The organism is Paenibacillus tianmuensis (genome assembly GCF_900100345.1).
GTDB classification, from domain to species: domain Bacteria; phylum Bacillota; class Bacilli; order Paenibacillales; family NBRC-103111; genus Paenibacillus_G; species Paenibacillus_G tianmuensis.
This window is the reverse complement of sequence record NZ_FMTT01000042.1, coordinates 1-53,534: the sequence shown is the minus strand read 5'-3', so window position 1 is coordinate 53,534 and position 53,534 is coordinate 1. Positions and strand designations below refer to the sequence as shown.

Sequence of the window (53,534 nt, the reverse complement as noted above, 5' to 3'; positions counted from 1 at the left end):
ATTACAAGCCGACAGGTCAAGTCTTGCTTGTCATGCTGCAGCAAATCAAAGTGATGCTGATTCGATATGCCGACCGAACTGAGCGCGTGCTGACGGACAATGCAGATGATCTTGCCTGCCGGGTGGTGGAAATGGCGGGGTACGACATGACCATCTACACCGCGAATCCTGTCGAAATCACAAGCCGCTAAGTCCATACAGACACCGTATGATAATTCGTTGTCGAAATAGGGGGAATGATGTCGAATTTAGGCGACCATTCTCCCTCCAAGCCCAAGACAGTTTCTCTTGAACCGCATCAGCGGTTGTTATTATTCATTTTCATTTACTGACATGCGAAATGCGGGGAATAAGACTTCTACTCCACAAGCCTGCCTTCCTGGCGTTAGCACGATCCGCTTCCTAGCTTTCCGCAAGGCTTACTCCCTACCGGATGCTTTTCGTACGGCTGCGTAGAACCGCTGCCATCCTGGCGTCATGTATTGAAGATGCGGGCTTGCGCCAAAGTCGAGCTCCAAAGGAAGTGTCGCCTTGTTTTTGGCGGCCGAACGCGGACGGGGACGTCGGTCTCCTTCTTCCTCGGAGGCCGGTCCACGAACCGTCTTGGCAGGACGGCCTTTTCGTTTGACTGATGGAGCGCTCCCGCTCGGCTGCAGACCCTCTGCTTCGGCTATTGACGCGGCTTTAGGCGGCCGTCCGCGGCGCTTGACGGACGGTGTTGTTTCGATAGCTGACGTAGAAGCTGGAGTCGAAGTCTCCGGTTGGCTGCCCTTAGCACCGCTGGCTGCCGGAACCTCCGGACTGGCAGCGTCCTTGTTGTTGTCCTTATCCTGTATATCTCGCTGATGGCGGCGTTCCTTCGCCTTCATTCGTTCTCTTTTTCGTTTGGACATGGCCTTTATACCTCCTGTCTGCCGATCCACTCCCGGCGAAGAGCGAACAAGTCGCGCAGTTCTCCTGTAGACATCTCGGTCACCCAGTTTTCGCCGGCGCCTACGATTTGCCGGTTAAGTCCCTGCTTTCGTTCGATCATCTCGTCGATCCGTTCCTCAAGTGTTCCCAGCGTAACGAATTTATGCACTTGCACATCGCGGGTTTGCCCGATACGGAATGCTCTGTCCGTCGCTTGATTTTCCACAGCCGGATTCCACCAGCGGTCGAAATGGAACACGCGGTTGGCCGCCGTCAAATTCAGACCGGTCCCTCCCGCCTTCAGAGACAAGATGAACACCCCGATTCGGTCTTTCGCCGTAACGTCGGGGGCCTGAAACGAAGCGATCATCGCATCGCGCTGTTTTTTCGGGACGCCTCCATGGAGGAAAAATACCCGTTCGCCTGTTTCCTGTTCCGCGGTAGCCTTAAGCATGTGCCCCATTTCAACAAATTGCGTAAAAATCAAACATTGATCCCCTTCCTCCCGCGCTTCTTGAAGCATTTCCAGAAGGCGCGTAACCTTGGCTGAGGCCGAGTGGTTCTCTTGCGAAGAAGAGTCCCTCTCTTTAAGAAACAACGCCGGATGATCGCAAATTTGCTTCAGCTTGGTCAACGTAGCCAGAATAAGCCCTTTCTTCTCCATGCCGGTAAGGGTGTCGAGACGCTGCATCAGATCTTCAACGACATTCTCATACAGCGCGGCCTGCTCCGCCGTAAGCGATACGTACGCTTTACTCTCATACTTGTCCGGTAAATCCAACTGAATCGCAGGGTCTTTCTTGACGCGCCGGAGCAAAAAGGGACGTATCAGCTTCTGCACGCGGCCGATGAGCGTCTCATCGCCATTTTTTTCGATAGGTTGCACATAACGATGCTGAAACTCTGAAAGACTGCCCAGATAGCCGGGATTCATAAAATCAAAAATGGACCACAGCTCCGTCAGCCGGTTCTCAATCGGCGTTCCGGTCAACGCAATGCGATGACGTGCATCCAGACGGCGAATCGCCGCGGATTGCTTGGTATACACGTTCTTGATGTTTTGCGCTTCGTCAAGGCAGATAGCGTTCCAAGTAATAGAGGACAACTCCGCTTCATCCATCTGCGCCAGATTGTAGGAGGTGACGACCAGGTCGAAATCCCGGACTGCTTCGGAGAACACCTCTCCCTTAGGTCGCTGCGGCCCATAGTGCAAATAGACGCGAAGCGTTGGAGCGAAACGCTCCAATTCCTTTTGCCAGTTGCCGAGCACCGAGGTCGGACAAATCAGAAGGGCCGGAGCGGGCCGGGTAGCGGCGGCTTCGTTTTCTTCCGTTACACGAAGCAGGTAGGCAATAAACTGGATCGTTTTACCAAGCCCCATGTCATCCGCCAAGCACGCTCCTAAGCCGAATTTGCGCATAAACAATAACCAGGATACGCCGTCCTGCTGGTACTTTCTTAATTCCGCCTGGAGAAGAGGAGACGGAGCAATGATCGGAATCCGATCGGTATGCTGCATTCGTTCGATCAGCTTGGCCATATGGTTGTTGAGTTCGACCTCGATCCGAAGCTTCGGTTCCGTCTCTTCGTCAGGATCCAGCGTCACGTCACTTGGCGCCTCCGCTTGATCGGCCTGTCCAAGCAAATGCATTTCCAATATTTCTTGAAACGATAACCCGCTTTTATTGAATCGCTTCATGGCTTTCTGCACTTGAACGACAAACTCCGGGTCCAATCGTATCCAACGGCCGTGAATGTGCATCAGCCGTTTTTTCTCTGCAGCGAGACGGACGAATTCGTCCTCCGGGAGATCAAGACCGCCAACGGCTACCTTCCAGTCAAAACGAACAAGCTGGCTTGCCCCAAAAAACGATTCCGCAGTTGAACCCACGGACGATTTGAGCTTCACCTTCAGCTTCGGCTTATGCTGCATTAATGCTTCCCACCATACCGGGAGAAGCACGGAGTATCCTGCGTTCAGCAGAAGCAGGCTGTCTCTCTCCAGAAAGTCCCATGCCTCCGTTTCGGTGAGTACCGGCTTCAGATCAATCGAATTCGAATCCTGCGAAGCTTTTAACGAAGGCAATAGCTGCAAACATCTGCGGAGGTCTGACGGCACGCGCCGGGAAGCATGCTCTACCCAAGCCTCGGGAAGCCGATCCGTACAAATGCTCCCCTCAGACCATTCCACAGGCAGGATTGCAGCCGAATTATTCTTATCTTGCAGCAGCACCTCCAATTTCCAGACTGCACTGTCCTCGTCTCCGTCCATGAACGGTTCGTTGAGCCGAAAGCACGTACGAAACGGAATATCGTCCTTTTGCCAGCCGACCGAAACAAGCCAATCCTCTTCTTCAAGCGATATCACCGATTCCATCGGTATCGAGCCGTACGCATGCGCGAGCAATACCGGTTGCTCCGCACAAAGGTCGTCCCATGCGGCATCTACCGCTTCATCGCTATGGCTCAGCTCCTCCATGATCCGATCGAACCATAATCGAATATCAATCTGGGCCGCTTTCAATTCCTGCTCCAAGCGCTCCCCATTCTGTGCCAGTCCCTCCGGAAGCATCAGCTTCCAGCCTCGTTTCCCTTCCTGCCAAGCCTCCGCATCCGGCCGATACCATCCTTTATCCAGCACATCCCGAAAAAGCTCGGCTGTCTGCCGAAGAAGATTCAGCGATTCGGACCATTCGACGGGAAGATGCAGCGAAGTGCCGGGCGAAGCGAAGTAATCCAATGCGTCGACGGGCGAAAGCACCAGCGAGCATCCTTCCTGAGAGTCGTCGTCCTGCTTCAGTAAAATACCGTGCATGCTGCGCAGATGCCATGCAAAAAGCCGCATTCGAAGCTCATGAAGCGTCAGCACCCGGTCGCTCGCGGACAAGGCCCAAACGGTTATGCTGCCGTCTGCATTTTGCCTGCCGTCTCCCCTAACTGTATGAAAATCAATCATGCGCCGTCCCCTCCGCTCCGCAGTTTTGCAAGCTCTTCCTGAAACGCCCTGAGCCTGGAATATTTCACGGTCGTATGCTCCAAATACCGTTCCCACCGATCCGTTTGCTTCAAATTCTTGTACATTTGCTTAAGCTTTTTCATCATGCGAACGGCGGCTTTATATGCATTTCGGTTCTTCTCGGCAATACACCGCTCCACGCTGTAGTGATACCACGGCAGCAGAAAATCCTTGCGCTTGCTCTCGACGGGCTTCAACTCGGCTGCGCGGAAATCGGTAGGCATGAACCCGGCGGCCATATGCAGATCTACCCACTCCTGCAGCAAGTTCCGGTTTAGCAGCGTCTGAGCATAGTAAGAGAAGCTGCCCGGCATCAGCTCGAAAACCGCTTTTTTCCATCGCTCTTCCAACTGGACATGCTGATTCACTTGATCCCACAGCTGGAAATACGTCCCGATGCCGTAATAGCGGGAAGCTTTCACGGCAGGAATTAAAAATTCCAACCAGGAAATGATGCGCTCCCATTGCTCGTTTGCAATAAAAGAGTTTAGGAAAGGCAGCATGACTTCCAAGACATGAAGGTGAATCCGCCCCGTTTTCTTCATGGCCGCCTGATCGTTCCCGACCCGAAGATCAAACATAATCAATGCGGCGACGATTTGATCGGCCTGCACAGGCGTAAACACCTCGTTGCGCGCGGCACGGTTTAACCTGGCTTTTTCCCGGTCCATCCGCTCCTCGTCCCATAGCAAGTTCCACCAAATCGTGGAATAGACAAGACCCCAAGGCATAGAACTTCTGACCTGCTGAAACGCATGGGCCGCCAAGTACGCCGCAGTTTCGTCAAGAAGCGTACGGTGCTGCACAAGATCACCCTGATCGGCGCCTCGAACAAGCTCTCCCACATGGCGGTAGATCTCATCACCGTAGGCATGAAGCTCATCGATAGATCCCGAATTGAAAAAGTTATACCTGAACTGATATAAAGAAGAAAGGACCCGGTCCCCCGCTGTCATAGCAAATAACTGAATGTGCAGCGCGTATAAGCTGCGCAAAGTCGGCTTCCAGCCATTGGCATGAGGCAGCAGCTTTCTTGAAATTTCCGCATGCAGCCCTTGGATCGATTGGATGCGGTCCAAGGGGATCTGGCTTTCAAAATATCGGTGCCAAGACTCTACGCCCGAATTCGGTTGAGGGACGGAGGCAAGCGGCGGTTTTTTAGGACCGGCGGCGTTCGTCCCGCTGCTGCGAATCTGTGTGGCGCTCAATGAGCCGGTTTCCCCGGAAGACGCAGCCTTCTGTCCCGCGTCCTTCCAAGCGCTCCCCCCCGGTTTTAGCAGCTTATAGGGCTCCAGCCCCAATCGCTCGCACAATTCAAATAACCCCGCCGATAGATGCGCGCAGTAGTTTTTTCCGCAATCACATTGACTTTCTTTGAGAGACGTTGGAACAATATCTGCAAAATAAACCTCACCGTCGGGATCGGCAACCGATGCATAGTACATTCCGTTAGCTTCGTCTTCGTCCAGATCAATAACACTATCATTGCTATAGTAGTGCCAGCCACGTTCCAGAATCGGATACGAAAAGTAACGGTAAACTTCCTTCACAAGCGAATTCATTGATAATTGGAGCATTTTCAGGCCTCCGAAGTTGTGGAATACTTTTAGTATTAGCTCTATTAATATATCACATACGTAACCGGAAAAAGTAGCTGGCAGCAAGCCGATGAGGGCGGAATTGGCAACTCTTATCCTCACGTCGGGCGCAAGAAAAAAACGGCAGCCATCCCAAAAGGAATGCTGCCGTTTTTTCCGGGCTAGGTCAGTTATAATCTGCTCATGCCGCTTAGTCTTTTTCGCAATCGAACGTTTTTGGATGCTGAATTTTACAAGATTTCAGATATAATGCTGGTAAAATTTTTGTTTCCATATCCCTTCGCAATTGTGCCTTCCATCATTTTCAGAATGGTTTCACTCAATTCGGTTTTGACGCCGCTGTCCCTTAGCGCCTGAACAATGGAAGCCAGCGCATTGGTCTCGATTTCTAAGGTTGCTTCGTTCGCATCAACGAACTCACCGGTGTAATGAAGCAAATCTGTGGATATTTGACGCAACGGAGAATCAAACGCCAAAGGTGCAATTGCTTTTGCCTGATTGATGTAAGTCTCAACTGGAATATCATTTTTTATACATAGAGCAACCCCTTCCAGCATAGAGGCCACCATTCCATAATGGGTGTTTATAATCGCCAGGTCCATTACAGTCGCTCCGACAACATTCTCGCCTAAATATTCGCTTTTTGCCGCCAATGCGCTGAGCGCATCTTTTGTTTTCGCAAAAGCTTCGGCGCTGCCGGAATAAAAAAGATATCCTTTTTCCTTTCCAATTTCCGCTGGGTAACATTCAATTGCAGCGTCTAAATATAAAGCCCCTTCATCAGTTAGCATTTTGTCAACAGCGCGTACGTCTTTCGGTGTAGCCGTAGTGGTATTGACAATTATTTTGCCTGACAGGCTTCCGGATGGCAAAGAATGCAAAATAGATTCAACAATTTTATGATTTGGCAGATTCAACAGGATAAAATCGGAATCCAATGCATCAGATAGTTGTGAAGCATACGTTGCCCTGCGCTCTACAAAAGGCTTGGTTGCTGCTTCGTTCGTATCAACGATCGTAACCGTATGTTTCTCAACAAGGAATGCATTTACAATTGCGCTTCCCATGATTCCACAACCCACAACAGTAATTTTAGCCAAGAAAACCACTCTCCCTTTACAAATAATAATTTTCAGTGATATTACGCACATTCATAGACACAAGCAGAATATTTGATCATTTTGAATGAATCGAAGCTTATTGCATGTCGTTCTGGTTATTAGAAATAAGGAAGAATTAATTATAAACGAACTAGTATCTTTACGAGGATTGTTGGTTGTGCTACAACAAAATGAGACTAAAGTATAAGGAAGTGAGCATAATGACAAGTCAAGAAAATATGCCTTTAATTTCGCAAATGGTAACTGACTTTTGGCGGGCGCAATTTTTGAACGGAGACGTCCTCTATAGCGATGAAGTCTTTACTCTCGCCATCAACCCAGACCTGGACGAAGACAGTCGGGTCATGGTGCTGGAAACCACCGACGGCCGGGTTATGGCGGTTCTGACGCCTGCGCTGGCCGATAAGGCAGGCCTTGATCAACAACAGGACCTATCTGAGGAGATCTTTCGCCGGAAATTGAATGAAGCCGGAGTCACTCTGAATGGTGCAGATTATGTTTTTTATTTTTCAGAAACCGATAAGAACGTATTGCTGCAAGAAAACCCGGAAGGTAGCTTGCGCCAGTTAACAGAGCAAGATGAAGCGGTTTTCTCCGAGTTCGAGTCCTCCGCCTCGGAACAAGACTTGGATGATGCTTATGTGGAGTTGGATCACTGGGCGGTGTTCGGTTCTTTTGAGCAAAATCGCCTGGTCAGCGCCGCCAGCATGTATCCCTGGGAGGATGATGCGCAAATTGCGGATCTCGGCGTGCTGACTCTGACGTCCTTTAGAGGAAAAGGTCACGCCCGCAAAGTGGTGCGTTCCATCTGCAAGTACGCCTTTGATCAAGGATACGAACCCCAGTACCGATGCCAGCTCGATAACCAGGCGTCCGTGTCGCTGGCTAAAGCGGCGGGTTTGACGCTGTTTGGAAAGTGGGATGTGATTTCTCCCGACTCCGCTGAATGAGAGTGTGTAGATTTACGTCCTCGCCCTATTAACTCATTGCCGTGAGTTAAGGGGCTTTTTTTATGTTCTATCAGCGATCTATATCTTTTGGGCATCTTCCACGAGGAATAGAAAAAAAGGCCTCTCAACAATTCAATGAATTGATGAGAGACCTTCCTATTTAGGGTGATTTCCTTACATCATTCCACCCATGCCGCCCATTCCACCCATGCCGCCCATATCAGGCATGCCAGGTTTGTCTTTTTCCGGTTTGTCTGCGATAACGGCTTCGGTTGTCAGGAACATAGCGGCAACGGAAGCTGCGTTTTGCAGAGCGGAGCGAGTTACTTTCGCAGGGTCAACGATACCGGCTTCGATCATGTTCACCCATTCGCCGGTAGCGGCGTTGTAGCCGATGCCAACGGATTCTTTTTTCAGGCGCTCTACGATGACAGAACCTTCTTGACCTGCATTTGCTGCGATGGTGCGAATAGGCTCTTCCAGAGCGCGCAGAATGATGTTTACGCCCGTTTTCTCGTCGCCTTCAGCCTGCACAGCTGCTACAGCTCCGTAGACGTTCACGAGGGCCGTACCGCCGCCTGCTACGATACCTTCTTCTACTGCTGCGCGAGTAGCATTCAGAGCGTCCTCGATGCGCAGTTTGCGCTCTTTCAGCTCGGTCTCGGTAGCTGCGCCGACTTTTACGACAGCTACGCCGCCTGCCAATTTCGCAAGGCGCTCTTGCAGTTTTTCTTTATCGAAATCGGAAGTGGTTTCTTCCAGTTGAGCACGGATTTGCGATACGCGCGTACCGATGTCTTTTTTGTCACCTGCCCCGTCAATGATGATCGTGTTTTCTTTCGAAACACGCACTTGACGAGCGGAACCGAGTTGATCCGGAGTCGTGGATTTCAACTCAAGACCGAGCTCTTCGGTGATCACTTGGCCGCCAGTCAGAGCAGCGATGTCGCCGAGCATAGCTTTGCGGCGGTCGCCGAAGCCAGGAGCTTTAACCGCTACGCAAGTGAACGTGCCGCGCAGTCTGTTCACGACGAGCGTCGCCAGAGCTTCGCCTTCTACGTCTTCTGCGATGATCAGAAGCTGCTTGCCGGATTGAACGACTTTCTCCAGGACAGGCAGGATTTCTTGAATGTTGGTGATCTTTTTGTCCGTGATCAGGATGTACGGGTTATCCAGAACAGCTTCCATTTTGTCCGTATCCGTGATCATGTACGGGGAGATATAACCGCGGTCGAACTGCATGCCTTCAACCACTTCCAGCTCCGTTGCGAAGCCTTTGGACTCTTCTACGGTGATTACGCCGTCTTTGCCCACTTTTTCCATCGCTTCTGCAATCAGTTGACCCACTTCGTCGTCAGCAGCGGAGATGGCCGCTACTTGAGCGATCGATTGTTTGCCTTCGACCGTTTTGGAAATTTTCGCAAGCTCTTCTACCGCTGCACGAACGGCTTTGTCAATGCCTTTGCGGATTACCATCGGGTTAGCGCCAGCCGTTACGTTTTTCAGACCTTCGCGAATGATCGCTTGAGCCAGAACCGTAGCCGTTGTTGTACCGTCACCGGCAACGTCGTTTGTTTTGGTCGCTACTTCTTTCACGAGCTGAGCGCCCATGTTCTCGAATGCATCTTCGAGTTCGATTTCTTTCGCGATCGTCACACCGTCATTGGTGATGAGCGGGCTGCCGAATTTTTTCTCCAGCACGACGTTGCGGCCTTTCGGTCCCAAGGTAACTTTTACGGCATTCGCAAGCGCGTCAACCCCGCGAAGCATTGCGCGGCGAGCGTCTTCACTGAACTTAATTTCTTTTGCCATGAATGAACCCTCCCGAGAATTAATCGTTTATTTTTAACGGTTCGAATATTTTCGTAAGTAAATAACTAACACTTAAGTATCGAATTGAGGCGCTGGTTCTTAAGCCAGAATGGCCAGAACGTCGCTCTCACGCATAATCAGCAGCTCGCGGCCTTCGAATTTCACTTCAGTACCGGCGTACTTGGAGAAAATCACGCGGTCGCCTTCTTTCAGCTCAAGCGCAATGCGCTCGCCGTCTTTGAGTGTACCGCTGCCTACAGCTACGACTTTGCCTTCTTGCGGCTTCTCTTTCGCCGTGTCAGGCAGTACGATACCGCTTGCGGTCGTTTCCTCCTTAGCGATGGCTTCAATAACTACGCGATCACCCAACGGTTTGATCATGAGAAAATAGCCTCCTTTTGATATTAGGGTAACGATGGTTTATCTAATTAGCACTCAAACGCCTTTAGTGCTAACAACAATTCTTATGATAACTATTTCCAAGCAATTTTGCAAGTGGTTTTACAACATTTTCACACCTCAATCATTGTCTCCAGACCTTTCCAAAATATACGACAAGCAGACAAACAAAAAAGCCTGTCATTCGACAGACTTTGCAGAAGCTTCCGCCTCCCACGCTTGATCCTGCAGCAACTGCTTTCGGTAGATGAACGCCGACAAGTAGACGCTGAACTCGTATAGAACAATCATCGGCACAGCGACGATAATGGCGGACACGGCATCCGGCGGCGTGATCATCGTGGAGATCACGACGAGCGCCAAATACGCGTAACGGCGCAGTTTGCGGAGAAGCAGCGGATTGAGCAGGCGGATTTTGGTCAAAAACATCACGACAATCGGCAGCTCGAAGACGAGCGCAATCGGGATCAAGATGTTGAACATGAACGAAAAGTATTGCGCGATCCCGAAGTTTTCTTTAAGTTCCATGCTCTGGCTAATCGCAGTAGTAAATAACAGCGCCATTTTAAACACGATAAAATAGCCGAACGCCAGACCGAGCAAAAACATAAGAAAAGCAAAGGGGATGAAGATTAAAGAGGCTTTTTGTTCTACTTCACGGAGTCCCGGTTTCAGAAAAGCCCATATCTGGTATAAAGCAAACGGAAGCGTGACCAAAAGACCGGCAACTAAAGCAAAGCTCATATACATTTTAATTGCATCCCATGGGGAAAACACATACCAGTCCAGGTTTTGGATAGGAGAAACGCTTTTCAAATAATTAATTAACGGCTTGGCCACAAGCAGCCCGATCACCATGCCGACGATCAGGACAAGCAGCACCCAAATAATTCGTTTGCGCAGCTCCGCCAGATGCTCCACCAGCGTCATGCCTTCATTATGTTCCATATCGGTTCACCTTCCACACGGTCAAAATGGGAGTACGAGGGCCTCCCTAATCCGGCAAACGACGCGAGTCTTGTTTCGTTTCCTGTTGTACAGCATGCGGCTGTGGCTGCTGCGCAGGCGGCGGGGGCGTAACGTCTTGCCGCGGCGGCTCTGGCGCATCCGTCCCCATCAGATCGCGGGCGCCCTGCTTAAACTCGCGCAGCGTCTTGCCTAGTGCCCGTCCGAGCTCCGGCAGTTTGTTCGGGCCGAACAATAGTAAAGCAATGAGTCCGATAAGCAAAATTTCGCTAAATCCTATATTTCCGAGCATATCGAGTATCCTCCTTCCGTGGAGATGTTGCCTGTTCATCAACTAACAGCCGTAAAGCCCGCCGTAACCGAGCTCGGTAATGTCCGTCCGGGTAATCGTTTCTCCCGCGCAAATGCGCGGCAGCAGAACGTCAAACGACGTGTATGGATCGTGCATGACACAGCCGGGCAGCCCCATAATCGGAACGCCGTCCAGATAGCCCATCAAAAGCATGGAGCCGGGAAGCATCGGGGTGCCGTAGCTGACAACGGACGCTCCGGCACGCTTGATGGCGCCGGGCGTCCGATCGTCCGGGTCTACGGACATGCCGCCGGTAACGAGAATAAGATCCGCCCGGTCTTCCTCCAGGAAGCGGCGGATTTCCTGTGCGATCGTTTCGCTGTCGTCCGGCGCAAACCGTTGTTCGATCACTTCCGAGCCGAGCGCCACGAGCTTGTTGCGTACGGCGGGACCGAATTGATCCTCAATCCGGCCCTTGAACACCTCGCTGCCGGTTGTGATCAGTCCTGCCCGCAGCGGGCGGAACGGCTTGACCTCTACTATAGGGTATCCCGCGGAAGCGGCGATGCGCTCAACTGCTGTAATGCGCTCTTCTTCTATAACAAGCGGAATGACACGGGTCCCCATCAAGGAACGGCCGGGTTCCGCCACCGTATTCGTTTTCACGGTCGACATGATGACTTGGTCCAGCGAATTGACCTGGTCGATCCGGTCTTTGTCGATCTTGACCAGACCGCGGATCGCGGACTTGAGCGTGACTTTGCCTTCGTGCGGCTCGGTCAGCGTGATGCCCGCTCCATGCGCAGCCTTCGCCATCCGCAAGGCCGCTTCGTCTTCGTGGAGATAGCCCTGCGCCAGACGAAGCGTATAAATATGCTCCTTGCCGATGCTGAGCAGCGCCGGGATGTCCTCCTCGCGAATCACGTGTCCTTTTTTAAACAGGCGGCCCTTGAACTTTCCGGGAATAATCTGGGTCAGGTCATGCGCAAGCACCATGCCGACGGCTTGTTCCACAGGAACCTCTTCGAGCATCGAATCATGCTTCATCGCCGTGGTCTCCCTCGCGTCCGGTCAGAATGGCAAGCGCGTGAGGCAGTTGGTCGATAACGGCCGATAAATTTTCCGAAACCCCCTTAGGGCTGCCGGGCAAGTTCAGGATCAGCGTCTTGCCGCGAATCCCGGACACGGCCCGGGAGAGCATCGCGCGCGGCGTCTTTTGCAGCGAATACATGCGCATCGCTTCGGCAAAGCCCGGAGCATGACGATCGATAACGCTCAAAGTCGCTTCCGGCGTGACATCCCGCACGGCGAGACCTGTGCCTCCGGTTGTCAAAATGAGATCGGCCCGGAAATAATCCGTCATTTCGATCAACGCCGCCATAATTTCATCTTTCTCGTCAGGCACGACACGGTATTCGATAATTTGGCCGTTTATTTCTTCTTCAATCAATTCCCGAATGACCTGTGCACTCGTGTCTTCCCGCTCTCCGCGCGAACCGCGATCGCTAGCGGTCAAGATAGCCACTTTCCAGCGCATACATCTGCTCCTCTCCCGGATCTCATTAAGTCTCTATGGGGCTGCGTGAAAATCTCCGCTCTTGCCGCCGGTTTTGGTCAGCAGCAGCGTCGGTCCGATCTGCATCGTTTTCTCCGCAGCCTTGCACATATCGTAGACCGTCAGCGCCGCGGCAGATACGGCCGTGAGCGCCTCCATCTCCACACCGGTCTGTCCCTTCGTGCGGACGGTCGCTTCGATGGTTAATTGCCCCTCATCGTTATCGCTAAACCGGACATCGACGCCGGTCAACGCAATCGGATGGCACATCGGAATCCAATCCGACGTTTTTTTGGCAGCCATGACCGCGGCAACCTGCGCAACGGCCAGTACATCCCCTTTGCCGATGCCTCCCTGCCGGATCAGCTCCAGCGTAGCCGGAAGCATCGTAACGGTCGTGCGGGCCGTCGCCGTACGGACGGTTTCCTGCTTGTCCGAAATGTCCACCATGCGCGCCCGGCCTTGTTCGTTCAGATGGGTAAGCGGAGACGGCTGCCGCTCCTCAGTCATGGACATCCGCTCCCTTCTCCGTCAAAACGCGGGTTTCCGTCATCAGCTCGTCGATCCGGAAATCGAACAGTCCCATCGGGACTTCCGGGATCAACTGCTCCTCGTAAGACGCTGCCAAAATATAAGGCTTCGACAAGCCGGTACGGACATACTGCTGCATAAAACGGTCGTAGAAGCCGCCGCCGTAGCCAAGCCGGCCCATATTGACATCGAACGCCAGTCCCGGAACCAGCGCGACATCCACCTGACGGATATCGAACAGCTGCTGCGCTTTGGCTATGGGTTCGCGGATTCCCCACGTTCCGCGCTCCAAGTCGGCATACGAACGCACCTCGAACAGCTTCATCTGCTTATAGGCGGGTACGACCTTCGGGACGACGACGCGCCAAGGACGATCCCAGCAGGCTTCCATGACCGGGGTCACGTCCACTTCGGTTTTGACCGGCATATAGGTGAGCAGTGTTGGACGTCTTCTCATCGACGGCTCGGGACGAAGCAGCGCTTCCAACCGTTCGATCAGCTTGTCGCTGATAATCTCGGACTTACGCTTCCGTTCGTCCTCTGGGATGGCCGAACGAACCGCTTCGGCCTGGCGGCGAAGTTCAATTTTTTTCTCTTTAATATTCATGAAACGGCCTCATTTCATCGGGTCGATTCTGGATTAACAATATTCTAATGGGTACCGTGCTCGATGGCAAACCCCTTATGGGGCATTTTCTCCTAGTTTAACATAAATCGAAGCAAAATAACGAATTTCTACGATTTTACCCAAAAACTCGCGGCAAAATAAAAAATCTTCTTACATAATAAAAAAGCCTGCCCGAAGGCAGACGTATTATGTAAAGAGGAAGCTTCGTAGATTAACGTGAAAACGAAAAATTCCCCGTCGTATCATTCCTACTCTTGGGGAATTCCTTGGCCTGTTAGCCGTTCCGGCGGAAACACTTGACGCACGGAGGCGATAATCAGGGTGGCCGCGGCAACCTTGATCGCATCGCCGATCAGATACGGGTAGCACCCGGCAACCATGGCTTTGGAGAGCGACATGCCCGTTACATAAGCGAGCCATGGCACTCCGCCTACATACAGCAGCAGCGAGCCGAACAGCTCGAGAACAAGAAATGCAGCAGCGTATCCCCATATGCCACGAATACGTATCCGCGGCAGCAGCCAGCCGATCAGAAGAGCGGAGATTGGCCACATCCACACATAGCCTCCGGTCGGCCCCAGCAGAACGCCTAATCCCCCTGTGCCATGCAGCAGCGGAAATCCGATGGCCGTCAGCACCACGATAAGCGCCATGCTCAAAAAGCCGTACCGCGCGCCGAGCAGCCCGCCTGCCAGCATAACGGCCAGCGTCTGCAGGGTGATAGGTACGGGCGTAAAGCCAAGCGGAATGCTGATAAATCCAAAAAGTACGACGAACGCAGCGAACAGCGCACTAAAAACAATGCCTCGAAGCGTAAGCTTCATATTGATGAATGCCTCCTTTTTTGGTATGGTTATGATGAATAAATCGTCAACCAATAACTATTATATACGGTTAACAATTGAGGATTATAGCACACGGTTTTTAAAAACGAAAGGATTTTTTACCTATGTCTTCTTCCTCCTTCATAGCCTTGCAGGAAGCATCCGTAAAGTACCCGACCGGCTCGGGCGTGCATCAAGCTTTGTCCAACGTCACGCTGCTCATCGAGTCCAGGGAGTGGGTAACCGTTGCAGGTCCGAACGGGAGCGGCAAAAGCACGCTGGCCGGTGTACTGCTTGGTACGTGCCGGCTTACGACGGGGCGGATGGTCCAGAAAGAGCGCATGGACATCCGCGGCGTACTGCAGCATCCGGAGGCCCAGCATATTGGCGATACGCCGGCCGAAGAGCTTGCTTTCGCGTTGAATGACCAGCATTTGAGCAAGGAGGAGCTGAGGCAGATTCAAAAGCAAGCGCTGCTTCGGGTGGGGCTCGAATTGTCACCCGAAACGCCGCTGAACTCCTTGTCCGGAGGGCAAAAGCAGCTCGTCAACATCGCCATGGCACTTGCAACCGCTCCCGATGTGTTGGTGCTGGATGAGCCGACCGCCATGCTCGATCCGGCTGCAAGAGAACTAGTGCTGCGGGTCATCCGGCAAGCTCATCTTCAGGGAACGACCGTCGTATGGATTACGCATCGGCTGGAAGAAGCTGTCCACGCAAGCCGCATGGTCGCTTTTCAGAAAGGCGAGATAGCGTTTGACGGAGCGCCGGAAACGTTCTTTTATGGAGATCTGGCTTCGGATTCGGATTTGGAGACGCCATGCGAGCGAATCGGACTTGCCCCTCCCTTCGTCGTGCAGACGGCGCTGCATTTAAAGAAAAAGGGACATAACCTGACGGCCCGCCCCTTAAGCTATGATGATTTGGCGAAGGCGGTGAGCCGCTTATGCCTCTGACGCTGCACAACGTAAGCGCAGCAGCTCCGGACGACCCGAACCGACGCTTGTTAAGCGATGTCCATCTTACATTCGAAGACGGAACGGTTACGCTGCTCGTCGGACATACCGGCTCCGGCAAGTCCACACTGCTTCACCTGCTGGCAGGCATGCGGCCGCCCTCGTCGGGCGACATTCGTCTGGATGACGAGCCGTTATGGCGCCGCAACCGGGTCACCCGGCCGCTTCTTCTTCGGCTCGGCTTGACGTTCCAGTTTCCGGAGCAGCAACTGTTCGCTCGAAGCCTTCGACAGGAGTTCGGCTATTCGCTGCGTCCGTATGGGCTTACAGCGATAGAAAAGGAACGACGCATTCAATCCGCTTGCGAAGACCTCGGCCTCGGCGCCGCGTTCGACCCGGATCGTTCTCCGTTCGCGCTAAGCGGGGGCCAGCGGCGCAGGCTTGCTTTAGCCACAACAATCGCTACTTCACCGGATTGGCTCCTGATGGATGAGCCTACAGCAGGTCTTGAATCGGCGGCTGCCAAAGAGCTGCTCCGGTACGTGCAAGCCCGCCGAGCGGCCAAAGGCGGCATGATTATCGCGACTCATGATTTGGACTTGTTTCTTCCTCTGGCAGACCGCGTGATTGTGCTCAACCACGGTACGATCGCAGCCGATGGGACACCGGCCGCTCTATGCGGCAATCCCGAACCGTTCGTGCAAGCGGGAGTCGGACTCCCCAGCTGCGTCCTGCTTTCGCACGCGCTGGCGAGGAACGGCATTGCCGTGATGGACGAAGGTAAGCTTTCGCCCGAGGATTTGGCCGATGCAATAGCAGCGCAGTTGAAAGAGCGACGCGGCGTTGCGATAAAGGACGGCAAACCGCAGATTGAATCCCAATCAGATGAATCTGCACTGCACGTGCCGCTTCCGCCGCAGAGTCAAGCGGCCGGCCTGTCCCAAGAAAGCGTACATCCGCCTGCCGCTGCCAAATCGCTCTGGTATCGGCTTGATCCGCGCACCAAATGGCTGCTGTATTTTTTCATTGTCATAGGCACGATGCTGCAAAGCAGCTGGCTCGGACTTGCCTGCGCCGCATTGCCGATTGCCGTCGCCTATATCGGACTGTCCCGCTCCGCACTGCTCGGCGCAGTCAAACTCCTAAAACCCTTAGCATGGTTCATGCTGATCTCCGTCGGCTTGGCCGGGTTAGAGTGGACGGCAAGCGGCAGCTTTCCCTTCGTCGGGTTTTCCCTTGAGCGCTCCCTTGCTACCGGCTTGAACGTGTTCCGCCTGTTTCTGATCACGCTCGCAAGCTACTGGTTCGCGGCTGCAACGCCTTACGGACGTATGGTGCAAGGCCTTGCCTGGGGGCTCGGATATGCGAAGCGGTTGAGGCTTCGAACGGATTCGTTTGCTTTGGCGGTATCGCTCATGTTCAAGTTTATCCCGATGATCGTGCGCGAATGGCAGCGGTTCTCGGATATCGTTCGAGCAAGAGGCAAAGCGGCTGTCCGGCCAGGAGCCGTACGGGGACGCGATATGCCGGCGTTGGTCGTCCCGCTCCTGCTGGCGCTGTTCCACCGGGCGGAGGAAGTGACCTCGGCTCTGGAGATGAAAAAAATCGGCCGCCGAACCGCGCTCTTGAGCCATACCGAAGCTCTTCGCCTGACCCGCGCCGACGGACTCGCCATCGTCTCAGGTATCCTTCTTCTTGGCGGGCTTGCCGTCTTGCGCGGCTGACTTAACAAAAATCCCCCTTCGTCGCACGTGAAGCTATCAGCTTAACGTGAGCGGAGGGGGATTTCGGTTTCGTTCAAGCGGGCAAATATGCTAAACTGAGGGAGATTGTCGCCTTTTCAGGACTTTGATTTCAGGAGGCTTTATTCATTATGCTGCTTCAAGTTTCATCCATCACGAAAAGCTACGGCGTCAGTACCGTACTTTCCAATATATCGCTACAAATCGAGGAGCGGGAGCGCATCGGACTCGTCGGCGTCAACGGCGCAGGCAAATCGACGCTGCTTGAAATCATCGCGGGCGAACTGTCTTACGATTCGGGGAGCATTTTTAAGGCCAAAGAGACGAAAATCGGCTATTTAAAACAAAACAGCGGATTAACGTCGGACCGATCCATCTGGAACGAGCTTATGAGCGTATTCGACCGTTTGCTGGAAATGGAAGAAGAGCTGCGACGGCTGGAAACGCGCATGTCCGATCCGGACGTACTGGCCGACGAGAAAAAAAACGAGGAAACGATGCGCCGCTATGCCGAGCTGTCAGATGCATTCCGCGAGCGTGGCGGCTACGAGATCGAGGCTAGAATTCGCGGAATCTTGAGCGGGATGGGCTTCGGACACATGGACCCGGCTACCCCGGTGCAGACGTTGAGCGGAGGGCAGAAGACACGGCTTGCACTGGCCAAAATGCTGCTCGAAGCGCCGGACCTGCTGCTGTTGGATGAGCCGACGAACCATTTGGACATTCCGACGCTGACGTGGCTGGAGCAGTATTTGCGCTCCTATCCCGGAGCCATCCTGGTCGTCTCCCACGACCGCTATTTTCTCGATTCGCTCGTCGGCGCCATCTATGAGATCGAACGAACGGCGTCGCGACGGTACACCGGAAATTATTCGCGGTACATTGAGCTGAAAGCGGCGGATTACGAGGCGCAGTTCAAGCAATACGAAAAACAGCAGGAAGAAATTTCGAAAATGGAAGACTTCATCCAGCGCAATATGGTCCGGGCTTCCACCACCAAACGGGCGCAAAGCCGCCGCAAAGCGCTGGAAAAAATGGAGCGGCTCGACAAGCCGCTCGGCGAGCTGAAGCGGGCCAGCTTCTCGTTTGAGGTCGAGGCGACTTCCGGCAGGGAAGTGCTCGACATACGAGGACTGTCCATATCCTACGATCGGCAGCAACCGCTGGCGCAAGGCATTACGTTCCAGTTGCGCCGAGGCGACACGGCCGCCTTGATCGGTCCGAACGGAATCGGGAAATCGACCTTGCTGAAGACGCTGATCGGGCAGCATACGCAGGACCGCGGGGCCTTTGATTGGGGAACGAATGTCAAAATCGGCTACTACGATCAGGAGCAGACGGGCCTGAACCCGAACCAAACCGTGCTGGAAGAAGTATGGAGCGCCTTTCCTCATCTGGAGGAAGCGCGAATCCGCACGGTGCTCGGCAACTTTTTGTTTAGCGGCGAGGATGTGTTCAAGAAGGTCGGCTCGCTCAGCGGCGGCGAGAAAGCCCGGGTCGCGCTTGCGAAGCTGATGCTGCAAAAAGCGAACGTGCTTATTCTTGACGAGCCTACGAACCATTTGGATTTGTACAGCAAGGAAGTGCTCGAATCGGCCCTGATGGAGTATGAAGGCACTCTGCTGTTCATTTCCCACGATCGTTATTTCTTGAACAAAATGGCCGAGAACATGCTGGAATTGGACAAGGACGGAGTAACCGTCTACCTTGGCAACTACGACGATTATGTGGAAAAGAAGCAGGAGCTGGCCGAGATGCAGCAGCAGCGGCTGGCGGAAGCGGCAAGCCGCGGAGGCGCGGAATCCGCCAAAGGCCGCGGACAAGCGGAAGGCGGCGCGGCGAAACCGGCTGAACCTGGCGTCGGCAGCGATTACGAGGCCGGAAAACAGGCGAAGCGCGAAGAGCGCACCCGCTTGCGCAAGCTGGAGCAATTGGAGCAGCAGATTGCGCAGCTGGAGGAGGCCATCGGCGGCTTGGAGGCTGAGCTGACCGACCCAGACGTGTATAACAACTACGTGCTCGTGCAGGAGAAGAACGCAGCTTTGGAAGCGAAGCGCGAACAGCTTGCGGAATGCTACGAGCAGTGGGAGCAGCTTGCGGAATAGTACGGTTATCTTGGAGGGCGCCTATCGTTGCGATCAGGCGCCCTCCAGTTTTAACAGCAGCAGCGGCACGCTGCTGTAGACGATCATCGCCGCGGCGGCGACAATGCCGGAATCGTTCAAGACGAGCGCGGCCAGCGCGCCGATGACGTTGGCATAGCACCCGTGCATCAGGTACGGGTAGCGCTGCTCCCACAGGCGCAGCCACCCTAAGGGTCGCAGCACCAGAACGGCCATCACGGCCAAGGCCGTGAGCAGCACTTTGCTCCAAGCGGAGACGCGGATCAGGTGAACGTTCATCGCCAGCTTGCGGGCGATGACTGCGCCGATCACGTCGTAGCGCCCGTGGCGCAGGTCATCGAAGGCGCGGCCGATATGGCTGCTAGGCCCGCTTCCGCCGGAGGCCAAGGCGTTGCTGGCCGCGGGCGATGCCGTAGCGGCCGCTGCGCTCGGGGCTGCGGCGGCGCTTGGCTCTCCGGCCGGGCCGGGGAGCCAAGCGGTGTTCAGCAGCCAGAGGCCCGCCAGCGCCGCGCCGAGCGGCAGCGCGACCGCCAGCGCGAGGCGGCGCAAGCGCAAGGCGCCGCCAGCGGCGAGCCGGGCCGCCAGCGCGCCGAAGGCGGCGGCGGCGGCGAGCGCGCCGCCGGCCTCGCTGCCGAGCGCAGGCGCTGCGAGGCAGCCCGCGACGGCAGCGCCGACGATGGCGGCAGGCGCCGCCTCGCGCCAGGCGCTGCCGCGGCCGACAGCGTGGGCGCGCCCCGGGCCGCCCGCGCTGGTCTCACGCTCAGCCGTGTCGGCGGGCCGCAGCGCTTCTTCCCCTGCCTCAGCGTCACTGCCCTTAAGCCGCCGCGTCCTCATCCGCCTGACCTGCAGCCACGCGCTCAACCCAAGCAGCGAGGCGCCGAGCAATACGCCCATAAACTCGTTGCCGATTCCGTAATAACGCGCGCCGACGATCGGATCGTACCCAAGCACCGAACGCTTCATCGCTTCGGCGCCGGTGCAGCCGTCAAACAAGATCAGCGCGCCGGTTGCCGCTCCGATCCATCCAAGCGTGCGCATAAGCTGTGGAATTTCCCGGGAGCCCGCCGCAGCAAGCGTTCCGAGTGCGAGAGGAGCGGCAAGCGCCAAGCCCGCCAGTAGCGGCTTGTCCAAATGCGCTGCCCAGCCCAGCGCCAGCAGGACGCCGGGCGCAAGCAGCACCGAAAACAGCAAACCGCGCATCCATCTCCGCAAGCGCCCGGTCAGCTTCACCCACCGTAGCGCGATAAGCCCCAGCAGCATCACGGCCACTTCGTACCCGGCAAGCCCGTATAATAGCGTAGGCCGCAGCGCGTAGACGTTGGCCATCTGCCGCATATCGCTCAGCAGTACAGCAAGCGGTGACATGCTATCGTGTCGTCCCGATTCGGCGCTCGCGATAGGCAAACCGATCATACCCTCCGGACGTGCCAGCCCGAATTCCCCCAGCAGCGACGGAGCCACATCGACAGCCGCAACCAGCCCCGGACGCCGTGTCGTAGCCGTAGACATCAGCGTGCCTTCCGTTGCGGCCGGAGACCAGCGGATGACCGGGGGTAGCTGCCATTTTTCTTTCCATGCCTCCGAATGCACCCTCGGGCTGACCAGCCACAGCACATGACGTCTGCCGGACGCTTCCATCTCGCCCGTAAGCTTCGACAACAGCCAATCCGTCTGCTCTAGCACCGCCTTTTTCCGTTCGGTAAACCGGGCAGGCTCGTACCAAGTCTTCTCTGTGTACAACCGGTACCAATCGCCAAGCTCCATCACCGCGAGCGCCCCGCGATCCGTCCCATCCGCAAGCGGCGGCTTACGTCCGGTAACAAACGCTCTCCATTCCTCAACCAGCCGTTCCGTGTCCGTCCTGACAGCCGAAGGCATGGCGGCATCGGCGATGAGAGTGCCCCGGCCCACATCCCCTGCCGCTACCGTTCCCTGACCGTCCATGATCATAAGCGGAGCAGGCCGCTTGAAGCGATCCATTCCTCCTCCCGGCTCATCAAGATTGCCCCACACCCCCAAGCGGACGCCATGACGTTTCAACGTTTCTCCGAGCAAACCCGGCCGGGCCAAGTAATTCCCTTCCGCGTTGTTCCATTTGAGTGAGGGATAAGCCGGGACTAGCACCGAGACGCTTGAAGCCGCAGCCTCCTCTCCATCGGCGGCAAACCTCCGTATGAGCGCTAAGGCGGACTGCCCGTCTCGCCGCTCCGTACGGTTCCACCCTTCGCCTCCTTTGCCGTCCGCCGGCGTTCCCGCCCCCCAAGTCGCGTACACCGACTCGAGTCCTTTATAGGGGACGCGAACATTCATTGCTGCTATTCGTCCCGTTGTCGCCAGTTTCCGCAAGGCCGGAAGACGGTCCAACCACTCCGGCTGTAGCTCCATAAACGATAACCCGGGAATGGAAACAACCGTAACAATCGGAGAATTTTCAGAATTGGGGGTAACTTCCGATTTTTCCTTAGGAATGGGGATAACCTGATGATGGGATATCGAATTTATCCCCATCCCATAAACTGGGGAGGGTTTAAAGAATCCGTTCATCCACAGAAACGACACGGCCACGATACAAACGATCCCTTTGGCATACAACTTGGAGGCTTTTCGAAGAATCGTTCCATTGCGCATAATGTACCGCCTTCCCTTGCCAATGGAATTCGTCGTATGCAGCGTATCGCACGTGCAATAGCATCGAAATTTTGCATGCTCCGCCAAATCCCTTACAAAGAGCTCTTTTCCGTACTTTGCCCAATTCGTTCCGCTTTATCCAGCTTATCCCCTGTACCAGAGCTATTCACTCTATCCACAACATTATCCCCATAAAAAGGTGTCAAATTCTCTAGAAAAAACAGGCTTTTTCAAGGAATCCACAAACTTATTCACATTATCCACATGTTCACTATGAAAAATTTATCCACTCCCCCTTGGGAAAACGGATCACTCTAAATGTTCTTCTGACGCGGGTTTCCGGAATTACCCACACTATGCACAGAGGTTGTGGATAACTATATCCACAACCTCTACTCCAGCTTTTCGTCGCTTCATCAACTAAAAAAGCCCGCCGTCTCATGTAAGAGACGACAGGCAAATCCACAATCGCAAGCTTTATTCTCCGCCGACAAATATATAGCGGGCGACCACGAGCACGGCCAGCAGCCACATCAGCCAATGCACTTTGTATTGGCCCTTGCCGCCCAATTTGGCGACCGTCGCCAGCAGCACGTAGCTGACGATCCCGAACGAAATCCCGTTCGCGATATTATACGTGAACGGCATAAGCGCCACGATCAGAAAAGCCGGAATACCATACACCAAATCTTGAAAATCGATCTCGCGCACCGACTGCATCATCAGCACGCCCACGATGATCAGAGCCGCCGCCGTAGCCGGACCCGGAATGAGCGCCGCAATCGGCGCCAGAAAGAGCGCCAGCAGGAAGCATACGCCCGTCGTAACTGCCGTAAGACCTGTACGTCCGCCTTCGGCTACCCCCGCAGAGCTTTCGACAAACGCGGTCACCGTACTCGTTCCGACCAACGCGCCGGCGCTGACGCCAACAGCGTCGACCATCATCGCTTTGCCGACTTTTTTGTTGCCTTCTTCCTTGTTCTTCATGAAGCCCGCCCGGTTGGCCGTGCCTACGAGCGTGCCGAACGTATCGAACATCTCGACAAACGTGAACGTCGCAATGACCGAGATGATTCCCGCATTCATAATACCGGCGAAATCGAAATGACCGAATGCCAGCTTGCTCATGTCGGGCACCCAGGTCGTTTTGTCGCTTGTCAGGTTGGCGAAATTCACCATAGGCGAGCCGTCCGGATTGTGCATGAACACGCCGACGAGCGTCGTGAGTATAATCCCGAACAAAATCGCTCCACGGACGCGCAGCACCATCAGAATGGAGATGAGCGCCAAGCCGATAATGCAGAGCAGCACGCTCGGGTCCTTCATGCTCCCGATATGGAATACCGTTTCAAACGAAAGAACGTTCGTATATTTGTGCGCCGGAATGTCTTTGCCCGCTTCCACCGCAACTGTCAGCAGACCGCTGTTCTTCACTCCGATAATCGCAATGAAGAGCCCGATCCCTACGGTAATCGCGTGCTTAAGGCTGTCCGGCACGGCGACCAGCAGCAGCTGCCGCACTTTGGTTACCGTCAATACGATAAAAATCAAACCCGAAATGAAGACCGCCGTCAATCCCATTTGATACGTGAATTGACCTTGCGATGCTAAAATGACCGTTGCAAAATAAGCGTTGAGCCCCATCCCCGGCGCAAGCGCAACCGGAAAGTTGACGAACAGGCCCATCGCAATCGTCATTACGCCTGCGGCAATCGCCGTGGCCAGAAACACCGCCGTCCAGTCCATGCCTGTCGCCCCGGAGCCGAACGCGCTAAGAATGTTCGGATTCACAGCCAAAATGTAGGCCATCGTCATAAACGTCGTCAGCCCGGCCATGATCTCGGTACGTACGGTGGTACCGTTTTCCTTCAGTTTAAAAAACCGCTCCATTCTAGAAATCCTCCCACAATATTTAATCGGAACAACGACGAAAAGCCCGGGTAACGACCCCGGGCTATCAAGCAAAAGAAGGCTCCACGGATATATCCGTGGACCGTCCTATCCTTGTTCGTAGCCAGATCATTTACGGTGATCTCGTAGAAACTTCCAGGCCAATTCCCGGAATTATACGAAACGGTTATTCCTTTGTTGTCAACATTCCTTATTCTAAAATCGGGAGCGGCGATTGTCAAATGTTTTTCCGAACAATCTGCGTAATAGTGATAATTTCGTTCGGAATCGTGGCCGATGGCTTTATTGATATGTGGTAGACGAATAATTTCGATTGATGAGGATACCGTCGAAATTTTAACCATTTATACATTTTTCTGAATATGAAAGAAAAGCCTGTGTTATAATTCATAATTGATGGAGTAAGTAGATGGAAGTGCATAGATTCCTCCTGGATCTCAACAATCTCTTTGAGGGTGATTTCAAAATGAGTTTTATGGATGGTTTGGAGCAATTCATAGCGGAGCAGGAGCGAGAACGTGACCGGCTTCGAGTCAATCAAATCACCGTACGGGTCGACCATAAGAAAAAGAGCAAACGCAACGTTTATCAAAAGGAAAAAGTCATCGAATATGGCTTTGTAGAACGTGATTTGGATGATGAGAATTTAATTGGGAGGTTTGAACTCTATTTCGCCGATCGCGACACTCTTCTCCAGCAAGATCGGTTTGGAAATGAAATTGCTTTTGGTGAGCTTACAGATGAACATGCAGTTGCAACGGCAATCTTCTCCTATTTAGCGGAGTATTATTCTCATTTTTTGGAGGAAACTCCCTTCGCTATCAGCTATAACCCTATTGCAGAAGCTTGGATTGTCGAAGGAACTCTTCCTCCGGGATGTCAAGGCGGGGTCATTTATTATGCTCTTGCAAAAGAAAATGGAAAGCTTCTCATGATGTATGGAACGAGATAAATCGCAAAAGAAATGAACATTTTTCTCACGCTATGCATATAAAAAATACTCTCTTTTATTCGCAAATAACGCAAAATAAAAGAGAGTATTTGGGGCACTCAATAGTTGCTGGTGTAAGGAAACTTCCTATTCCCACTCAATGGTTGCCGGTGGTTTCGAGGTAACATCGTACACGATGCGGTTGACGTTATCAACCTCGTTGACGATCCGTACCGAAATTTTCTCCAGCACGTCCCACGGAATACGAGCCCAATCGGCGGTCATGCCGTCGATCGACGTTACGGCGCGGATGCCGACGGTGTACGAATACGTACGCTCGTCCCCCATGACGCCGACGCTTTTCATATTGGGAAGCGCGGTAAAATATTGCCAAATTTCGCGGTCAAGACCGGCTTTGGCGATTTCGTCGCGAAGAATCGCGTCGGATTCGCGTACGATGTGCAGCTTCTCCTCCGTGACTTCGCCAAGCACGCGGATGGCAAGTCCCGGACCCGGGAACGGCTGGCGCCATACGATAGCCGCCGGAAGGCCGCATTCCTCACCAACCTTGCGGACCTCGTCCTTGAATAGCGCTTTGAGCGGCTCCACGAGCTCGAACTTCATGTCTTCCGGCAAGCCGCCGACGTTATGGTGCGATTTGATCGTTTGCGCCGTTGCCGTGCCGCTTTCCACAATGTCCGTGTACAGTGTGCCTTGGGCAAGGAACGCGAAATCGCCGAGTTCGGCCGATTCTTCTTCAAAGACGCGGATGAATTCCGTGCCGATGATTTTGCGTTTTTGTTCCGGATCGTCCACGCCGGCGAGCTTGCCAAGGAACCGTTCGCGCGCGTCGATTTTGACGACGTGCATATCGAATTTGCCGACGAACGTGTCCATGACGCTTTCCGCTTCGCCTTTGCGCAGCAGACCGTGATCGATGAACATACAAGTCAATTGGTCGCCGACCGCTTTATGAATGAGCGCCGCCACGACGGACGAATCGACGCCGCCGCTGAGCGCGCACAGCACTTTTTTATTGCCGACCTGATTGCGAATGTCGCGGATCGTATCCTCGATGAACGATTCCATGCTCCACTTGCCCTCGCAGCCGCAAATATGATACAGGAAGTTGCGGATGATATCGTTGCCGTAGACGGAGTGACGCACTTCCGGATGGAATTGAACGGCGAACATTTTTTTCTCCGGATGGCTCATGGCCGCTACAGGAGCATGCTCGGTGCTAGCGTCAATGATGAAGCCTTCCGGCGCTTGGACGACAAGATCGCTGTGGCTCATCCAAACCGTTTGTTTTTTATCGAGGCCATGCACCAAACCGCACGCGTCGGTGAAATCGACCTCGGCTTTGCCATACTCCCGCTTCGATGCCCGTTCCACCTTGCCCTGCAATTGATGCGCCATCAGCTGCATGCCGTAGCAAATTCCGAAAATCGGCACGCCAAGCTCGTACACAGCCGGATCGACCAACGGCGATGCTTCTCCGTACACGCTGGCGGGGCCTCCCGAGAAAACGATGCCTTTCGGCTGCAGCGCTCTGATTTTTTCAATCGGGGTGTTATAAGGCAGCAATTCGCTGTAAACGCCCAAGTCGCGAATCCGACGGGCGATGAGTTGGTTGTACTGTCCGCCAAAGTCGAGCACCACAATGATTTCGTTCGGCTTGTCCATGTTAAGTAAGTTCCTCCTGGCTTCTTCGTTCGTTTTCAATGAAACTTATTATAAACTTCTCCCCGGCAAAGGGCAATGCCTGAGCGGAAAGTCTCGCCGCAGCGCCGATGTAAGCGTTATATCTAATCCATAAAGCTCCAGAAAAGGGTTTTCAGGAAAGGAAAACCGGCTCAGGGCAGTATTCGGTCTGCCACCTATATTATGTACAAAGCGTGATATCGAATATGATGCTGGGAGTATGTGTATAAACGAAACCGTGACGCATGCCGCTGGGGAGATGTGGACGATACGATGCTCCTCTCTTCGGATGTGCACTGTGGGTAAGCTGTGAGCGGTTTGCATATAGTCACCAGTTGTCGTGGGTTCATTGAGGAAAAAAGGAGGTTGCATAGACCGACCTACGGAAGAGAAAAGCCCGGAACGGGAGGCGGCTCTTCGCGGAAGAGCGCCTACGGTTCCAGGCTCCGGTTTTGACGCAGGCGCCGCCATGCGTCCGTGAGCATACGGCGGGTAACCTGCCCCTGCGGGCCATGCGGATCGGCATAGCGCACCGTTTCAAGCAGTTGCGCCAGTTGGAGCAGCGTGATGCGCTGCGCCTCGCTGCGGCAGCGGCGGGTATTCGCGTATTCGCGCAGCGTTTGCTGCGGCGCCGCACGGCCGTACGAGCGCTGCAGCCGCCGCCACAGCCGGTCGGCGAAGCGGTGCAACGAGGCCCGGTGCAAGCTGCCGCGGGAGTGGGCAGCCTGCACGGGCTCGCAGCGGATGGCCCGACGTCTGCTGAGGAAAGCCAGAAGGAAGCCGCCGACAAGGAGCGGTGCTATCGGCCATAGGAAAAGCGGCGCAACTGCGATGCTCCGTAAAAAGGATACTGCGGCACGCATCCACCCTTCGACCGAGGCGACAGCCGCGGATAACGTGGCTTTTACACGATCCAATGCGGTATTTGCAAAATCGGTCAGCGACGCGGCCCATTGGGATATGAGCGACCGTTTTGCCGCTTCGTTATTTGCCGTTAGAGCTGCGGTTGAGGCAGCCGCAGGGACCTCGTCAGCAGAAGCTCTTCCTGATAGAGCAAAACCGGGAGTCGGCTCGAACGGAACCCAACCGACCGACGGAAAATACGCTTCTACCCAAGAATGCGCATGCTTTTGGCGCACTTGGACGACGTAGCGTTCGTCTCTGTCGGCGGTCCGGGACACCGCCTCGCCAGGCGCGAATCCTTTGACCCAGCGGGCCGGTACCCCGGCGGAACGGAGCAGCACGACCATCGCGGTAGAAAAGTGATCGCAATATCCGGTCTTTTGCTCGAACAGGAACCGGTCGACGAAGTCCTCGTTCTTACCCGCGGCTCGCGTTCCTTCCAAGCTGTAGACATAATGCTTCCTTAAATAACGCTCGATCGCCTCCGCTTTCGCATAGGGCGTCTGCAAGCCCATAGTTAGCTGCTCTGCAAGGCGACGGACTCGATCCGGCAGCGAGGCGGGAAGCTGCAAAAACCGATGCCTCACGTCTTCGGCATAATCGGTCCCCGCATCGGCCGCCGGTATTGTGCGATCGGTCAGCACCAAAGCGTCGACTTCGTAGGAAACGAGCGGGTCCGTTAAGGCCGGGACCGTATACCGGTCTGTCGTGTCCTGCTTCCAGACCCATTCGGTCGGAATCGGCTTCCCTTCGGCCGACTGCATCGACGCCACCCGTTTAAGTTCGCCGCCCGCGAAGAGCTGGCGGTTCAAGCTCGGAGAAGCGATGCGGATTTCCTGCCGAACGAGGGTGGAAGCCGCCGAACGCAGTCGGCTGTCCTCTTGCCTTTCCGTCTGATTGGGCACGAACGCGGCCGGCGGGTCATTCACTGCCGCCCAGCCTTGGCCGGTATAAAAGCTTTTGGCCTCGCCCCGCCAGTAAGTAAGCCTGGGAGTAACCGCCGTAAAAGCCAGGCTGTCGTCCTGCTGCAGAGGTCGCCCGAGCTTGCCGTCGTCGGAGCCGTACCCTGTGCGGGCTCTCGTCTCCGACGTCCATCCGTGCCGCTGCAGCCATGCTTTGCTTAATAAGCGGTCTTCAAGCGACCGGACATACCCGGACCAGTCGGGGGTCCGCATATCCTGCGGATGCAGCGACGCTCCGAGCAGACCGGCGCTAAGACAGGCTGCCGTTAGCAGCAGCGCGGGAAGGATGCGCGTCTGTTTTTCGGATGCAGGATTGGAAGAGAACGCTTCTCCCCGCCAGCGATTTGCCCGTCCGGGCTGAAGCATGGCTTGAAGCAGCAGTCCGAAGCCCGTACAGCGCAGCACGGCGTGAAACATATCCAAGGCCAACACGGTCTGAAAGCACGCCAAATAGCCAAGCGTCAATCCGAGAAACCAAATCAGCTGCCGACGCTCCAACACGAACGATTGCACGACGGACACAAAGAATGACCAGCCCGCCATAAAACAAAGCGTCCGTGTCGCAGGCTCCCAGCTCGCCACATTCCCCTGCAAGCCTTCGGCGGCATCGGCGGCCAGCTCGCGACCCCATTGAAGCCACCAGGAGGGGGAAGGCATCGATTGTCCGTTATGAATCCAAGCCGTTACGGCAACGATCCATAACGCTTTGGCCGACCAAGCTGCCGGTCCCGGCAGGCGGAACGTATCCAACAGCATGAATGCTGCAAAAGTAACGGCGAACGGAGCGATACTATATATCTCAGTAAGCTCCGACAATCTGCGCAGCGGGTACAGCCACTCGAGCAGCAGCAGAAGCAGCAGCACGCTGAGGGCGACGTCTCCCGCCCAATTGGCGGGAGTTCGCGCCTCCTCGCGGAAGGCGCTGACGCAAGCTGCGGTCGCTGCGCGAGCGCGAGCAGCAACAGCCGTGCCCTTGCCGCAGGCTGCGGGAGAGGCAAGATCCTCCGCCGGCTGATCGGCGCGAGGATCGGTGTTAGGTGCCGATAGCGGCATCGGCGGCACCTCCTCTCGGCGCCGCAGCGGGCCTATGCGACGCCAGGATCGTGACCGGGCAGCCGAGCGCTTCGAGCTGCCGCACCCATGCGTGCGCGGGCCCGGGCCATGCCGCCCCGGGCTCGTGCACGTATACGACGCGCGCGGCGCCCCGCGGCAGCCCGCGCAAAGCCGCGGCCAGCTGCGCGTCGGCGCGGGCCGTGACGAGCGTGAGCGCCGCGCCGCCCGCACTCCGCGCTTCGCGCAGCGCGAGCTCGGCGAACGCGTCGGCGCGCGCCTCGCCGCGCGGCACCGCCGCGAGCAGCCGCAGCAGCTCGCCGTCGCGCCCGCGCCCCTGCGCCTCGGCGGCGCCGGACTGGCCGTCGCTGACGGCCAGTCGCACCCGCGCGCCCTGCTCAAGCGCGCGCCGCGCAAGCCCCGCCGCGGCCTCCGCCGCCGCCGCGAGCGCAGGGTCCGCCCACAAGGCGGCTCCTGCGCTCCCTCCGGCTCCGGCCGCGTCAAGCACGATGAGCTGCCGCCCGGCGGCAGGCAGCTCCGTCTCTTTCGCGCGCAGCTCGCCCGTGCGCGCGCTGCTGCGCCAATGGATCCGGCGAAGCGGATCTCCTGGCGCGTAAGGCCGCGTGCCGCTCACCTGCGGCACGGGGTCCGAACCCGGCGGCCGCCGGGAAGCCGGACGCGCCCCTTCTGGGGCCGCGCCCGGCAGCGGCGTCGCCGTACCCGAACCTCCGGGCAGCGCCCACAGCTGCCCGCCGCCTGCGCTTTCGCGCTTCGCCTGCACAAGCCCGAAAGCGTCCACGGCGCTCACGATCAGCGCCTCCTGCCGGTACACGCCGCGGGCAAGCCCATGTACCGTACAGCGCATGACGGCGTCGCGTCGGAAGCCCGCTTCTGCCGTTCCTCGCCGGACGATCCGCTCGCCGGTGCCCTCGTGTACCCAACGCTCCTCCACCCGCAACCGCCCGCCGAACAGCGGCAGCCAGGCCGCGGAAAGGCGGTAGGCCATCGTTACCGGTTCCCCGCTATAGACAAACCGGTCAGCGCTCGACCCGCACTGGATGTGTTCCGGAGCAACCTCCATCCCGTCAGACAGTCTTTCTATCCGCAGCCCGCGTCCAGCCGCAACGCGAAACAACCCGAGATAAACAACGAAAAAAGCCCAGACATAAACCAAAAACCAAGCCGTCCGGCCGCCCCAGCCAAACGCCCACCAGCCGAGAAGCACCCCGCAGCCCCCGATCCATCCGATCACCAATAAGCTCCGCATGTCTGCCGCCTTCTTCAGCCTGCGGCATGCCGGCGGACCGGCAGCGGCGCGCTCGCGACGACCGAAGCGACAAGAGCTTCCGCCTGACGGCCGGACAGCAGCGCAGACGGCGCCAGCGTCAAGCGATGCGCCAGTACGGGGACAGCCAGCTCCTTTACGTCATCCGGGATGACATAGCTGCGGCCCTTCAGGAACGCCTGCGCCTGAGAGGCCCGCATCAATGCGACCGAAGCCCGGGGACTGGCGCCGAGCGAGACGTCTGGATGCCCACGGGTTGCCGTCGCAAGCTGGACGATGTACTGCTTGATCGTATCGTCGACATGAACGGCGCGGGCTTCTTTTTGAAGGGAGACAAATTCCTCCTGCAGGACGACCGTACGAATTTGAGCGAGCGGAAACGGCTCTTCCATCCGGCCCAGCATCTCCACCTCGCCAAGCGGGTCGGGATAACCGAGACGCAGCTTCACCATAAACCGGTCGAGCTGGGCTTCGGGCAGCGAGAACGTGCCCTCGAAGTCGACGGGATTTTGCGTCGCCAGAATAAAAAACGGTTCCGGCAGCGGGTAAGTCGTTCCGTCGACCGTCACCCGCTTCTCTTCCATCGCCTCCAGCATGGCGGCTTGCGTCCGCGGCGATGTGCGGTTCAGCTCGTCGGCCAATACGATGTGGGCAAGCAGAGGTCCCGGACGGAATTCGAATTCGCCGCTGCGTTGGTTATACACCGAAACCCCGGTCAGATCGGACGGCAGCAAATCCGGGGTGCATTGAATCCGCTTGAAGGTGCTGTCGATCGTTCTCGCCAGCGCGCGCACAAGCATCGTTTTGCCTACGCCGGGAACGTCTTCCAGCAGCACATGCCCGCCGCAAAGCAGCGCTACGAGCAGCTTTTCGATGACCTCCCGTTTGCCTACGATGACCTTTTCCACCTGATACACGATCCGCTCAAGCACCGCCTGCGGCGAATCGGTCACATTTACAGATTTCGTCATCCTGAAAACCTCCTGCCTGAATCTTGGTATGCAAGCTTTTCCAAATCTTGCATTCTAGCATTCAGTATGTCCGGTTTTCGTAGCTTTTAGACTTGCGCGAGAGGTTTCCTCATGGTCGTCAAATAGGCATCCATCCGGTCCAGTAGCCGCCATAGACTGCCGCCAGCACCTCCACAGTCCCCCGTTCGTGCGGAACGTCGCTGGACAGCACCCGGTCGCCCAGCAGCTCCAACGTTTGACGGAGCGGCACATACAGCGTCCCGTTCGCGAGCTCCATTTCAGGAAACGGGAGAATGTGCGCCTTTGCTTCGGGATTCCATTCGGCTGCAGGACGCCGTATCCTCAGCTCCTGCCGGGCTAAATCGTATTCGGCCGTAATCGCTCCATAGCGGACGACCGCCGTCCGGCGCTCGGCGTTCCACTCTACGGTTCCGCCCATCGCTGCGATCAATGGTCTCAAAGGTACCCTATAGCTCCCATCCTGAAAACGGAACTGCTCCTTCGTTAAAGCAAGCGTACGGTCGCCCATACGCACATTCAAACGATCCGGCCCTCCCCTTTGAGCGGCTTCCGTATAAGCGATGGCCGCGGGCGAGCCAGGCAGCGCTTTCGGAGCGTTATCCTTGCCCAGAATATCCTCTACAGCCCAAAGCTCCCGATGTTCGTGCGCAGTGGTTAGCAGGTTATCGAACGATTCGCGATTTTCCGTTCTGGACCACTTCAGTTTCCCGCTGGAAAACTGTACCGGCTTCACTCCCGGGGTGAGCGAAGCAAAAGCGTAGCCTTTCTCTTTAAATAACCGGATGACCCTGGGAAGCGCTTTAACCGTCTCGTCATGTCCCGAACCGTCGTGCATCAGCACAATGACCTCGTTTCCGAACGGTCCTTTTTCCACCGCACGGACAATCTGGTCCGCCGTCATCCCAGGTCGCCTTGCATCTTCGCTGTCGATGGTCCAATCGTAAATCTCGTAGCCGGCCTGCCCCAAATAATAGAAATAAAAAGCGTCAAAATTGCCGTACGTTCCGCCCGGAGCACGGACCAAACGCGGCCTGACGCCCGTCGTCTCCAGCAATATATTTTCCGTCTTCTGAACCTGCTCCCAAAATGTGCGAAAATCGGAATACAGCTCCCAGTAGACGTGATTATAGGTATGATTGCCAAGGGCGTGGCCGTCCTCCACGATACGCTTCGCTGTATTCGGGCGCTCCTGCACCTGCCCGCCCAGCACGAAGAAGGTGGCCCGGACGTCCTCTTCCCGCAAAATGTCCAGCACCTTCGGGGTCAGCTTGCTCGGCCCGTCGTCGAAGGTCAGGTACACCGTCGGCTTCTCCGCCGGGGTAAAGTTTTTTTCGATGGCTATACGTTTGCCCGATTGCAGCTGCGTAAATAAAGCTTCCTCTCCTTCATGACCGGGTGCCGCCCCCGCCGTGTGCGTCAAGACCGTAAGCCACAGGATCGTGAGGCAAAGTATCGATGTCCACCAAACGGTGCTTATCATGCGGAACGAAATAGCATGCGGTCTGCGCTTCATGAGAGATCCCTCCGTATAGTTCTATGAGATGGTTATTGATAGAATATATGGATGAATTTTCTCTTTTATGACCGGAGCGCCGCCTTGAAAAGATACGCCGGACGAGTATGGAAGAAAGGATTGACAAGGAGAATGGAACGAGGTAGAATTTTTCACGATAATGATAATCATTTTCAATTAAAGAGAGGGGTATCATCTTTGTTTACATCCTTGCGTTCGAAATGGAAATCCGCTGCCGCGCTCTTGGCCTGCGCAACCGCCTTGGGTGCGATGCTGAGCGGCTGCGGCACGGCTAAAACCCCAGCCCCGACTAATGATACTGCACAGAAGCAGCCGGCTGCGGCAGCGGTATCGGAACTAACGATCAACCACGCGATGGGCTCTTCCAAAGTTCCCGCCGAGCCGAAACGGATCGTCGTCCTGACCAACGAAGGAACGGAAGCCTTGCTTGCTCTTGGCTTTAAACCGGTAGGAGCGGTTAAATCCTGGTCCGGCAACCCGTGGTACGACCATTTGAAAAAAGATTTGGAAAGCGTTGAAGTCGTCGGAGACGAGAACCAGCCGAACCTTGAGGCGATCGCCAAGCTGAAGCCCGATCTGATTCTCGGCAATAAACTGCGTCAGGAAAAAGTCTATACGCAGCTCGCCGCCATCGCGCCGACGGTATTTTCGGAACGTCTGCAATCCGACTGGCAGAAAAACTTCCGGGTCTATGCTGAAGCCGTTAACAAAAAAGCCGAAGGCGAACAGCTTTTGCAGCAATATGACAAGCGCATCGCCGACATGAAGGCCAAGGCAGGAGAGAAGCTCAATACGAAAGTATCTCTTGTTCGCTTTATTCCAGGGAAAGCCCGGCTTTACATGAAGGATACGTTTGCAGGACTTGCGCTCAGCAAAATCGGCTTCCAACGTCCAGCCGTGCAGGACAAGAACGAGTTTGCGGCCGAAATCAACAAGGAACGCCTCCCGGATATGGACGGAGACATTCTGTTCTATTACGTATGGGATAACGATAAAAAAGAAGCGAGCGCCGTCGAGAAAGACTGGACGAGCGACCCGCTTTGGAAAAACTTAAATGTCGTGAAAAACAACAAAGTGATTAAAGTAAACGACGATATTTGGAACTCCTCTGGCGGGATCATCGCCGCCAATAAGCTGCTCGACGAAGTGGAGCAATACCTGCTGAAATAAACCTGTAAGTTACTCGAAAAATTGGATGCACACCGGTTTCGGTATGCGGAGCTCATGACCTGTGGGCTCCAGCCGGCCGGTGGTTTCATTTACAGCGAGCGTAACAATGGAATCCGAATTTTGATTGGCGGCCAACACGAATTTTCCGTCCGGCGTGACGGCAAAATTTCTCGGCCATGCTCCGCCGGTCGGCTCGTGCTGGATCAGTGCCAGCTTGCCGCTGGTCCGGTCGATGTGGTAGACGACTATGCTGTCGTGCCCGCGGTTGGAGCCGTACAAGTAGTCCCCGGACACCCCGATATGGATATCGGCGCAGTAGCTCTCCCCTGCAAACCCTTCCGGCAATGCGGACACCGTCTCGATTTCCCGAAGCGTTCCATCTTCTTGTCCGTAAGCGAACACCGTAATCGTAGAATCCAGTTCATTAATCACATACGCATACGGAAGGTCAGGATGAAACGCCATATGACGCGGGCCTGCCCCGGCATGCACCTGCGCTTCGCCATGCAAAACAAGCGCCGGGTTTTCTGCGTTCTCTTGAATGTTGTAGATCATGATTTTGTCCGTTCCGAGATCAACGACATAAATGCGGGAATCTTTCAGGACGGTACAATGCGCATGAGCCGCTTCCTGCCGGTCGCTGCGGACGCTATGTCCCTCATGCCGCTTCCGATCCGCCAATGGACCGATGTTCCCATCTTCCGCGATAGAGTACAAGCTTACGCTGCCGCTTGTATAATTGGCTACAACGAGCCGCTTTCCCTCACGGTCCGTTACCAAATGACACGGCGAAGCGCCGAAGGAAGGCTGTTTGCCGATATAGCGCAAAGCCCCAGTCTCCGCTTCCACAGCGTAAGAAGCCACTTCCCCGCCTTCCTTGCCTGCCTCATCCTGCAGCTCGCTTACCGCAAACAGCCTGCTGCGCTCCGTATCTACCGTCAAGAAGGAAGGCATCTCGACCTCCGCATAAGCGCCGATGGCAGACAGCTCCCCGGTTGACTTATTCATGCTTAACGCATATAAAGAATCGTTTCCGCCGCCATTATAAGTTCCTACATAAACGATCCGACTGGATTGTTTTTCATACTGCTGCATTCACGAACGCTCCCTTACTGGAAATTTATTGCTATGGTTTGTTTTCGCCATCCCCCGTATGCATTCTTAAAAAGCCGGGGCTGCTTTGCTCCCGGCCTTTAGATGAACGGCTGCTACGGGGTCTCTACTCCTGCTTGAGCCTCCTTGACGGCTTCCAGCACCTGCTTGACGTGGCCCTTGATCCGCACGCCGCGCCATTCATGGACAAGCTTGCCTTGCGGATCGATGACAAACGTCGAACGAACCACGCCCATATATTCACGACCGTACATCTTTTTCAGCTGCCAAACGCCGAACAACTCGCATACCTCGTGATCGGGATCGGAGAGCAGCGGGAACGGCAGCTCGTATTTGGCGGCGAACTTCCCATGGGACTTCAGGTCGTCCGGGCTAATCCCGATCACTTCGGAGTTCAACGCCTTGAATTGTCCGTTGTAATCGCGGAACTGGCAGGATTCCTCCGTACATGTCGGCGTCATATCCTTGGGGTAGAAATAAAGAACGACATATTTTCCTCGAAACTGCGAAAGCGTTACGGATTCCCCGCTTCCGGCAGTCAGAGTAAAATCCGGAACAGGTTGTCCGGGTTGAAGCTGCGGCATAGTTCTTCATCTCCTCACATCCGTATTTGTCAATTTTTTCTTTGTACCAGCATTATACGAAACTCCTACGCCGTAAAACAACCTGCCCCTTGCCAGACCCCCCAATCCAGGGCATGAAAAAACCGCCCTCATAAAAGGACGGCTTTGCTATAAATGTGTTGAAGCTCTTACTTTCTATTGATGAATGCTTTCAGGTAAACATTCAAGTTATCCTTCAGGCTGGTAATAACTTGATCTTCGGTGAGGCCTTTTTCTTTGGCGATTTCAGCAATCGTTTTGCCCCTGCTGAACGCTGCATCCAATTCATTTTCAGTAATGCCGAGAGCTTTAGCTACACCCACTTCCTCCACATTGGTTTTCAACTCAAGTTTTTTAGAATATTTTCCACTTAATTTATCTTGATAGCCTGATTTATCGATGGCCGTCGAATACTTGTCTTTGATCTCTTCCCTCAATTGCTTCGCTTCTTCTTCCGTAATTTTCTTTTGGTTTAGTGCATTCTCTACTTTTTCAAGTGCCGGGTTAGTCAATTTAGTGATCAAATCCGAGCGACTAATTCCACTTGTACGGGCCAGATCGGAAATCGACTTTCCTTTTTTAAGCTCCGCATTCAGATTATCCAAGCTCAAATTAATAACACCCGAAGCCTGAATAACAATGGAATTCAAACCAACATCTACACGATTGTGCAGAGGAATGGAAGCATCGGGAACGCCCTTCTTAGCATCCCCACTTGCAAATGCCTTAGGCGCTGTTGCCAATCCGCCGATCCCACCAAACAATACAGCTGCTGCTACCGTACAGGCCATCACTTTTCCAGTCCACTTTTTCATGATTCTCTCCACCTTTTCTTTTTTTATATATCAAACATACATCTTGAACATTTGTTTTGAACAAATGTTTTGAACATATGTTCAACTGTCTATGATTGATATCATACCACTGGATAAACTTCCCTGTCAACTCGCTCAAAATCATCAAGTATGGCTATTTTTTGAACGACCAGTTTGTGGTAAGGAATTTATTTCTAGTATAGGAGCTAATTATGAACTCAACATTACGTCAAGCTTAAATGAAGATGAAAGAAAGCTTAAAAAAACCTTAAAATAAAGAGACTTGATTTTTCGGAATATTCGGCGAACTGGGAACTCGCCCAGTCCAATAGACACTTATCACATACTATGGATTAAATCCAATCCCAAAAGGAGCTGCTTCGTATGTATGATTACGATTGCTATCCGCAATGCCCGACCAAAACCGTTTACGATCCGCCCGTCCAGATCTACCGGGATTTTTACCACCCGCAGATCGTGCAGGTCATTCGTCCCGTCGAAATCGTCAATCGCCATCATTGCGTCCCTTGCCCGCAGCATATTTACTCCTATTCCGAGAGAGACGAATGGGTCAAAGGTGTCGGCGGCTACAAAGGCTTCGAAGGATAACCTTCTCGTCGGCACGTCCGATACGCAAAAGAGGAGCTTGCCTGTCGGCAGCTCCTCGCGATCCCCATATGTTACTTGTTACATAATACTCCGCTCTCTACGAGCCCGCTCCGCGGTACCGCTTCACCCCGTAATTCCACACCGTCAGCCCGAAGGTCAGGAAGCCGAGCCCGACCAGCGGGGTAAGCAAAGCGAACGTTCCCCAATTCTCCCGGTCCAGAAAATAGGCGGCCGGATAAAAACCGACGAAGCCAAACGGCAGCACCCATGTCAGCATGATGTTCAAAAGACGGTTATAGATTGTCATCGGATATCGCCCGTAGTTTTGCAGGTTCCACAGCAGGGGCAAAATGCCGGTGGGTGAATCCGAGAAAAACGACAACGATGTAAAGAAAATGTACACGCCCCCGTAAATCATGATCGAACCGAACACCAGCACGAGCAGAATGAGCGGATCGTACCACATCAGCACGAGATCAAGCTGTGTCCAGGAATAGATCATGATAATTAGACCGACCAGCGCGCTGAACAGCGAGGACGGGTCCATATTTTCCAGCATCAGCTGCATCAGATTATGCGCCGGACGGGTCAAGATCCGGTCCATTTCGCCTTTGACGATGTAGCGCTCGGTGAATCCCCAGAGATTAAAAAACGTAATAAACAAGCCGTAAGGCACCATAAAATAGCCATAGATAAACAAAATCTGCTGCTCGTTCCATTCACCAATCGCCGCGGTATGCTGGAACACGACGAGGATGAAAAATAAATTCAGCCCGTTAAACAACAGATCGGACAGCACCTCGATCCAGAAATCGGAACGGTAGGTGAGCCGCGTTTTCATGTAATTTTTCAAATAATCGACAAACAAGCCTGCATAGAACATGCGCCATCACCCTCCCTGCACGAACAGCCGCGTCCGCGCGCCCCGCCATAGGACATAGAGCGGCACAATCAACAGCACGAACCAGACGATCTGCACGGCAAATACGTTGTAAACGGCGCTGCCGACGACTTTGCCGGTAAAGACGGAGCCAGGCAAGTACGTGATCGCCGGAAACGGCAGCAGATTCATCAGCTCTTGCGCCCAGCCCGGGAAGAACGACATCGGTACGACCAGGCCGGAGAACAAATCGACGGTTACCCGCTTCATCCGCATCATGCCTTCATTGTTTTCAAGGAAAAAGGCGAACAGGCCAGTAATGATATTGATCTGCGTATTGATCAGGAAGCTGAAAAACAGCATGGCAAGAAAAATAACCCAGGTCAGCGGATCTGACGGCAGCTGCACCGGAAACAGGAATGAGACGATCACCATGCCCGGCACGGAAAATAGAAAAAAACGGAACAAGCCTTCGCCGAGCCCCTGCATCATTTTGACGATGATGTAATTGTACGGGCGGATGAACTGGATTGCGACGCTGCCGTCTTTGATCTCACTCGCAATTTCCCGGTCCAGATTATTAAAATAAAACGCCCGCGCCATCCACGACACGGCCACGTAGGTCGTCATCTGTGTCACGGTCATCCCGCCAAGCAGCTCTTTCGTACCGTAAATCGCCTTCCATAGAAAATAATATGCCCCAATGTTAAGGGCATAAATAATAATCCCGCTGTAATAATTGACCCGGTAAGCGAGCATCATCAGGAAGCGGATGCGGATAATGTCAAGATAAGCGCTAACCACGCAGCGTCACTTCCTGTTCTTTGCGCAGCTCCTTTTTCGCTTCCGCCGATCCGGATTTGTAAATTTCCCGCACGATGTCGTCCGTATTCGTTTCAAGGATTTTAATGTCCTCGATCGTCGTTATACCGACAACCCGGCTGAGCACCTCGGAGACGCTTGCCGCCTGCTGCGGAATCCATACTTTGGCCGTCAAATCGTTATCCAGCGACCAGTTTACTTGCAGTCCTGCGGTCAGCTCCTGCAAACGGGGCAGCGCTACCGGCTCCGAGAACCGGAGAATGACTTCTTTGCCTTTACCCCAGCGCTCTTTCAGCTCCTCAAGTCCTCCGTCGTAGATGATCCGGCCGTCGTCGAGCATAATGACCCGGGAACACAGCGCTTCAATGTCCTGCAGATCGTGGGTTGTCAGCAGAATGGTCGTACCGTACCGCTTGTTCATAGATTTTAGAAACTCGCGGATTTCCGTCTTGACCATAATATCCAGACCGATCGTAGGCTCATCCAGAAACAAAATTGCCGGATTGTGAATGAGCGACGCGGTAAGCTCGCAGCGCATCCGCTGGCCCAGACTCAGCTTTCGCACAGGCCGGTTCAACAGCTCGCCGAGTTGCAGCCGCTCCACCAGTTCGTCCATGCGGCTGCGGTATTCCGCATCCGGGACGCGGTACACTTTCTTGAGCAGTTGGAACGATTCGATCACGCCGATGTCCCACCAAAGCTGGCTTCGCTGGCCGAATACGACACCGATGTTCCGGACGAATTTTTCCCTCTCCTTATAAGGAACGAAGCCGCCTACGCGAATATCTCCTGAGGTGGGAACGAGAATGCCGGTCAGCATTTTGATCGTGGTCGATTTGCCCGCTCCATTCTCGCCGATGTAGCCGCAAATCTCGCCCTGTGGAATTTGGAAGCTGATGTCTTTCACCGCGGCGACCTGGGTATACTCTCTCCTGAACAGGTCGCGTACGGCGCCCTTCAAGCCTTCCCGGTTTTTCTGCACTTTGAATTCTTTTCTCAGCCGATGCACGTCAATGGCGAGATTCATAGGTGTAGGTCCTCCTGTCAAAATATGCCGAAGCTTGCAGGCGCGGATTGAAACCTTTTATAATAATGAAATAGTTTCCTGTCCAAACGTATGCATGTTCCTGTAGCATTGTCAAAACCTATACCCGTTATGATACACCAACCTTACGATCAGGAAAAGCGAACGCAACCAGAGGAGGGAACCGAATTCCCATGGCCCGTACGATAAAATGGTTTTTCATTTCGCTGCTGTTGCTGTTGCTTGCAGGAATCGGCTATTTTACCTATTCATTCGTTCAATTTGCCAATAACATTCAGAGCCGTCCCGAAACGACCAAATTCGGCGGGCTTACCCCAAAGCAGCTCAGCATGTCGGACAGCTACACCCCGCCCAAGTGGGAGGGCAACTCACGGGTGAACATACTTATTCTCGGCGGGGATTCCCGGGGACTCAAAAAGAATGAAGTTCCGCGTTCCGATTCGATTATGGTCGCCTCGATTGATCCGGTGACGAAGAAAGCGTACTTATTTTCCATTCTGCGTGACACATACGTGAAAATTCCGGGGCATGGCGAGGACCGCATCAATACGGCACTTGCCATCGGCGGGCCGAATCTGGCCATGCGCACGGTTAGCGACCTGCTCGGCATTCCGATTCAATATTTTTTCTATACCGATTTCAAAGGCTTCATCGCGCTGACCGACGCCATCGGCGGCATCGATCTCGAAGTGGAGAAGGACATGAAATACCGCGACTCGGAAGACGGCCACGAGTACGATATCGATCTAAAAAAGGGCATGCAGCATCTCGACGGAAAAATGGCGCTGCAATACGTCCGGTTCCGACACGACGCTATGAGCGACTTTTCCCGCACCGAGCGGCAGCGCAAATTTTTGCAAGCCGTCGCGCAAAAAATGCAGACGACCGGTTCCCTGATCCGACTGCCGAATATATTAAACAGTATCGATCCTTATCTCGAAACGAATTTGACGACGGCCGACATGCTGAAGCTTGGCACGCTCGCCTTCGAGGCCAAAACCGGGGGCATGGTCAGCCAGCAGATTCCGCCTTCCGAGCTGCTGATCGAAAAACGGGTCGGCGGCGCCGAAGTCCTCAGCGTAAACCGTACCAAGCTGCAGCATTACATTAAGGCATTGTTCGAAGGCCGGGACCCTCTGGCCCCTGCCGGCAAGCCTGCCGAGGGCGGCAATAAAAGCACGACCGGCACCGCTCCGGTCAAAAAATAATAGCCGCTATGAAAATATACGCGAGCGGGAGGCCAAGGGCTTCCCGCTTTTGACCTGAAAGGAGAATAGTAGTTCTTATGATCGAAATACATGTTATTGACGCATTCGCGGACAAGCCATTTCGCGGCAACCCCGCGGCGGTTTGTTTGCTGGAGCGCTATCCTTCCGACCAATGGCTTCAACAGGTTGCGATGGAGATGAACTTGTCGGAAACGGCGTTTCTCTCCCCCCAACAGGACGGGAGCTACCGGCTTCGCTGGTTTACACCGACGGTCGAGGTCGATTTGTGCGGCCATGCTACACTAGCTAGCGCACATTACTTGTGGGAAACCGGACGGGTAGACCGCAAACAGGCTTTGGCCTTTCACACGCTTAGCGGCTGGCTAACGGCCTCCGCGGGTGAGGACGGTTGGATCCGGCTCGATTTTCCCGTTGAGCGGGTCACCGAAACGGACGCGCCGGCCCGACTGTCCGATGCCCTGGGCGGGGCTGTGCCCCGTTTTGTCGGAACCAACCGGCTGGACTTGCTGGTCGAAGTGGACTCGGAGGAAGCCGTACGCGGGTTGAAGCCCAATTTCGCCATTATGGCGGAGCTCGGCGTCCGCGGCGTGCTCGTTACGGCCCGCTCGCAGGATGAACGGTACGACTTCGCCTCCCGCTGCTTCTTCCCGACGGAGGGCATTGACGAAGATCCGGTTACCGGATCGGCCCATTGCGCGCTTGCACCATATTGGCGGGACAAACTGGGAAAAGATCGGTTGACCGCCATTCAATCATCTGCACGAACAGGTATTCTTAAACTTGCGTTGGTCGATGACCGCCTTCACATCCATGGTCAAGCAGTAACGGTGCTTAAAGGCTCGCTCCTCCACCTTCCCACGGAATGAAGCGCCGATCCAATCCGGAGAAAAATTCACTGCCGGAACGCAATCGTTTATAATGTAGTTATACATAGTTTGGAAAGGACTTGAATCCTAATGAGCAATCCATTTGCGTCTGACGCATCCGAAGCCAAGCCCCGTACACGCTCCGCAGCGCTTTATACAGAAGCGCTCGAGCATATCGTCGGCGGGGTCAACAGCCCTTCCCGCTCCTTCAAAGCCGTGGGCGGCGGAGCCCCCGTTTTCATGAAACGGGGGCAAGGAGCTTATTTCTGGGACGAGGACGGCAACCGTTACATCGACTATTTGGCCGCCTACGGTCCGATCATTCTCGGCCACGCGCATCCTCATGTGACATCCGCCATTGTCCGAGCGGCGGAGAACGGAACCTTGTACGGTACGCCGACCGAACTCGAAATCCGCTTCGCCCGCATGCTGAAAGAAGCGACTCCGTCGCTCGATAAGGTCCGTTTCGTCAACTCCGGCACCGAAGCCGTCATGTCGACGATTCGGGTAGCCCGCGCCTATACCGGCCGGAACAAAATCATCAAGTTCGCTGGCTGTTACCACGGCCATTCGGATCTTGTCCTCGTTGCCGCCGGCTCCGGTCCGTCCACCCTCGGAATACCGGACAGCGCCGGTATTCCGGTTAGCATCGCGCACGAGGTCATCACCGTGCCGTTTAACGACCTCGCCGCACTGAACGCCGCACTGGAGCGCTGGGGCAGCGACGTGGCCGCGGTTATGGTCGAGCCCATTGTCGGCAACTTCGGCATGGTCATGCCGAAGCCCGGCTTCCTGGAAGGACTGTGCTCCGCTACCCGCCGGAACGGCTCCCTTGTCATCTACGACGAGGTGATCACTGCATTCCGTTTCCACTACGGCGCTGCCTCCACCTTCGCCGGTTTACCCGAGGGCACCGACTACGCAGCCATCGAGCCCGATCTTACAGCCCTTGGGAAAATCATCGGCGGCGGACTGCCGATCGGCGCTTACGGCGGCCGCGCAGACATCATGGCGCAGGTGGCGCCGCTCGGACCGGCATACCAAGCCGGCACCATGGCCGGTAATCCGGCATCGATTTCCGCCGGGATCGCCTGCTTAGAGGCGTTGCAAGAGCCCGGCACCTACGAGCGGCTGGACCGGCTCGGTGCCATGCTGGAAGTCGGCCTTGCCGAAGGGGCTCGCAAGCACGGCATCGCCCTGACCGTGAACCGCATCCGCGGCGCGCTGTCGACACACTTTTGCGACCATCCGGTTACGAACTACGACGAGGCGCAAAATACGGATGGCGAACAGTTTGCAGCCTTTTTCCGCTCCATGCTGGAGGACGGCATCTGCCTGGCTCCGTCCAAATATGAAGCCTGGTTCTTGACCACGGCCCATACGGACGAAGACGTCGCTTATACGATTGAAGCGGCGAATCGTGCATTCGCCCGCATGAACGCTTAACCGAGCAGATCGGCAATAAATTCCATTTATCACCCAAATCACGAACTATTATCGGACAACGGTAATAGTTCGTTCGTTTTTTGTTAACTCGCACCATTCCGCTCTGAAATTGCCTTTATTCACCAGTTATGCAAAATAGACAACGCTTACATTTGACTTTTCCCTTCAATGTTCTATTGTCTCACATGAAATTTCGTGATATTCTATAAATACTTTTAAGCTAAAGAAACTCGGCTAAATGTAAGGTTTTTGGCATGTTAGCTATGAAACTGTGCAGTTGGACGATTGAGACAGGGACCCTTTAATCCCCCTCTTCCGCACAGCTTCTGCTGAATCGAGAAGCTGAAAACCAAGTCAATTATGCAGAATAAATGTATTTTTATTCATTGCAATCATTCGCTGACTCTTTCCGCTTTCTTGCTTCACATGAACAAAGCCTTCTTTTCAAGACAAACCCGCAACTAATTTTTATGGGAGGTGACGGTCAGCCTGCTGACCACGAGAATGAATCAAGTTATGCGCAATGAAGGCCGCTTTCAGAATTTATTGGCCACCGAACATGATAGCTGCGGTATCATCTGTATTATTGAAAAAGACGGATTTCCGTCCCGCGACAACATTCAAAAGACGATCGACGCTCTTGTGAAAATGGAACATCGTTCGGGTTTCATTAACGGGGAAGGCGACGGCTGCGGCATCCTGACTGACATTCCGCGCGCCCTATGGGAGAAAAAGCTGACCGACGCCGGTCTCGACGGCAAGCTTGCTTATGACGAGCGCTTCTCCGTCGCGCACATTTTCGTGCCGCGCAAGCTGGACATCTCCGCTCCCGATATGCAAAAAGGCATCCGTGAGCTGTTCTCCCAGTTTCAAGTCAGCATCCTCTTAGAGCAAGAAAATCAAGTGGACAGCAGCGTGCTCGGTCCGAACGGACGCAACGACGAACCGACCTTCTGGCAAATCGCAGGTCTTTGCGACAAACAGGAAGTGAAAGTCTCCGATCATTTGTTTGAGCTTCATGTGGCGATCGAAGCCAAATACAACGTACACGTCGCCACCCTCAGCAACGTCACGGCTGCTTACAAAGTGATGGGCGCCGCCAGCATTTTGCCGAAATACTTCAATGACACCCGCGACCCGCTGTTCGCAGCGCAAGTTACTATCGGACACAACCGATACTCCACGAACACTCAATCCAGTTTTTTCCGCGTGCAGCCGTTCTCGCTGCTTGGCCATAACGGCGAGATCAATACGGTAAAAAAGATGCGGATCGAAGCCGACATGGTCGGCGTGCCCCTCGTTGACGGCGGCAGCGACTCCCAGGATATGAACCGTACCATCGAAACGTTCATTCACCGTTTCGGCCTCAGTTTGTTCGAAGCGATGGAAGTCGTTTTCCCTCCTATTCTTAACGAAATGAAGCTTTTCCGTCCGGAACTGCAGGATATGTACGTCTACTTCCGCCAAGCTTGGGGGCATTACGCGCAAGGACCGGCAGGAATCGTTTCCCGTTACGGCAACGAGTGCATTTTCAGCGTCGACGCGCTTGGTCTGCGTCCGGTATGGATGGTGGAAAGCGAAACGTCCCTGTATTTCTCCTCGGAGCAAGGCGTCATTACCGTCGGCGAGATGGTCGCAGATCCGAAACCGATCGCACCGGGCGAAAAAGTTGGCGTCGTCCTGACACCGGGCGAGCACGTTCAGGTAATTCCTTATCATCTGGTGCAATCCACCGTGCTGGAGCGCGTGCAAAGCCGTCTTGGCCTGGAGGGACAGCGCAAGCACTTGAACAATGAAATTCCGGCCGTCGAAGCGGCGCCTTCCGCCGATGTCACGCCGACGGATGCGCTCTACAGCGCCTTCGGATGGGACCGCGACGGCATCCAAATGATCGAAACGACCGCTGAGACCGGCGCAGAGCCGATTCGCTCGCTCGGTCATGACAGCCCGCATGCCGCGTTGAACTGGGAGCGCCAGAACATCCCTGACTTCATTAAAGAAAGCGTTGCAGTTGTTACCAACCCGGCAATCGACCGTGATCGCGAGATGGAGCATTTCTCCACGCGCGTTGTCGTAGGGCCTCGCCCGGCCGTGTACAGCCAGCCGGATGATCGGCTGCGGGTAGAGCTGCTTTATCCCGTCGTGCTGGAGGGCAGCAACGGTATCGATTCTTTGGCCGAATTGAAACAGCCGAGCTACGAGCAGCTTGTCGCCATGTTCGGTGCGCAAAACGGCGATGCCGTCGCCACGTTGTCAACGACGTTCGCCCGCGGCACTTCGCTGAAGGATGCCCTGGAGCAGCTTGCGGCGGACGCCGTGCAAGCCGTGCGCAAAGGCGCTATGCTGCTTGTGCTGGACGACAGCGAGACGCACCAGAACGACCGGCTGTGGATGGACCCGCATCTGGCCGTATCCAAAGTCGATATCGCGCTTCGCGAAGTAAAGCTCGGTTACGGCAACAACCTGCGCCGTCAAACGACGATCGTGCTGCGCAGCGCGGCGATTCGCAACCTGCACGATATGGCCGTTGCTTGCGGCTTGGGCGCAGATGTGCTTTCCCCTTACATCTTGTTTACTACGGCGGCGGCAAAGGACGGCGCACCGGCAGCACTCAAAGTGTTTACCGCTTTGATGAAAGGCTTGGAGAAAGTCATCTCCACAATCGGTACGCATGAGCTTCGCGGTTACACCCGCTTCTTCTCGTCAATCGGCCTGAAGCCGGAGCTCGCCGACGTGCTGGATATTGTAAACTACCTGGGCAGCGATAAGGCCGGAACAGGGTTTGCCGAGCTTGAAGCCGATGCCGAAGGCCGTTATAACGACTATGCCAATCCGAAAGCAAAAGCAGCCCGCAACTTCCGCTTCTTCCAACGGATGTGGAAAGCGCTCGGCGATGCGGCTTCCGGGGTGGCTCCGTACGAAGACTATCGTGACAAACTGCGCGAAGAAGAAAAGAAAAACGGTATTTCCATCCGTCACGTTGCGGATTTCAATTATGAGAAAGCGCACGCCGAAGGCCGCAAGCCGCTCGATTCTTCCCAAGTCGAGATTGGCATCGGCGGCCACGATCTGCCGATGCTCATCTCTTCCATGTCCTTCGGATCGCAGAACGAGACGGCATTCCGCGCATACGCCGAAGCCGGCGAGCGTCTGAACATGGTGACGATGAATGGCGAAGGCGGCGAGATCAAAGACATGCTCGGCCGCTATAAGCGGACCCGCGGCGCCCAAGTCGCATCCGGTCGTTTCGGCGTCAACGTCGAGCTGGCGAACGCTGTAGCCTTCTTGGAAATCAAAATCGGTCAAGGCGCGAAACCGGGTGAAGGCGGTCACCTGCCGGGCTCGAAAGTAACGGCGAAGATCGCATTGGCGCGGAACGCAACCATCGGCTCCGACCTGATTTCGCCGTCCAACAACCATGATATTTACTCGATCGAGGACTTGGCACAAATCATTTCCGAGTTGAAGGAAGCGAGCGGACGCAAAGCGAAAATCATCGTCAAAGTTCCGGTCGTCCCTGGGATCGGCACGATTGCAGTCGGCGTTGCCAAAGCGGGCGCGGATGTGATCACGTTGTCCGGTTTTGACGGCGGCACGGGTGCGGCACGGATTCACTCGATCACGCACGTCGGTCTGCCGACCGAAATCGGTACGAAGCTGGCGCACATCGCGCTGATCGAAGCCGGATTGCGCCACAAAGTGGAGCTCTGGTCCGACGGCGGCATGAAATCCGGTGCCGACGTTGTGAAAATGGTCATGCTCGGCGCGAACCGCATCGGCTTTGGCTCTATCGCAATGCAGTCCATCGGCTGTACAACGTGCCGCGGCTGTCACTTGGATACATGTCACGTCGGAATCGCGACGCAAATCGACTCGATGGAAGAAGCCGAAGAAAAAGGCCTTCGCCGCTTCGTGCCTCGCGTCTACGATACCGCTGTTGAATCGCTTGTTCGTTTGTTTGGCGGGATCGGCCGCGAAGTACGGGACATCGTCGCTCAGCTCGGCTTTGCAAACCTGCAAGATCTCGTCGGTCGTTCCGACTTACTGCAGCAAGTAAGCCATCTTGAGAAAATCGATCTGTCCGATCTGCTCCGCCCGGCTCCGCTGTCCTCGGCTGTGGCACAAGAAGCTTTGGAGGAAGTCGCAGCGGCGGTATCCTCGGATATTCGCATTGCGGCAGGTACAGAAGGCCAACAATTTTTCCCGGATACCGTTTCGTTCGAATCGCCGGTGGAGCGTACTTGGTCCAAAGTCGATGCGGAATCCCGTATCCTTGGCAGCCGCTATGCAAGCCACCGCGTAAGAGACCGTTTCGACGGCAGCTACGATGCGCTGCCTCCGGTAAGCATCACCATGACCGAAGGCTCCGTACCGGGTAACGGATTGGCCGCTTTCAATGCCCGCGGCGTAAACATCACGGTTCACGGCGGTGCGGAAGATGGTGTCGGCAAAATGTCGCTCGGCGGTAAAGTCGCGATTCTGAAAGCACCAAGCAAGCATAAGCAATTCATCAACGGCTCCGTGGGCAAGTCGTTCGGCTATGGTGCGCAAAAAGGCTTGTTCCTGATTCAAGGCAATGCCGATACCCGCGCCTGCATCCGGTTCTCCGGCGCAGACGTCGTATTCGGCGGCGAAATTACGGCGCCGATTCAAGACGAACTCGGCGGCATCGCAGCCCGCGCGAACTTGAAAGGCTTCGCCTTTGAATACATGACCAACGGCCGCGCTGTTGTGCTCGGCGATCCGGGTCCTTGGATTTGCGCAGGGATGACGGGCGGGGTCATTTACCAACGCCTCGTGCCGGAGATGGGGCTAGATCAAGCCGCCATCGAACGCCGGGTAGCAAAAGGCGCCAAAGTCAAAATCGAACCGGTAGGCGTACAAAGTATGAAAGACTTGAACGAACTGCTCGGTGCTTACCATGAAGAGCTCGTGAAGTCCGGACAACCGGAGGCCGCAGCAAAAGTGGAGCATTTGCAGAACAACCTGCAAACGAGCTTCGTTCGGATCGCGCCAGTCGGTCTGCAAGCCGATCAATCGGTAGCTACCGAATAAACTCAATAAGAAACAACTATTTGATCCCTCCGGAGCTTCCGCGTTCCAGAGGGATCTTCTTTGAGCACTCCCGTTCCCGTTAATAAGAGATTTATAAGATCCTCATCAAAGAAAAAAGCAGCGTAACCCAAACAAACGTTTGGAACGCGCTGCATTTTTGATGATACTATAGATAATGGACAACTTAGCCTTTCGCCGCCCGGTAAGCTTCGATATATTGCGCGGCTTTTTGGGCTACCAGACTGTAATTACCCGTTTTGACGGCTTCCGTTGTCAAATCGGAACCGATACCGACGGCCACTGCGCCCGACTTAATCCAATCGGCGAGATTGTCCAAGGAGACACCGCCGGTCGGCATAACGTTGGCCTGCGGAAGCGGCCCTTTGATCGCTTTGATCGTCGATGGCGAATACAGATTACCTGGGAACAGCTTCACGATATCCACGCCAAGCTCCAGCGCCCGCTGAATCTCTTGAATCGTCATAACTCCCGGCATCACAGGCACACGGTAACGGTTGCACAAAGTAATGGTATCCGGATTTAACGCCGGACCGACCACAAATTTAGCTCCGCTTAGAATGCCTACCCGCGCCGTTTCCGGGTCCAATACCGTCCCTACGCCGATAATCGCATACTTGGACGGATCTTGCGTGGAGCTTGTATATTTCTTGGCAAGCTTCTCGATAGCTTGCAACGCAAACGGCACCGTCATTGTCACTTCGATAACTTTGATCCCGCCGGCAATCGCCTGTTCCGCCATTTCGACGACTTCTTCCGGCGTCTCTCCGCGCAGAACAGCTACCACGCCTTCATTAGTCAGCTGCTGCAAAAGCTTGATTTTTTTCATATTCCCTCATCCGTTCCTAATATGAAGTTAGTATTGCATATGTCTTCCCCAATTACCTCTCGACATGCTTTACGTTGTTTAGGAACGCCTCCACTTGCTCCCAAGTCGGAATGCCCTCCCAGTCTCCCTCCATCTGCACCACCATACAGCCAATCAGGTTACCGAGGCGAACCGCTTCTTCCAAACGATAGCCCTTGAGCAAACCAACGATAAAGCCCGCGCAAAAACCGTCTCCTGCCCCGACCGTATCCACCACTTGCTCCGCTTTAAAATACGGCACTGAGCTTACGCGTCCTTGCTCGACGATATACGTGACGTCTTCGCCGCCTTTGACGATCGATACGGCTTTAAGCTCGCTAAGCCGCGCCACAATTTCTTCGAAGCTATCCGTTTGATACAGCAGCTTCAACTCGTCCAGCCCCGGAAGGAAATAATCCGCTTCTTCGGCTAATTCCAGCAGCACCTCTCGCGCTTCTTCCAGGGACCACAGCTTCAGCCTCAAGTTCGGATCAAAACAGACCTTCACGCCATGCTTGCGTGCCAGTTTCATCGCTTCCCTGACCGTTTCCCGGCAGGTTGGACTAAGCGCCGTCGTAATGCCCGTTACATGCAAATATTTAGCCTGCTTAATATATTGCTCGTCCAAATGCTCCGGCTTCAGCGTGCTGGCTGCCGAGCCTTTGCGGTAATAGTAAACCGATGTTTTCCCGGATACCACCTCGCGGAGCATCAAGCCGGTCGGCGCTTCCGTTGTCAGTTCGACACGGGAGACGTCCACGCCCTCGCCGCGAATTTTTTTCATGATCATGCGGCCCAGCGGATCTTTCCCAAGACGGCTGAACCAGCCTGCTTTGTGACCCAGACGGGATACCCCGATCGCCACATTGCTTTCCGCACCGCCGAACAGCCCTTGGAAGCGGGACGAATATTCGATTCCTTTGCTTCCTTCCGGCATCATCAGTGCCATCGATTCCCCGAATGTAATGATCTCCGGCTGAAACATCTGCTGTTGCTCCGCTCGTCGGTTCTCCACCATTATCTCGTCATCCATCCCCCGTCTACGCAAAGCACATGGCCACTCATGTAGTCCGAAGCCTGTGACGCGAGAAATACGACCGGTCCTTGCATATCTTCTGTTGTTCCCCAGCGTCCGGCTGGAATACGAACCAAAATTTGCGCGCTGCGCTCTTCATCCGCACGAAGCGCTGCCGTATTGTCGGTAGCCATGTATCCAGGTGCGATAGCGTTAACTTGGATGCCCTTACTAGCCCACTCATTCGCAAGCGCTTTAGTTACCCCGGCAATCGCATGCTTGGAAGCGGTATAGCCCGGCACATTAATCCCGCCTTGAAAGCTTAGCATCGATGCAATATTTATAATTTTACCCGACCCCTGTTTAATCATTTCACGCCCAACAAGCTGAGATAGGAAAAAAACAGAGTTTAAGTTCAAATTCAGCACATCATGCCAATCTTGCGCCGCGTGATCGGCAGCCGGCGTACGCCGAATAATACCGGCATTGTTAACCAAAATATCAATTCTTCCAAAAACGGACAATGCTTCGTCTACTACGCTCTTCAATACGCTTTCATCCATCAGATCCGCTATGATGGTGTGTGCCTTGCGGCCCATCGCTTGGATTTGCTGCTCAACCTCACGCGAACGATCGTTGCTCGTTACGATAACGATGTCCGCGCCTGCCTTGGCCAAGCCTAAGGAGATACCTGCGCCTAGACCTACGGCTCCCCCGGTTACTAAAGCCACTTTTCCGGTCAAATCAAACAAATTCATCTCTACACCTCATTTAAACGTTTTAAGCGTATCCGAGCTTACGTTCTAATCGGATTGCTCATTCCTTTTATTATAAGTCATACTACTGTAAACTGCTATAGCAAGTCCAAAATGTAACCGGATCGATAAATGTTGAAATGCCACTTCTATCGTTACCTAGTCCCTCAGGCGATCTAGAGCACTAAACAAAAGAACAGCTCATGCGAGATTGCAGGGAGCTGTCCTTTGCGGAGCACTAGGCTATTAGGGCAACTTACTTTAGCCCGTCTGCGTAAATTCTCCGAAGTAAGCGTATTTCACTTCTTCGATCATTACGGCAAAGCTGCCGGCGGGAATTTCAATCGTTTGTACCGCTCCGGCTGAGGCTAACAGCAATTGTCTTCCCATCGGGGACAAGAGCGAGACATAGTTTTTATCGGGTGCGGTCAGGGTCGGGAAAACGATCGTAAACGTCTCTTCCGTACCGTCATCTTGGTACTTCACTTTCACGCTGCTGCCTATTAGCACTTGGGAATATAAAGATTGCATAAGCTGAGTTTCATCCTGTGCCAATATGCGCTCCAAAGCCGCTGTATATTGATCGATCAGCTTTTCCAGGTTTGCCCGTTCCCTTCCTTGCTGCGGGCAAAAACCGTCAAAAAACGCAGTGCTTTGCTCGTCAAAATAAAGCAATTGATTGATTAATTGGGAACGGGCCCCATGTCCGAAACTAGGGTTCATAGTAGATATCCCCCCCTAAATACGTTCTTATCCTTCGTGAGTTCAGCCTTTGTATTGCCATAGGACTCATATGCCTTCCTCCTTAAAAAAATAAGCCCCTCGAAAGGAGCTTTAACCCATTGTATCAGAACTCTTCCATAAATGCCATGATTCCCAGCGATTGTATGACGTTGCTTATTCTAAAACGCGCCTCGTCCGTTGCATAAACATAACAAAAAAAGGCCTGTTTCCAGACCTCCTTAATTCCAAATATGACGTCCCAGGAGGGATTCGAACCCCCGACCGACGGCTTAGAAGGCCGTTGCTCTATCCAGCTGAGCTACTGGAACTTGCACATGGAGCGGGTGATGGGAATCGAACCCACGCTACCAGCTTGGAAGGCTGGAGTTCTACCATTGAACTACACCCGCATTAAAATATTGAATGGTCGGGACGACACGATTTGAACATGCGACCCCCTGGTCCCAAACCAGGTGCTCTACCAAGCTGAGCTACGTCCCGTTATAAATGCCGGTAGAGGGACTTGAACCCCCACGGTTTCCCTCACGATTTTGAGTCGCGCGCGTCTGCCAATTCCGCCATACCGGCAAATTTTCGATGGAGCGGAAGACGGGATTCGAACCCGCGACCCTCGCCTTGGCAAGGCGATGCTCTACCCCTGAGCCACTTCCGCTCAATTTACTTTGTAAAAAATGAGCCATGTAGGACTCGAACCTACGACACCCTGATTAAAAGTCAGGTGCTCTACCAACTGAGCTAATGGCTCGTACTGAAAATACTGGGGATCTAGGATTCGAACCTAGGCATGACGGAGTCAAAGTCCGTTGCCTTACCGCTTGGCTAATCCCCAATGACTATGGGGCGATCGAAGGGAATTGAACCCTCGAATGTCGGAGCCACAATCCGATGCGTTAGCCACTTCGCCACGACCGCCATATGAATTGTCATGTGGCCTAAATGGTGCCGTCGAGAGGAATTGAACCTCCGACCTACGCATTACGAGTGCGTTGCTCTACCGCTGAGCTACGACGGCATGTGAGATAAATTAAAAATTTCGGAACCCTCGGATATTGTCCGTTTCGTTCCGAAGTTAAAAGCTTCTAAATGGCGGAGCCGACGGGATTCGAACCCGCGGTCTCCTGCGTGACAGGCAGGCATGTTAGGCCTCTACACCACGGCTCCGCACGAATGAAATTGGT

General features: G+C 54.6%; 42 protein-coding genes, 10 tRNA genes, 1 pseudogene and 1 riboswitch. Of the genes and pseudogenes, 13 read left to right on the top strand and 40 right to left on the bottom strand.

Translation table 11 applies throughout. From position 1 onward, the window contains the following. Positions 1–191: pseudogene (locus BLO51_RS29385) on the top strand (IS1634 family transposase); the annotation flags it as partial. 228 nt (positions 192–419) lie between these two features. Here BLO51_RS29385 and BLO51_RS22165 read toward each other — a convergent pair. The 4 genes from BLO51_RS22165 to BLO51_RS22150 form a co-directional block, all read right to left on the bottom strand. Continuing rightward, on the bottom strand, positions 420–893 hold the full coding sequence (locus BLO51_RS22165) for a hypothetical protein (RefSeq protein ID WP_090675301.1): 474 nt from the start codon (positions 891–893) through the stop codon (positions 420–422). 5 nt (positions 894–898) lie between these two features. After that, on the bottom strand, positions 899–3,868 hold the full coding sequence (locus BLO51_RS22160) for a DEAD/DEAH box helicase (RefSeq protein ID WP_090675299.1): 2,970 nt from the start codon (positions 3,866–3,868) through the stop codon (positions 899–901). Continuing rightward, positions 3,865–5,505 carry a hypothetical protein gene (locus BLO51_RS22155; protein WP_090675297.1) on the bottom strand — a complete coding sequence of 547 codons (1,641 nt, stop codon included), beginning with the start codon at positions 5,503–5,505 and terminating at the stop codon, positions 3,865–3,867. The genes BLO51_RS22160 and BLO51_RS22155 overlap by 4 nt, the downstream gene beginning before the upstream one ends. 251 nt (positions 5,506–5,756) lie before the next feature. Continuing rightward, on the bottom strand, positions 5,757–6,626 hold the full coding sequence (locus BLO51_RS22150; protein ID WP_167670282.1) for an NAD(P)-dependent oxidoreductase: 870 nt from the start codon (positions 6,624–6,626) through the stop codon (positions 5,757–5,759). A gap of 221 nt (positions 6,627–6,847) precedes the next feature. Here BLO51_RS22150 and BLO51_RS22145 point away from each other — a divergent pair, with 221 nt between their 5' ends. After that, positions 6,848–7,597: a GNAT family N-acetyltransferase gene (locus tag BLO51_RS22145; RefSeq protein WP_217266770.1), complete on the top strand. Its 750-nt coding sequence runs from the start codon at positions 6,848–6,850 to the stop codon at positions 7,595–7,597. 174 nt (positions 7,598–7,771) lie between these two features. Here the strand turns inward: BLO51_RS22145 and groL are convergent, their stop codons facing one another. The 9 genes from groL to BLO51_RS22100 all read right to left on the bottom strand — a co-directional run bounded on the left by groL (position 7,772) and on the right by BLO51_RS22100 (position 14,604). Further along, the gene (gene groL / locus BLO51_RS22140; RefSeq protein WP_090675294.1) at positions 7,772–9,409 is read right to left on the bottom strand and encodes a chaperonin GroEL; all 1,638 of its coding nucleotides are present in this window, start codon (positions 9,407–9,409) and stop codon (positions 7,772–7,774) included. A gap of 99 nt (positions 9,410–9,508) precedes the next feature. Further along, a complete protein-coding gene (groES, locus tag BLO51_RS22135; RefSeq protein ID WP_090675292.1) occupies positions 9,509–9,790 on the bottom strand; it encodes a co-chaperone GroES in 282 nt (93 codons plus the stop codon). 198 nt (positions 9,791–9,988) lie between these two features. After that, entirely contained in the window at positions 9,989–10,756 is a 768-nt protein-coding gene (gene tatC, locus BLO51_RS22130; RefSeq protein ID WP_090675291.1) for a twin-arginine translocase subunit TatC, read from the bottom strand. 46 nt (positions 10,757–10,802) lie between these two features. Beyond that, positions 10,803–11,066 (bottom strand): twin-arginine translocase TatA/TatE family subunit, encoded by a 264-nt coding sequence (gene tatA / locus BLO51_RS22125; protein WP_090675289.1) that lies wholly within the window; start codon positions 11,064–11,066, stop codon positions 10,803–10,805. 42 nt (positions 11,067–11,108) lie between these two features. After that, entirely contained in the window at positions 11,109–12,113 is a 1,005-nt protein-coding gene (locus tag BLO51_RS22120) for a molybdopterin-binding protein (protein ID WP_090675288.1), read from the bottom strand. After that, positions 12,103–12,603 (bottom strand): molybdopterin adenylyltransferase, encoded by a 501-nt coding sequence (gene mog / locus BLO51_RS22115; RefSeq protein ID WP_090675286.1) that lies wholly within the window; start codon positions 12,601–12,603, stop codon positions 12,103–12,105. The genes BLO51_RS22120 and mog overlap by 11 nt, the downstream gene beginning before the upstream one ends. 33 nt (positions 12,604–12,636) lie before the next feature. Continuing rightward, positions 12,637–13,131 carry a cyclic pyranopterin monophosphate synthase MoaC gene (gene moaC, locus BLO51_RS22110; RefSeq protein ID WP_090675284.1) on the bottom strand — a complete coding sequence of 165 codons (495 nt, stop codon included), beginning with the start codon at positions 13,129–13,131 and terminating at the stop codon, positions 12,637–12,639. Further along, a complete protein-coding gene (locus tag BLO51_RS22105; RefSeq protein WP_090675283.1) occupies positions 13,124–13,759 on the bottom strand; it encodes a 5-formyltetrahydrofolate cyclo-ligase in 636 nt (211 codons plus the stop codon). The genes moaC and BLO51_RS22105 overlap by 8 nt, the downstream gene beginning before the upstream one ends. A 269-nt stretch (positions 13,760–14,028) precedes the next feature. Further along, the gene (locus BLO51_RS22100; RefSeq protein ID WP_174551296.1) at positions 14,029–14,604 is read right to left on the bottom strand and encodes a biotin transporter BioY; all 576 of its coding nucleotides are present in this window, start codon (positions 14,602–14,604) and stop codon (positions 14,029–14,031) included. Positions 14,605–14,729: 125 nt separating this feature from the next. Here BLO51_RS22100 and BLO51_RS22095 point away from each other — a divergent pair, with 125 nt between their 5' ends. The 3 genes from BLO51_RS22095 (at position 14,730) to BLO51_RS22085 (ending at position 19,407) form a co-directional block, all read left to right on the top strand. Then, entirely contained in the window at positions 14,730–15,560 is an 831-nt protein-coding gene (locus BLO51_RS22095; RefSeq protein ID WP_090675281.1) for an ATP-binding cassette domain-containing protein, read from the top strand. Continuing rightward, the gene (locus tag BLO51_RS22090) at positions 15,551–17,284 is read left to right on the top strand and encodes an ATP-binding cassette domain-containing protein (protein WP_090675279.1); all 1,734 of its coding nucleotides are present in this window, start codon (positions 15,551–15,553) and stop codon (positions 17,282–17,284) included. Before BLO51_RS22095 ends, BLO51_RS22090 begins: the two co-directional genes overlap by 10 nt. Positions 17,285–17,433: 149 nt before the next feature. After that, positions 17,434–19,407 (top strand): ABC-F family ATP-binding cassette domain-containing protein, encoded by a 1,974-nt coding sequence (locus BLO51_RS22085; RefSeq protein ID WP_090675278.1) that lies wholly within the window; start codon positions 17,434–17,436, stop codon positions 19,405–19,407. 33 nt (positions 19,408–19,440) lie between these two features. Here the strand turns inward: BLO51_RS22085 and BLO51_RS22080 are convergent, their stop codons facing one another. Both BLO51_RS22080 and BLO51_RS22075 read right to left on the bottom strand, forming a co-directional pair. Then, a complete protein-coding gene (locus BLO51_RS22080; RefSeq protein WP_143006939.1) occupies positions 19,441–21,810 on the bottom strand; it encodes a hypothetical protein in 2,370 nt (789 codons plus the stop codon). 720 nt (positions 21,811–22,530) lie between these two features. Next, positions 22,531–23,943: an NCS2 family permease gene (locus BLO51_RS22075; protein ID WP_090675275.1), complete on the bottom strand. Its 1,413-nt coding sequence runs from the start codon at positions 23,941–23,943 to the stop codon at positions 22,531–22,533. A 101-nt stretch (positions 23,944–24,044) separates the two neighbouring features. Then, positions 24,045–24,145: riboswitch (purine riboswitch) on the bottom strand. Positions 24,146–24,373: 228 nt separating this feature from the next. On the opposite strand from BLO51_RS22075, the gene BLO51_RS22070 reads away from it, so the two are divergent. Beyond that, the gene (locus tag BLO51_RS22070; protein WP_245719770.1) at positions 24,374–24,916 is read left to right on the top strand and encodes an NTF2 fold immunity protein; all 543 of its coding nucleotides are present in this window, start codon (positions 24,374–24,376) and stop codon (positions 24,914–24,916) included. Positions 24,917–25,042: 126 nt separating this feature from the next. Here the strand turns inward: BLO51_RS22070 and guaA are convergent, their stop codons facing one another. From guaA to BLO51_RS22045, 5 genes are all read right to left on the bottom strand, one after another. Continuing rightward, the gene (gene guaA, locus BLO51_RS22065) at positions 25,043–26,581 is read right to left on the bottom strand and encodes a glutamine-hydrolyzing GMP synthase (RefSeq protein ID WP_090675273.1); all 1,539 of its coding nucleotides are present in this window, start codon (positions 26,579–26,581) and stop codon (positions 25,043–25,045) included. A 449-nt stretch (positions 26,582–27,030) separates the two neighbouring features. After that, complete coding sequence (locus tag BLO51_RS22060) at positions 27,031–29,517, bottom strand: transglutaminase TgpA family protein (RefSeq protein ID WP_090675272.1); 2,487 nt, start codon at positions 29,515–29,517, stop codon at positions 27,031–27,033. Further along, positions 29,498–30,781 (bottom strand): DUF58 domain-containing protein, encoded by a 1,284-nt coding sequence (locus BLO51_RS22055; RefSeq protein WP_090675270.1) that lies wholly within the window; start codon positions 30,779–30,781, stop codon positions 29,498–29,500. Before BLO51_RS22055 ends, BLO51_RS22060 begins: the two co-directional genes overlap by 20 nt. Before the next feature lie 14 nt (positions 30,782–30,795). Then, a complete protein-coding gene (locus BLO51_RS22050; protein WP_090675269.1) occupies positions 30,796–31,770 on the bottom strand; it encodes an AAA family ATPase in 975 nt (324 codons plus the stop codon). Between the two features lie 118 nt (positions 31,771–31,888). Continuing rightward, a complete protein-coding gene (locus BLO51_RS22045) occupies positions 31,889–33,304 on the bottom strand; it encodes a polysaccharide deacetylase family protein (RefSeq protein WP_090675267.1) in 1,416 nt (471 codons plus the stop codon). A 198-nt stretch (positions 33,305–33,502) separates the two neighbouring features. On the opposite strand from BLO51_RS22045, the gene BLO51_RS22040 reads away from it, so the two are divergent. Beyond that, complete coding sequence (locus tag BLO51_RS22040) at positions 33,503–34,495, top strand: ABC transporter substrate-binding protein (RefSeq protein ID WP_245719769.1); 993 nt, start codon at positions 33,503–33,505, stop codon at positions 34,493–34,495. Between the two features lie 9 nt (positions 34,496–34,504). Here the strand turns inward: BLO51_RS22040 and BLO51_RS22035 are convergent, their stop codons facing one another. The 3 genes from BLO51_RS22035 to BLO51_RS22025 form a co-directional block, all read right to left on the bottom strand. Next, on the bottom strand, positions 34,505–35,590 hold the full coding sequence (locus BLO51_RS22035) for a lactonase family protein (protein ID WP_090675265.1): 1,086 nt from the start codon (positions 35,588–35,590) through the stop codon (positions 34,505–34,507). Between the two features lie 113 nt (positions 35,591–35,703). Next, positions 35,704–36,192 (bottom strand): thioredoxin-dependent thiol peroxidase, encoded by a 489-nt coding sequence (gene bcp / locus BLO51_RS22030; protein ID WP_090675263.1) that lies wholly within the window; start codon positions 36,190–36,192, stop codon positions 35,704–35,706. A 167-nt stretch (positions 36,193–36,359) separates the two neighbouring features. Continuing rightward, complete coding sequence (locus BLO51_RS22025; RefSeq protein ID WP_090675261.1) at positions 36,360–37,025, bottom strand: hypothetical protein; 666 nt, start codon at positions 37,023–37,025, stop codon at positions 36,360–36,362. A 91-nt stretch (positions 37,026–37,116) separates the two neighbouring features. On the opposite strand from BLO51_RS22025, the gene BLO51_RS29875 reads away from it, so the two are divergent. Together BLO51_RS29875 and BLO51_RS22020 are read left to right on the top strand one after the other, a co-directional pair. Continuing rightward, on the top strand, positions 37,117–37,302 hold the full coding sequence (locus BLO51_RS29875; protein ID WP_217266769.1) for a hypothetical protein: 186 nt from the start codon (positions 37,117–37,119) through the stop codon (positions 37,300–37,302). Between the two features lie 107 nt (positions 37,303–37,409). Next, positions 37,410–37,634 (top strand): hypothetical protein, encoded by a 225-nt coding sequence (locus BLO51_RS22020; RefSeq protein WP_090675260.1) that lies wholly within the window; start codon positions 37,410–37,412, stop codon positions 37,632–37,634. A 97-nt stretch (positions 37,635–37,731) separates the two neighbouring features. Here BLO51_RS22020 and BLO51_RS22015 read toward each other — a convergent pair whose 3' ends face one another. The 3 genes from BLO51_RS22015 to BLO51_RS22005 are packed head-to-tail and all read right to left on the bottom strand — an operon-like array spanning position 37,732 to position 40,363. Next, positions 37,732–38,517, bottom strand: a complete 786-nt coding sequence (locus BLO51_RS22015) for an ABC transporter permease (protein ID WP_090675258.1) — start codon at positions 38,515–38,517, stop codon at positions 37,732–37,734. Positions 38,518–38,523: 6 nt separating this feature from the next. Continuing rightward, positions 38,524–39,318, bottom strand: coding sequence for an ABC transporter permease (locus tag BLO51_RS22010; protein ID WP_090675256.1), 795 nt, complete (start codon positions 39,316–39,318; stop codon positions 38,524–38,526). Continuing rightward, a complete protein-coding gene (locus BLO51_RS22005) occupies positions 39,311–40,363 on the bottom strand; it encodes an ABC transporter ATP-binding protein (protein WP_090675254.1) in 1,053 nt (350 codons plus the stop codon). Before BLO51_RS22005 ends, BLO51_RS22010 begins: the two co-directional genes overlap by 8 nt. A 191-nt stretch (positions 40,364–40,554) precedes the next feature. Here BLO51_RS22005 and BLO51_RS22000 point away from each other — a divergent pair, with 191 nt between their 5' ends. The 4 genes from BLO51_RS22000 (at position 40,555) to BLO51_RS21985 (ending at position 48,977) form a co-directional block, all read left to right on the top strand. Next, positions 40,555–41,589, top strand: a complete 1,035-nt coding sequence (locus BLO51_RS22000) for an LCP family protein (RefSeq protein WP_090675253.1) — start codon at positions 40,555–40,557, stop codon at positions 41,587–41,589. A 77-nt stretch (positions 41,590–41,666) separates the two neighbouring features. Next, positions 41,667–42,476, top strand: coding sequence for a PhzF family phenazine biosynthesis protein (locus tag BLO51_RS21995; RefSeq protein ID WP_090675251.1), 810 nt, complete (start codon positions 41,667–41,669; stop codon positions 42,474–42,476). A gap of 90 nt (positions 42,477–42,566) precedes the next feature. Further along, positions 42,567–43,922 carry a glutamate-1-semialdehyde 2,1-aminomutase gene (locus BLO51_RS21990; RefSeq protein WP_090675249.1) on the top strand — a complete coding sequence of 452 codons (1,356 nt, stop codon included), beginning with the start codon at positions 42,567–42,569 and terminating at the stop codon, positions 43,920–43,922. 504 nt (positions 43,923–44,426) lie between these two features. After that, on the top strand, positions 44,427–48,977 hold the full coding sequence (locus BLO51_RS21985; RefSeq protein ID WP_245719767.1) for a glutamate synthase-related protein: 4,551 nt from the start codon (positions 44,427–44,429) through the stop codon (positions 48,975–48,977). A gap of 184 nt (positions 48,978–49,161) precedes the next feature. Here BLO51_RS21985 and BLO51_RS21980 read toward each other — a convergent pair whose 3' ends face one another. The 14 genes from BLO51_RS21980 to BLO51_RS21915 form a co-directional block, all read right to left on the bottom strand. Beyond that, on the bottom strand, positions 49,162–49,824 hold the full coding sequence (locus BLO51_RS21980; RefSeq protein ID WP_090675246.1) for a bifunctional 2-keto-4-hydroxyglutarate aldolase/2-keto-3-deoxy-6-phosphogluconate aldolase: 663 nt from the start codon (positions 49,822–49,824) through the stop codon (positions 49,162–49,164). Between the two features lie 52 nt (positions 49,825–49,876). Beyond that, the gene (locus tag BLO51_RS21975) at positions 49,877–50,875 is read right to left on the bottom strand and encodes a sugar kinase (protein WP_425415826.1); all 999 of its coding nucleotides are present in this window, start codon (positions 50,873–50,875) and stop codon (positions 49,877–49,879) included. Beyond that, positions 50,860–51,615 (bottom strand): 2-dehydro-3-deoxy-D-gluconate 5-dehydrogenase KduD, encoded by a 756-nt coding sequence (gene kduD / locus BLO51_RS21970; protein WP_090675243.1) that lies wholly within the window; start codon positions 51,613–51,615, stop codon positions 50,860–50,862. Before kduD ends, BLO51_RS21975 begins: the two co-directional genes overlap by 16 nt. Before the next feature lie 258 nt (positions 51,616–51,873). Next, positions 51,874–52,335: a GreA/GreB family elongation factor gene (locus BLO51_RS21965; protein ID WP_090675241.1), complete on the bottom strand. Its 462-nt coding sequence runs from the start codon at positions 52,333–52,335 to the stop codon at positions 51,874–51,876. Between the two features lie 255 nt (positions 52,336–52,590). Then, positions 52,591–52,664, bottom strand: a tRNA-Arg gene (locus tag BLO51_RS21960). A gap of 7 nt (positions 52,665–52,671) precedes the next feature. Then, a tRNA-Gly gene (locus BLO51_RS21955) sits at positions 52,672–52,745 on the bottom strand. Positions 52,746–52,759: 14 nt separating this feature from the next. Continuing rightward, positions 52,760–52,836: transfer RNA gene (locus BLO51_RS21950), tRNA-Pro, on the bottom strand. Between the two features lie 7 nt (positions 52,837–52,843). Beyond that, a tRNA-Leu gene (locus BLO51_RS21945) sits at positions 52,844–52,923 on the bottom strand. Between the two features lie 10 nt (positions 52,924–52,933). Then, positions 52,934–53,008 (bottom strand) — tRNA-Gly (locus tag BLO51_RS21940). 20 nt (positions 53,009–53,028) lie between these two features. Beyond that, positions 53,029–53,101: transfer RNA gene (locus BLO51_RS21935), tRNA-Lys, on the bottom strand. A gap of 12 nt (positions 53,102–53,113) precedes the next feature. Continuing rightward, positions 53,114–53,185 (bottom strand) — tRNA-Gln (locus BLO51_RS21930). A gap of 7 nt (positions 53,186–53,192) precedes the next feature. Further along, a tRNA-His gene (locus BLO51_RS21925) sits at positions 53,193–53,268 on the bottom strand. A gap of 25 nt (positions 53,269–53,293) precedes the next feature. After that, positions 53,294–53,368 (bottom strand) — tRNA-Thr (locus BLO51_RS21920). Positions 53,369–53,440: 72 nt separating this feature from the next. Then, a tRNA-Asp gene (locus BLO51_RS21915) sits at positions 53,441–53,517 on the bottom strand. Positions 53,518–53,534 lie beyond the last annotated feature (17 nt).

Excerpts from the sequence above, each read along its gene's own strand:
- BLO51_RS22165 (WP_090675301.1), bottom strand. The coding sequence starts at position 893 with ATGTCCAAACGAAAAAGAGAACGAATGAAGGCGAAGGAACGCCGCCAT.
- BLO51_RS22160 (WP_090675299.1), bottom strand. The coding sequence starts at position 3,868 with ATGATTGATTTTCATACAGTTAGGGGAGACGGCAGGCAAAATGCAGAC.
- BLO51_RS22155 (WP_090675297.1), bottom strand. The coding sequence starts at position 5,505 with ATGCTCCAATTATCAATGAATTCGCTTGTGAAGGAAGTTTACCGTTAC.
- BLO51_RS22145 (WP_217266770.1), top strand. The coding sequence starts at position 6,848 with ATGACAAGTCAAGAAAATATGCCTTTAATTTCGCAAATGGTAACTGAC.
- groL (WP_090675294.1), bottom strand. The coding sequence starts at position 9,409 with ATGGCAAAAGAAATTAAGTTCAGTGAAGACGCTCGCCGCGCAATGCTT.
- groES (WP_090675292.1), bottom strand. The coding sequence starts at position 9,790 with ATGATCAAACCGTTGGGTGATCGCGTAGTTATTGAAGCCATCGCTAAG.
- tatC (WP_090675291.1), bottom strand. The coding sequence starts at position 10,756 with ATGGAACATAATGAAGGCATGACGCTGGTGGAGCATCTGGCGGAGCTG.
- tatA (WP_090675289.1), bottom strand. The coding sequence starts at position 11,066 with ATGCTCGGAAATATAGGATTTAGCGAAATTTTGCTTATCGGACTCATT.
- BLO51_RS22120 (WP_090675288.1), bottom strand. The coding sequence starts at position 12,113 with ATGAAGCATGATTCGATGCTCGAAGAGGTTCCTGTGGAACAAGCCGTC.
- mog (WP_090675286.1), bottom strand. The coding sequence starts at position 12,603 with ATGCGCTGGAAAGTGGCTATCTTGACCGCTAGCGATCGCGGTTCGCGC.
- moaC (WP_090675284.1), bottom strand. The coding sequence starts at position 13,131 with ATGACTGAGGAGCGGCAGCCGTCTCCGCTTACCCATCTGAACGAACAA.
- BLO51_RS22105 (WP_090675283.1), bottom strand. The coding sequence starts at position 13,759 with ATGAATATTAAAGAGAAAAAAATTGAACTTCGCCGCCAGGCCGAAGCG.
- BLO51_RS22100 (WP_174551296.1), bottom strand. The coding sequence starts at position 14,604 with ATGAAGCTTACGCTTCGAGGCATTGTTTTTAGTGCGCTGTTCGCTGCG.
- BLO51_RS22095 (WP_090675281.1), top strand. The coding sequence starts at position 14,730 with ATGTCTTCTTCCTCCTTCATAGCCTTGCAGGAAGCATCCGTAAAGTAC.
- BLO51_RS22090 (WP_090675279.1), top strand. The coding sequence starts at position 15,551 with ATGCCTCTGACGCTGCACAACGTAAGCGCAGCAGCTCCGGACGACCCG.
- BLO51_RS22085 (WP_090675278.1), top strand. The coding sequence starts at position 17,434 with ATGCTGCTTCAAGTTTCATCCATCACGAAAAGCTACGGCGTCAGTACC.
- BLO51_RS22080 (WP_143006939.1), bottom strand. The coding sequence starts at position 21,810 with ATGGAGCTACAGCCGGAGTGGTTGGACCGTCTTCCGGCCTTGCGGAAA.
- BLO51_RS22075 (WP_090675275.1), bottom strand. The coding sequence starts at position 23,943 with ATGGAGCGGTTTTTTAAACTGAAGGAAAACGGTACCACCGTACGTACC.
- BLO51_RS22070 (WP_245719770.1), top strand. The coding sequence starts at position 24,374 with ATGGAAGTGCATAGATTCCTCCTGGATCTCAACAATCTCTTTGAGGGT.
- guaA (WP_090675273.1), bottom strand. The coding sequence starts at position 26,581 with ATGGACAAGCCGAACGAAATCATTGTGGTGCTCGACTTTGGCGGACAG.
- BLO51_RS22060 (WP_090675272.1), bottom strand. The coding sequence starts at position 29,517 with ATGCCGCTATCGGCACCTAACACCGATCCTCGCGCCGATCAGCCGGCG.
- BLO51_RS22055 (WP_090675270.1), bottom strand. The coding sequence starts at position 30,781 with ATGCGGAGCTTATTGGTGATCGGATGGATCGGGGGCTGCGGGGTGCTT.
- BLO51_RS22050 (WP_090675269.1), bottom strand. The coding sequence starts at position 31,770 with ATGACGAAATCTGTAAATGTGACCGATTCGCCGCAGGCGGTGCTTGAG.
- BLO51_RS22045 (WP_090675267.1), bottom strand. The coding sequence starts at position 33,304 with ATGAAGCGCAGACCGCATGCTATTTCGTTCCGCATGATAAGCACCGTT.
- BLO51_RS22035 (WP_090675265.1), bottom strand. The coding sequence starts at position 35,590 with ATGCAGCAGTATGAAAAACAATCCAGTCGGATCGTTTATGTAGGAACT.
- bcp (WP_090675263.1), bottom strand. The coding sequence starts at position 36,192 with ATGCCGCAGCTTCAACCCGGACAACCTGTTCCGGATTTTACTCTGACT.
- BLO51_RS22025 (WP_090675261.1), bottom strand. The coding sequence starts at position 37,025 with ATGAAAAAGTGGACTGGAAAAGTGATGGCCTGTACGGTAGCAGCAGCT.
- BLO51_RS29875 (WP_217266769.1), top strand. The coding sequence starts at position 37,117 with ATGATTGATATCATACCACTGGATAAACTTCCCTGTCAACTCGCTCAA.
- BLO51_RS22020 (WP_090675260.1), top strand. The coding sequence starts at position 37,410 with ATGTATGATTACGATTGCTATCCGCAATGCCCGACCAAAACCGTTTAC.
- BLO51_RS22015 (WP_090675258.1), bottom strand. The coding sequence starts at position 38,517 with ATGTTCTATGCAGGCTTGTTTGTCGATTATTTGAAAAATTACATGAAA.
- BLO51_RS22005 (WP_090675254.1), bottom strand. The coding sequence starts at position 40,363 with ATGAATCTCGCCATTGACGTGCATCGGCTGAGAAAAGAATTCAAAGTG.
- BLO51_RS22000 (WP_090675253.1), top strand. The coding sequence starts at position 40,555 with ATGGCCCGTACGATAAAATGGTTTTTCATTTCGCTGCTGTTGCTGTTG.
- BLO51_RS21995 (WP_090675251.1), top strand. The coding sequence starts at position 41,667 with ATGATCGAAATACATGTTATTGACGCATTCGCGGACAAGCCATTTCGC.
- BLO51_RS21990 (WP_090675249.1), top strand. The coding sequence starts at position 42,567 with ATGAGCAATCCATTTGCGTCTGACGCATCCGAAGCCAAGCCCCGTACA.
- BLO51_RS21985 (WP_245719767.1), top strand. The coding sequence starts at position 44,427 with ATGAATCAAGTTATGCGCAATGAAGGCCGCTTTCAGAATTTATTGGCC.
- BLO51_RS21980 (WP_090675246.1), bottom strand. The coding sequence starts at position 49,824 with ATGAAAAAAATCAAGCTTTTGCAGCAGCTGACTAATGAAGGCGTGGTA.
- BLO51_RS21975 (WP_425415826.1), bottom strand. The coding sequence starts at position 50,875 with ATGGATGACGAGATAATGGTGGAGAACCGACGAGCGGAGCAACAGCAG.
- kduD (WP_090675243.1), bottom strand. The coding sequence starts at position 51,615 with ATGAATTTGTTTGATTTGACCGGAAAAGTGGCTTTAGTAACCGGGGGA.
- BLO51_RS21965 (WP_090675241.1), bottom strand. The coding sequence starts at position 52,335 with ATGAACCCTAGTTTCGGACATGGGGCCCGTTCCCAATTAATCAATCAA.